General features: G+C 56.5%; 55 protein-coding genes and 3 tRNA genes (1 of these 58 running past the window's edge). 29 read left to right on the top strand and 29 right to left on the bottom strand.

Translation table 11 applies throughout. The features are described 5' to 3' along the window. Window positions 1-218 precede the first annotated feature (218 nt). The 4 genes from ACN082_RS00785 to ACN082_RS00770 form a co-directional block, all read right to left on the bottom strand. A tRNA-Phe gene (locus ACN082_RS00785) sits at window positions 219-291 on the bottom strand. 62 nt (window positions 292-353) lie between these two features. After that, window positions 354-427 (bottom strand) — tRNA-Asp (locus tag ACN082_RS00780). A gap of 50 nt (window positions 428-477) precedes the next feature. Further along, window positions 478-550 (bottom strand) — tRNA-Glu (locus ACN082_RS00775). A gap of 372 nt (window positions 551-922) precedes the next feature. Further along, window positions 923-1,933, bottom strand: a complete 1,011-nt coding sequence (locus ACN082_RS00770; protein WP_419098949.1) for a universal stress protein — start codon at window positions 1,931-1,933, stop codon at window positions 923-925. Window positions 1,934-2,191: 258 nt separating this feature from the next. Here ACN082_RS00770 and ACN082_RS00765 point away from each other — a divergent pair, with 258 nt between their 5' ends. Next, window positions 2,192-3,535 (top strand): D-arabinono-1,4-lactone oxidase, encoded by a 1,344-nt coding sequence (locus ACN082_RS00765; protein ID WP_419098948.1) that lies wholly within the window; start codon window positions 2,192-2,194, stop codon window positions 3,533-3,535. A gap of 11 nt (window positions 3,536-3,546) precedes the next feature. Here the strand turns inward: ACN082_RS00765 and ACN082_RS00760 are convergent, their stop codons facing one another. The 3 genes from ACN082_RS00760 to ACN082_RS00750 form a co-directional block, all read right to left on the bottom strand. Then, on the bottom strand, window positions 3,547-4,251 hold the full coding sequence (locus ACN082_RS00760) for a potassium channel family protein (RefSeq protein ID WP_419098947.1): 705 nt from the start codon (window positions 4,249-4,251) through the stop codon (window positions 3,547-3,549). Further along, entirely contained in the window at window positions 4,244-5,581 is a 1,338-nt protein-coding gene (locus ACN082_RS00755) for a TrkH family potassium uptake protein (RefSeq protein WP_419098946.1), read from the bottom strand. The genes ACN082_RS00760 and ACN082_RS00755 overlap by 8 nt, the downstream gene beginning before the upstream one ends. Before the next feature lie 155 nt (window positions 5,582-5,736). Beyond that, window positions 5,737-7,140, bottom strand: a complete 1,404-nt coding sequence (locus ACN082_RS00750) for an FAD-dependent oxidoreductase (RefSeq protein ID WP_419098945.1) — start codon at window positions 7,138-7,140, stop codon at window positions 5,737-5,739. 381 nt (window positions 7,141-7,521) lie between these two features. Here ACN082_RS00750 and ACN082_RS00745 point away from each other — a divergent pair, with 381 nt between their 5' ends. The 5 genes from ACN082_RS00745 (at window position 7,522) to ACN082_RS00725 (ending at window position 11,503) form a co-directional block, all read left to right on the top strand. Further along, window positions 7,522-7,833 (top strand): hypothetical protein, encoded by a 312-nt coding sequence (locus tag ACN082_RS00745; protein ID WP_419098944.1) that lies wholly within the window; start codon window positions 7,522-7,524, stop codon window positions 7,831-7,833. 277 nt (window positions 7,834-8,110) lie between these two features. Then, on the top strand, window positions 8,111-9,343 hold the full coding sequence (locus ACN082_RS00740) for a hypothetical protein (protein WP_419098943.1): 1,233 nt from the start codon (window positions 8,111-8,113) through the stop codon (window positions 9,341-9,343). A 139-nt stretch (window positions 9,344-9,482) separates the two neighbouring features. Further along, the gene (locus tag ACN082_RS00735; protein WP_419098942.1) at window positions 9,483-9,659 is read left to right on the top strand and encodes a hypothetical protein; all 177 of its coding nucleotides are present in this window, start codon (window positions 9,483-9,485) and stop codon (window positions 9,657-9,659) included. A 5-nt stretch (window positions 9,660-9,664) separates the two neighbouring features. After that, window positions 9,665-10,840: a sensor histidine kinase gene (locus ACN082_RS00730; protein ID WP_419098941.1), complete on the top strand. Its 1,176-nt coding sequence runs from the start codon at window positions 9,665-9,667 to the stop codon at window positions 10,838-10,840. Between the two features lie 12 nt (window positions 10,841-10,852). Further along, on the top strand, window positions 10,853-11,503 hold the full coding sequence (locus ACN082_RS00725) for a response regulator transcription factor (RefSeq protein WP_419098940.1): 651 nt from the start codon (window positions 10,853-10,855) through the stop codon (window positions 11,501-11,503). A gap of 10 nt (window positions 11,504-11,513) precedes the next feature. On the opposite strand, the gene ACN082_RS00720 is transcribed toward ACN082_RS00725, so the two are convergent. The 7 genes from ACN082_RS00720 to ACN082_RS00690 all read right to left on the bottom strand — a co-directional run bounded on the left by ACN082_RS00720 (window position 11,514) and on the right by ACN082_RS00690 (window position 20,066). After that, a complete protein-coding gene (locus ACN082_RS00720; protein ID WP_419098939.1) occupies window positions 11,514-12,665 on the bottom strand; it encodes a putative glycoside hydrolase in 1,152 nt (383 codons plus the stop codon). A gap of 8 nt (window positions 12,666-12,673) precedes the next feature. Next, window positions 12,674-14,380, bottom strand: coding sequence for a GT4 family glycosyltransferase PelF (gene pelF, locus ACN082_RS00715; RefSeq protein WP_419098938.1), 1,707 nt, complete (start codon window positions 14,378-14,380; stop codon window positions 12,674-12,676). 66 nt (window positions 14,381-14,446) lie between these two features. After that, window positions 14,447-15,715, bottom strand: coding sequence for a hypothetical protein (locus tag ACN082_RS00710; RefSeq protein WP_419098937.1), 1,269 nt, complete (start codon window positions 15,713-15,715; stop codon window positions 14,447-14,449). Window positions 15,716-16,069: 354 nt separating this feature from the next. Further along, entirely contained in the window at window positions 16,070-18,373 is a 2,304-nt protein-coding gene (locus ACN082_RS00705) for an FdhF/YdeP family oxidoreductase (RefSeq protein WP_419098936.1), read from the bottom strand. A 41-nt stretch (window positions 18,374-18,414) separates the two neighbouring features. Further along, window positions 18,415-19,281: a formate dehydrogenase accessory sulfurtransferase FdhD gene (gene fdhD, locus ACN082_RS00700; RefSeq protein WP_419098935.1), complete on the bottom strand. Its 867-nt coding sequence runs from the start codon at window positions 19,279-19,281 to the stop codon at window positions 18,415-18,417. Continuing rightward, a complete protein-coding gene (locus ACN082_RS00695; protein ID WP_419098934.1) occupies window positions 19,268-19,576 on the bottom strand; it encodes a DUF6457 domain-containing protein in 309 nt (102 codons plus the stop codon). Before ACN082_RS00695 ends, fdhD begins: the two co-directional genes overlap by 14 nt. A gap of 133 nt (window positions 19,577-19,709) precedes the next feature. Beyond that, window positions 19,710-20,066: a DUF2218 domain-containing protein gene (locus ACN082_RS00690; RefSeq protein WP_419098933.1), complete on the bottom strand. Its 357-nt coding sequence runs from the start codon at window positions 20,064-20,066 to the stop codon at window positions 19,710-19,712. 235 nt (window positions 20,067-20,301) lie between these two features. On the opposite strand from ACN082_RS00690, the gene ACN082_RS00685 reads away from it, so the two are divergent. Continuing rightward, the gene (locus ACN082_RS00685) at window positions 20,302-21,771 is read left to right on the top strand and encodes an NCS2 family permease (protein ID WP_419098932.1); all 1,470 of its coding nucleotides are present in this window, start codon (window positions 20,302-20,304) and stop codon (window positions 21,769-21,771) included. A gap of 99 nt (window positions 21,772-21,870) precedes the next feature. Then, window positions 21,871-22,293 carry a YchJ family protein gene (locus ACN082_RS00680; protein WP_419098931.1) on the top strand — a complete coding sequence of 141 codons (423 nt, stop codon included), beginning with the start codon at window positions 21,871-21,873 and terminating at the stop codon, window positions 22,291-22,293. A gap of 52 nt (window positions 22,294-22,345) precedes the next feature. Here ACN082_RS00680 and ACN082_RS00675 read toward each other — a convergent pair whose 3' ends face one another. Both ACN082_RS00675 and ACN082_RS00670 read right to left on the bottom strand, forming a co-directional pair. Further along, window positions 22,346-22,876 (bottom strand): helix-turn-helix domain-containing protein, encoded by a 531-nt coding sequence (locus tag ACN082_RS00675; RefSeq protein ID WP_419099438.1) that lies wholly within the window; start codon window positions 22,874-22,876, stop codon window positions 22,346-22,348. Between the two features lie 202 nt (window positions 22,877-23,078). Next, window positions 23,079-23,990 (bottom strand): spermidine synthase, encoded by a 912-nt coding sequence (locus ACN082_RS00670; RefSeq protein WP_419098930.1) that lies wholly within the window; start codon window positions 23,988-23,990, stop codon window positions 23,079-23,081. Window positions 23,991-24,077: 87 nt separating this feature from the next. On the opposite strand from ACN082_RS00670, the gene ACN082_RS00665 reads away from it, so the two are divergent. Beyond that, complete coding sequence (locus ACN082_RS00665; protein WP_419098929.1) at window positions 24,078-24,695, top strand: GNAT family N-acetyltransferase; 618 nt, start codon at window positions 24,078-24,080, stop codon at window positions 24,693-24,695. A 22-nt stretch (window positions 24,696-24,717) separates the two neighbouring features. Here ACN082_RS00665 and ACN082_RS00660 read toward each other — a convergent pair whose 3' ends face one another. Together ACN082_RS00660 and ACN082_RS00655 are read right to left on the bottom strand one after the other, a co-directional pair. Continuing rightward, window positions 24,718-26,511 carry a WXG100 family type VII secretion target gene (locus tag ACN082_RS00660; RefSeq protein ID WP_419098928.1) on the bottom strand — a complete coding sequence of 598 codons (1,794 nt, stop codon included), beginning with the start codon at window positions 26,509-26,511 and terminating at the stop codon, window positions 24,718-24,720. Between the two features lie 4 nt (window positions 26,512-26,515). Then, window positions 26,516-27,058, bottom strand: a complete 543-nt coding sequence (locus ACN082_RS00655) for a hypothetical protein (protein ID WP_419098927.1) — start codon at window positions 27,056-27,058, stop codon at window positions 26,516-26,518. A gap of 265 nt (window positions 27,059-27,323) precedes the next feature. On the opposite strand from ACN082_RS00655, the gene purB reads away from it, so the two are divergent. Both purB and ACN082_RS00645 read left to right on the top strand, forming a co-directional pair. Next, window positions 27,324-28,757: an adenylosuccinate lyase gene (purB, locus tag ACN082_RS00650; RefSeq protein ID WP_419098926.1), complete on the top strand. Its 1,434-nt coding sequence runs from the start codon at window positions 27,324-27,326 to the stop codon at window positions 28,755-28,757. A gap of 24 nt (window positions 28,758-28,781) precedes the next feature. Further along, complete coding sequence (locus ACN082_RS00645) at window positions 28,782-29,645, top strand: hypothetical protein (protein WP_419098925.1); 864 nt, start codon at window positions 28,782-28,784, stop codon at window positions 29,643-29,645. 77 nt (window positions 29,646-29,722) lie between these two features. Here the strand turns inward: ACN082_RS00645 and ACN082_RS00640 are convergent, their stop codons facing one another. The 8 genes from ACN082_RS00640 to ACN082_RS00605 form a co-directional block, all read right to left on the bottom strand. Then, window positions 29,723-30,526, bottom strand: a complete 804-nt coding sequence (locus ACN082_RS00640) for a di- and tripeptidase (protein ID WP_419098924.1) — start codon at window positions 30,524-30,526, stop codon at window positions 29,723-29,725. An 83-nt stretch (window positions 30,527-30,609) separates the two neighbouring features. Next, window positions 30,610-31,407, bottom strand: coding sequence for a spermidine synthase (locus tag ACN082_RS00635; RefSeq protein WP_419098923.1), 798 nt, complete (start codon window positions 31,405-31,407; stop codon window positions 30,610-30,612). 55 nt (window positions 31,408-31,462) lie between these two features. After that, the gene (locus tag ACN082_RS00630) at window positions 31,463-32,926 is read right to left on the bottom strand and encodes a hypothetical protein (protein ID WP_419098922.1); all 1,464 of its coding nucleotides are present in this window, start codon (window positions 32,924-32,926) and stop codon (window positions 31,463-31,465) included. Between the two features lie 61 nt (window positions 32,927-32,987). Beyond that, the gene (locus ACN082_RS00625) at window positions 32,988-34,217 is read right to left on the bottom strand and encodes a DNA cytosine methyltransferase (protein WP_419098921.1); all 1,230 of its coding nucleotides are present in this window, start codon (window positions 34,215-34,217) and stop codon (window positions 32,988-32,990) included. Between the two features lie 416 nt (window positions 34,218-34,633). Next, window positions 34,634-35,560, bottom strand: coding sequence for a cation diffusion facilitator family transporter (locus tag ACN082_RS00620; RefSeq protein ID WP_419098920.1), 927 nt, complete (start codon window positions 35,558-35,560; stop codon window positions 34,634-34,636). A 10-nt stretch (window positions 35,561-35,570) separates the two neighbouring features. Next, entirely contained in the window at window positions 35,571-35,888 is a 318-nt protein-coding gene (locus ACN082_RS00615; RefSeq protein ID WP_419098919.1) for an acylphosphatase, read from the bottom strand. 160 nt (window positions 35,889-36,048) lie between these two features. Further along, complete coding sequence (locus ACN082_RS00610) at window positions 36,049-36,864, bottom strand: carbon-nitrogen hydrolase family protein (protein WP_419098918.1); 816 nt, start codon at window positions 36,862-36,864, stop codon at window positions 36,049-36,051. Window positions 36,865-36,904: 40 nt separating this feature from the next. Then, the gene (locus tag ACN082_RS00605) at window positions 36,905-37,618 is read right to left on the bottom strand and encodes a DsbA family protein (protein WP_419098917.1); all 714 of its coding nucleotides are present in this window, start codon (window positions 37,616-37,618) and stop codon (window positions 36,905-36,907) included. A gap of 248 nt (window positions 37,619-37,866) precedes the next feature. Here ACN082_RS00605 and pta point away from each other — a divergent pair, with 248 nt between their 5' ends. From pta to ACN082_RS00580, 5 genes are all read left to right on the top strand, one after another. Continuing rightward, window positions 37,867-39,978, top strand: a complete 2,112-nt coding sequence (gene pta, locus ACN082_RS00600) for a phosphate acetyltransferase (RefSeq protein WP_419098916.1) — start codon at window positions 37,867-37,869, stop codon at window positions 39,976-39,978. 27 nt (window positions 39,979-40,005) lie between these two features. Next, window positions 40,006-41,145, top strand: coding sequence for an acetate/propionate family kinase (locus ACN082_RS00595; RefSeq protein WP_419098915.1), 1,140 nt, complete (start codon window positions 40,006-40,008; stop codon window positions 41,143-41,145). Between the two features lie 249 nt (window positions 41,146-41,394). Next, window positions 41,395-41,655, top strand: a complete 261-nt coding sequence (locus ACN082_RS00590) for a hypothetical protein (RefSeq protein WP_419098914.1) — start codon at window positions 41,395-41,397, stop codon at window positions 41,653-41,655. A gap of 100 nt (window positions 41,656-41,755) precedes the next feature. Further along, window positions 41,756-43,213 (top strand): M48 family metalloprotease, encoded by a 1,458-nt coding sequence (locus tag ACN082_RS00585; RefSeq protein ID WP_419098913.1) that lies wholly within the window; start codon window positions 41,756-41,758, stop codon window positions 43,211-43,213. An 11-nt stretch (window positions 43,214-43,224) separates the two neighbouring features. Further along, window positions 43,225-44,199 carry a bile acid:sodium symporter family protein gene (locus ACN082_RS00580; protein ID WP_419098912.1) on the top strand — a complete coding sequence of 325 codons (975 nt, stop codon included), beginning with the start codon at window positions 43,225-43,227 and terminating at the stop codon, window positions 44,197-44,199. Window positions 44,200-44,304: 105 nt separating this feature from the next. Here ACN082_RS00580 and ACN082_RS00575 read toward each other — a convergent pair whose 3' ends face one another. Further along, a complete protein-coding gene (locus tag ACN082_RS00575; RefSeq protein ID WP_419098911.1) occupies window positions 44,305-44,829 on the bottom strand; it encodes an NUDIX domain-containing protein in 525 nt (174 codons plus the stop codon). A 156-nt stretch (window positions 44,830-44,985) separates the two neighbouring features. Here ACN082_RS00575 and ACN082_RS00570 point away from each other — a divergent pair, with 156 nt between their 5' ends. Continuing rightward, window positions 44,986-45,708 (top strand): LysE family translocator, encoded by a 723-nt coding sequence (locus ACN082_RS00570; RefSeq protein WP_419098910.1) that lies wholly within the window; start codon window positions 44,986-44,988, stop codon window positions 45,706-45,708. A 44-nt stretch (window positions 45,709-45,752) separates the two neighbouring features. Here ACN082_RS00570 and ACN082_RS00565 read toward each other — a convergent pair whose 3' ends face one another. Continuing rightward, window positions 45,753-47,798: a glycoside hydrolase family 15 protein gene (locus ACN082_RS00565; protein WP_419098909.1), complete on the bottom strand. Its 2,046-nt coding sequence runs from the start codon at window positions 47,796-47,798 to the stop codon at window positions 45,753-45,755. Between the two features lie 98 nt (window positions 47,799-47,896). Between ACN082_RS00565 and ACN082_RS00560 the strand changes: the two genes are divergently transcribed. From ACN082_RS00560 to ACN082_RS00510, 11 genes are all read left to right on the top strand, one after another. Further along, entirely contained in the window at window positions 47,897-48,223 is a 327-nt protein-coding gene (locus ACN082_RS00560) for a metal-sensitive transcriptional regulator (protein WP_419098908.1), read from the top strand. Between the two features lie 15 nt (window positions 48,224-48,238). Continuing rightward, complete coding sequence (locus ACN082_RS00555; protein ID WP_419098907.1) at window positions 48,239-48,451, top strand: heavy-metal-associated domain-containing protein; 213 nt, start codon at window positions 48,239-48,241, stop codon at window positions 48,449-48,451. Between the two features lie 169 nt (window positions 48,452-48,620). After that, window positions 48,621-50,879, top strand: coding sequence for a heavy metal translocating P-type ATPase (locus tag ACN082_RS00550; protein ID WP_419098906.1), 2,259 nt, complete (start codon window positions 48,621-48,623; stop codon window positions 50,877-50,879). Window positions 50,880-51,083: 204 nt separating this feature from the next. Next, on the top strand, window positions 51,084-51,563 hold the full coding sequence (locus ACN082_RS00545; protein WP_419098905.1) for an Asp23/Gls24 family envelope stress response protein: 480 nt from the start codon (window positions 51,084-51,086) through the stop codon (window positions 51,561-51,563). Continuing rightward, complete coding sequence (locus tag ACN082_RS00540; RefSeq protein ID WP_419098904.1) at window positions 51,563-51,757, top strand: hypothetical protein; 195 nt, start codon at window positions 51,563-51,565, stop codon at window positions 51,755-51,757. The genes ACN082_RS00545 and ACN082_RS00540 overlap by 1 nt, the downstream gene beginning before the upstream one ends. 69 nt (window positions 51,758-51,826) lie before the next feature. After that, entirely contained in the window at window positions 51,827-52,198 is a 372-nt protein-coding gene (locus ACN082_RS00535) for a hypothetical protein (RefSeq protein WP_419098903.1), read from the top strand. Continuing rightward, window positions 52,195-52,848 carry a DUF6286 domain-containing protein gene (locus ACN082_RS00530; protein WP_419098902.1) on the top strand — a complete coding sequence of 218 codons (654 nt, stop codon included), beginning with the start codon at window positions 52,195-52,197 and terminating at the stop codon, window positions 52,846-52,848. Before ACN082_RS00535 ends, ACN082_RS00530 begins: the two co-directional genes overlap by 4 nt. Before the next feature lies 1 nt (window position 52,849). Then, the gene (locus ACN082_RS00525) at window positions 52,850-53,467 is read left to right on the top strand and encodes a hypothetical protein (protein ID WP_419098901.1); all 618 of its coding nucleotides are present in this window, start codon (window positions 52,850-52,852) and stop codon (window positions 53,465-53,467) included. 100 nt (window positions 53,468-53,567) lie between these two features. Beyond that, window positions 53,568-54,131, top strand: coding sequence for an RNA polymerase sigma factor (locus ACN082_RS00520; RefSeq protein WP_419098900.1), 564 nt, complete (start codon window positions 53,568-53,570; stop codon window positions 54,129-54,131). 1 nt (window position 54,132) lies between these two features. Next, a complete protein-coding gene (locus ACN082_RS00515) occupies window positions 54,133-54,705 on the top strand; it encodes a hypothetical protein (protein WP_419098899.1) in 573 nt (190 codons plus the stop codon). Continuing rightward, window positions 54,698-55,108 carry a hypothetical protein gene (locus tag ACN082_RS00510; RefSeq protein ID WP_419098898.1) on the top strand — a complete coding sequence of 137 codons (411 nt, stop codon included), beginning with the start codon at window positions 54,698-54,700 and terminating at the stop codon, window positions 55,106-55,108. Before ACN082_RS00515 ends, ACN082_RS00510 begins: the two co-directional genes overlap by 8 nt. Before the next feature lie 37 nt (window positions 55,109-55,145). Here ACN082_RS00510 and ACN082_RS00505 read toward each other — a convergent pair whose 3' ends face one another. Next, window positions 55,146-56,105, bottom strand: coding sequence for a helix-turn-helix domain-containing protein (locus ACN082_RS00505; RefSeq protein WP_419098897.1), 960 nt, complete (start codon window positions 56,103-56,105; stop codon window positions 55,146-55,148). Window positions 56,106-56,253: 148 nt separating this feature from the next. Here ACN082_RS00505 and ACN082_RS00500 point away from each other — a divergent pair, with 148 nt between their 5' ends. Beyond that, window positions 56,254-56,511 carry the start of an aldehyde dehydrogenase family protein gene (locus ACN082_RS00500; protein WP_419098896.1) on the top strand. Its footprint extends 1,158 nt past the window's final position, so only the first 258 of its 1,416 coding nucleotides appear in the window; it begins with the start codon at window positions 56,254-56,256; its stop codon lies beyond the right edge, outside the window.

The raw sequence follows: 56,511 nt of genomic DNA, 5'->3' as shown, positions 1-56,511 counted from the left end.
TGCCGGCTGCTCTCCTTTCCACACAGAAACATATCGTTTTTCAATATGCTTAAAGTGTGACATATCGTTTTTCGATATGCAACAGAGCAGAAAGACAGACCAAGAAGCGCAACCCCCCAGGGCACACAAAAGCGCCCCACCTTCCGCAAGGAAGATAGGGCGCTAAAGGTTAAAGTAAAAAATCCACTCTCACGTAGAAGCCTAGAGAGTGGATTTCGTGGCTCCGACCGGCGTCGATCCGGTGACCTTACGATTTTCAGTCGCACGCTCTACCAACTGAGCTACAGAGCCAGGCATACCTTAGATATGCCACAACCGCGCCTTCCCCACAAGTGAGAATTACGCGGTCGGAGCGACCCCGACGGGACTTGAACCCGCGACCTCCGGCGTGACAGGCCGGCGCGCTAACCAACTGCGCTACGGGGCCATAGGCTAGAACCGAAATTCTAACATGGCCGTGAAACCGAAGTTTCACAGTACCCCCAACGGGATTTGAACCCGTGTTACCGCCGTGAAAGGGCGGCGTCCTAGGCCGCTAGACGATAGGGGCTAGTTCGCTACTCGCTCCGGGCCTCGTTCCCTTGGCCCGTCGCTCGAACAAGTAATACATTACGCGACTTCTAAAAGGCGTGCAAATCGAGAAACCCTCAAAACCCCTTATCGGAGCTAAAAAACCGGTGTTCTCCGACACAAAAATGAGTGAAATCAAATCCCCAAAGCACCTAAAACAACTTGTCAAAGGCATATTCTGGTATTTCCAATAGGGGGCACAAAAAATTTTCAACTTTTTTAAAAAAGACGGCAGAACAGCGCCGTCGGAGCATCTTCACTGCGGAAAACGCTACGGCGGGAGCTGTCCTGCCTTTTCTACCTCTAGCTTACTCCCCTACCGGGGGTTCTAACCAGAAGTTAGCGGCTGTTCTTAACCCCAGCTAATACCTGCGTCAGGGGCTTCCTTAATGCGAGGATCGTCAATCTCCGGAACAATCATGACCGGAACCTGAGTGTTGTGCAGGATGCCCTGGGAGGTTGAACCCAGAATCATGCCGGCGATACCGCCGCGTCCACGGGTACCTACAACGATCATGTCGGCAGCCTTACCAGCTTCAAGCAGAACCTGAACGGGCGAACCGTCAATCAGCTTGAACTCAATTTCAAGCTGGGGGAAGTAGCCACGAATCCACTCGGCAGCCTTACGCTGAAGATCAGCGATTTCGCGGTAAAGTGCCTCAAAGTCAACGGCGGCGGGCACCCAGTTCAGTGCACCGGTGTAGGGGGCCAGGGCATTGACCAGGGTCAGCTTGACTCCGCGGCGCGAGGCTTCGTCAGCCGCCTGCATCATAGCTAGGCGGGCTTCATCGGAGCCATCAGAGCCCACCACGATAGAACGGCCACGGCCCAGAATCTCAGGGTCGCCCTCAATCTTCTCGGCGTAAGACTGGGGCACAGCAATAGTGGGGCAGTGCGAATGAGCGGGAAGGGAGGTTGAAACGGTACCCAGCAGGCGACCCAGGAAGCCTCCGTGTGAACGTGAGCCAACCACCATCAGTTCGGCTTTCTTGGAGAGCTCAAGCAGGACAGCGGTGGCATCGCCGGTTTCTACGGTGGCACGCAGTTCTACGCTGGTGTCGCCAACACGGGAGTGGGCCTCGTCAAGGATCTGAGCGACACCATCGGTCAGGGCCTGCTCATCGACCATGGAATAACCCGCGTCAAAGCCGGTACCGGTAAAGACGGGCAGAGAGTAGGCGGTAACCATTCGGACCGGCACCTTGCGAATTTCGGCCTCATGGACCGCCCAGCGAAGGGCACCATAGCTCTGCTCTGAGCCATCGATGCCTACAATAATCTCCCCGGAAGCCTGGGCGACTTCTGATAGGTTGTCACGGCTGGCTACTGCTTTTTCGCCGAAGGTGAGTTCGCGTTCGGTCATGGTCATCTCCTTAGATTCACGACGACCCCGCTCTGCCAGCCGGTCTACCGGTAGCCCTGCTGGGGTCCTACTTAAAGTTTAGTGGGTGCGCTCACATTTATCCCCCTATTTCACATCATGACAGGGACAGGTCGGGCAGGTTACCCGCTCCTTTCACCATTGCTGATAACCGCCCCTGCAAAGACTCAGCAAACAGCTAGTAAGAGCCTGACTAATCGTGCGAAGATATGCACTAGGAAGCAAGATAAGAGGAAAACCATGGCAGATACCCCGCAAAACAGCACTCTGGCCTGGAGCACTTGGGCCCGCCAGCACGAGGCCCAGGCCACCGGCCTGTTCCGACCCCGTTCCATACTCGAACTGCAGGAATGTATCGAGCATGCAGGTGCAACCGGCCAGCGCCTCAAGGTAGTAGGCCGGGGGCGCAGTTCATCCGCTATAGCCCAGCCCACCGATGCTCTACTTGAACTTGACTACCTCACAGGCCTCACGCGGGTAGACGCCGAGGGCCTTACCGCCACCTTTCGCTCAGGAACCACGGTGCGCGAAGCCAATCAAATCTTGGGTTATTACAATCTTGCTTTCAGCAACCTGGGCAGGCTCGATGAGCAGACCCTGGCCGGTGCTATCTCAACGGGTTTCCACGGCACCGGTGTAGATTACGGTATTTTTGCTACCCAGGTAACCGAACTCAAACTGGTAGGGGCCTCAGGTCAGCTCATCACCTGCTCAGTACAGGAGAATCCAGAACTCTTTAAGGCAGCCCTCTGCGGTCTGGGTGCCCTGGGCATCATCGTAGAAATTACCTTCGCGGTGGTTCCCCAATTCCGCCTGCATGCGGTAGAACGCGGCCACTCCTACACCGACATTGTGCATAGCTTTACCGAACGCGCACACGGATCCGATCACTACGAGTTCAGCTGGTTCCCCGGCTCCGCTGAGGTTCGCACCCGCAGGCTCACCCGCCTGGCGCTGCTGACCGAGGGCTACATGCCTGCGAGTGCAGCGGTCAGCCAGGCCCGCCGCTACGGCGGGGACCACCTGCTCAATAACGGGATGTTCTCTGCCCTCAGCTACCTGGGCGCTAAGGCTCCTGCCCTCCAGCCTGCCCTGAACAAGGTCTCTAACTGGGGCAAGGGCAACCGGCGCTACGCAGACTACTCTGCCCGCGTATTCACCGTTCACCGTACCGTGCGGCACAGCACTATGGAATATGCCTTCGATATATCCCAGTTCAACGAGCTCATGTCTGATATCCGCGCCCACTGTAAGGGAAGCCCCGCACAGAGCTCTTACCCGCTCGTCATAAGCACATCGGCCGCTGACGATATCTGGCTCTCCCCGGCTTATGGGCGTGAGACTTTCTATGTTTCCGCGCGCTCTTATTGGCGGCAACCCCAGGCTGAGCTTTTTAGCCCCCTAGAGGCTATCTTCAAGGCGCACGGGGGCCGCCCCCACTGGGGGCAGTTCCACAGCCAGAGCGCTCACGATTTAGCCGAGCTCTACCCGCACTTCAAGGACTTTGTAGAGTTGCGCGCCAAGCTGGACCCCCGGGGGATCTTCCTCAACCCCCACCTGCACAGGGTGCTCCTTGAGGGCTAGTGGTGAACCTTTTACTGCAGATAGTTCCGAGCGAACTGTTCAACGGCCTGGGGCGTCCCAGAAAAAAGGATCGTGTCGTTGGACTCAACCGGGAAATTATCGGGTAAATGGTGCCAGGTTCCTTTTGAGTCTCTGACGGCAGTAACTGCGATCCCGTGCTCCTTAAGCAGGGACCTGGTATAGATCTCTTTACCGACAAAGCCTTGTGGAGCTGCAGATAAAACCGCTACGCAGTTGCTATCAATTTGGATGTATTCTTTCAGGCTCCCCTGGAGCAGGTGGGCAACGCGTTTACCCATGTCACGTTCGGGGAAAACGACTTTTTCTACCCCTAGCTGCTGCAGAATAATACCGTGCTGATCTGAGACGGCCTTGGCCCAGATATTTTTGACCCCTTGCCGGATTAAGTAAGAAGTGACCAAAATACTGGATTCCAGGTGGTTGCCAATAGCCACAACAATTCGATCAAAATCTAAGATGTCGAGCTGCTCTAGGGCTTCTTCTTGGGTTGCATCGGCTCGCACAACGTGACTGAGCCGGCCGTTCAACTGCTGAACAACGCCGGGGTCACTATCAATACCCAGTACCTCGGCACCGTCTTCCATAAGTTCTAAGGCTACCGACTGGCCAAAACGCCCCAGACCTATGACAGCTACCGATTTACGCTCGCTGACCAGCTCTGGGCTAAAAAAGGAGAGTTTCTTCTTGCTAACCAATGATGGGCCTTTCTTTGGGGAACTCATAGTTGACGGGTTTACGGCGGTAGGCGAAGGCGGCAGCTGCGGTAACTGGACCCACCCGGCCTATGACCATAAGAACGATCAGAATAACCTTGCCGGCATCTGGCATCATGGGGGTGATCCCGGTGCTCAGGCCCACCGTAGCGAAAGCGGAGATAGCTTCAAAGGTGAGCTGGTCGCTGGTAAAATCTGTGATGAGCGCCAGGGCAAAAATACTGATAAAGACAAAAGCACAACCTAACAGGAGCACCGTGGTTGCTTCACGATGAACCGAACGTGATAGACGCTTACCGAAGATGTTTACTGCCCCCTGGCCACGGATTTCCGCAAGCATCAAAAAGAAAAGCACACCGAAGGTTGTAATTTTGATGCCGCCCGCTGTTCCTGCTGGCCCTCCCCCGATGAACATCCATAGGTCAACGAACATGGTTGTTGCCGGGTGGAACTGGGCTATATCCAGGTTGCTAAAGCCTGCTGTTCGGGTAGAAACAGATTGAGCGAAGCTATTGAGAATTTTTTGGGAGGCACTCATAGGGCCTAAAGTGCCCGGGTTGTTCCATTCCAGGATAGCGAACCCAAGGGTGCCTAAGCTCAGAAGCAGAAGCGTCCCATAGATAACAAGCTTGGTTCCCATACGCCACAGCCGCCTGTTAGAGCCGTAACGGCGTAGTTGCATGAGCACGGGAAACCCCAGGCCACCCAGGATAATCAGAAAGCTAATGGGTAGAAGAATGAAGGGGTCATGGTTAAAACCCATCAAGCTATCGGAGTAGAGGGCAAAGCCTGCGTTATTGAAAGCGGATACCGCGTGAAAGACTCCGTACCAGGTTGCCTGCCCTAGGGGCATATCGTAACCCCAGTGAAAGCGTAGGGTCAGGGCAAGGGCACCGCAGGCTTCAAAAAGCAGGGATGTTTTAACGATGCCAAGCACGGCTTTGCGCATGTTGAAGAGGCCGTTGCCTCGCACTTCTGCAGAGGCTCTGAGCTTGGCGCTGAATGCTAGATGCCTGCCCTGGAGTGATGCACCAATAGCCGTTGCCAGGGTCATAACCCCCAGGCCGCCGACCTGAATCAAGATCAGGATGATGACTAAACCCGTGTTTGACCAGTAGTTGGGGGTATCCACGGTTGAAAGTCCGGTCACGCAGGTTGCTGATACAGCGGTGAAAAGATTATCAATGACCCTGGTGGAAGAAGGGTCCAGGTGGGAGATAGGCAGGAGCAGGAGAACAGTGCCCATCAGGATTACAGAGAGGAAACCGTAAAAAACACTGCGCTGAGGGTTGATTCGGGAAGAACGTAGCACAAGGTTTATCTTAGGTACTGTTACCTGCTCAGGGCTGAAGTAGCCACAAAATATCCTCCGGGCGTGTCTTTGGGGCTAGACCCTCTTGATAGCGAAGGCCTAGGGGTGCCCTCTCCAGGGGCCAAGGGAACTGATTGGAGAGGGCACACCCGGTTTTACTCTGCGCGAGAGATGGCGGTCATTTCTTCGCGGTCTACCACCTTAATGCGGGCGCGAGGCTCACCGGCGGCATCGGTTGCCGCTGCACCCAGGGCCTTTTCGTGGTCGTCCAGGCGGTGCCAGCCTTCCCAGGTGGTGTAGCGGATGCCCTTGCCCTTGAGGAAGTTCTCAATGTCGGCGGGGTCTGTAGCTTCTGCAGTATAAAGGTTCTCGCGGTCCTCAAGCAGGTGGGTGACGGTTTCGAGGGCGTCGGACTTGGTGGAGCCGATCAGGCCAACCGGGCCGCGCTTAATCCAGCCGGTGGCGTAGAGGCCGGGGACGGGCACATCGCTGTCGTCAATGACGCGACCCTCTCGGTTGGTGATTACGCCGCGTTCGGAGTCGTAGCCTACCTCGGGTAGTTCTGAGCCGAAGTAGCCGATGGCGCGGTAGACGGCCTGGACTGGGTAGTCGATGAACTCGCCGGTGCCGGTGACACCACCGTTGCCGTTGAGCTGGGTGCGTTCCATACGAATACCGGTGACCCTACCGTCCTCACCCAGGATCTCTGAAGGTGCCTGCAAAAAGTGCAGGTGCAGGCGGCGGGAGGCGGTGCCGGGGTTTTCCTTCTGCTCCTCTAGCCAGCCCTTGAGGGTCTTCATCATGACCTTGGTCTGGGCGTTAGTTTCCATGGCTTGGCGGGAGGCGTCATCGAACTGGAAGTCTTCTTCGTAGAGCACGATGTCTACATCGCGGGAGTGGGCTAGTTCGCGCAGTTCCAGGGGGGTGAATTTGATCTGGGCGGGGCCGCGGCGACCAAAGACGTGAACGTCGGTGACGGGTGAGGCTTTAAGGCCCTGATAGACGTTGTCGGGGATTTCGGTAACCAGCAGGTCGTCGGCGTGCTTGGAGAGCACGCGGGCAACGTCCAAAGCCACGTTGCCGTTACCGAGCACAGCGATTTCTTTGGCTTCTAGGGGCCAGGTGCGGGGGTAGTCGGGGTGGCCGTCGTACCAGCAGACGAAGTCGGAGGCACCGTAGGAGCCATCCAGCTCAACACCGGGGATGTTCAGGGAAGCATCCTTGATGGCACCGGTGGCGAAAATGATGGCGTCGTAGTGCTTGCCTAGGTCTGCCAGGGTCACGTCGGTGCCGTAGTCTACGTTGCCAAAGAAGCGGATGTCGCCGCGGTCTAGTACCTTGTGCAGGGCTTTGATAATGCCCTTGATGCGGGGGTGGTCGGGGGCTACGCCGTAGCGGATCAGGCCGAAGGGGGCCGGGTAGCGGTCGAAGATGTCGATGGCTACGGGGACATCGCCTGAGCGGACTTCTTCGGACTTGGTGAGGATGTCGGCGGCATAGATACCGGCGGGGCCTGCGCCGATGACGGCAACACGGAGGGCGCGGGGGGCTGAGGACACGGGTTTTCCTTTCGGCGCCGGTGGCTGTGGACTTGACCGGCTGAGGACGTTTTTCACAATTACCCATTAGTCTACCGCTGGGGGCTGGGTTAGGTTAACCTTATAAGCTGTCAATTCAGCTTGAGCGCTTTTCAGGAGGACATATGTACTAAAGTGTGAGCACTGAGCGACTGCCCTTGTCGAAGTTTTCAAGACACACTCCTTACTGTCCTTGCTCGCATGTGGGCAGAACATCAAGAGGGATCTGAAAAGTCAGGACTTAAGTACTATGTTTCACACAATGTATTGAATCTCATAATCAAAGGAGTATATTCCAGATTACAGAAACTATCTCTTTTCTGTAACCCGAAAACTGCAGCACTCCCCTAGGAGATGACTCTCATGCCAGCCTTCAAGAAGAAAGCTATCGGCTTATTTGCCCTGACCGCACTTACCCTCACCTGCTTGTCGAGGATAGCACCAGCAGGGGCAGAAACCACCTTTGAGCAGAACCTTGATTATATTGTTACCTCGGTAGGAGCAGAGGCCAACGACCAGGCTATCCGCGCTGAGATGTTGGAGGGGCTTCAGGAGTATGCCCAGGAGCAGGGCCTCACCCTGGAGCAAGCCGCCCAGCGGGTTGCAGATGAGTCCCGAAGCTACAGCACCAATACCTTTCCACACGAAACTGCCAGCTCCTCTCAGGCAGGGTAAGCAGACCTCAACTCAGGTGGATGAGCAAGAAAAGTAGCTATGGGTAAGGCGCGGTAGGTATAACTGCTCCCAACTGGTCTGGGCGGCTTATAAATCAACAGATCCCAACGTAGATTTAGACTCTAACGGTGGCCCCGGAGTCTACCCGGCAGATATTGCTAAATCCCACTGGACCACCTGGTACGAGACCCGCTCCTAGACTCCGCATTTCTCGTCAACAGTGCGTGGGCACCTAGATTAAGGTGCCCACGCACCACCACCTCTACAAGGTACAGCCATGAAAAAGTCATCTACCGCATCGCTAGCCGCCGCCCTCCTCCTTCTTACTGCCTGCACCCACAGCAACCAACAAATCAGCACCACCCCACCCGAAGAGCAACTAGCCAACAGCGTCATCGCCTACTCCATGTCAACCGACTACCGCTCAGCCGGAGGGCTTGAGAATAACCCCGGCGGTAGCATCCTCTTCTACAACCCAGACACCAAGACCTGGACAGATGTCGCCACCGATGGCATGGAGCACTCCAGGCTCACTTACCGAGACCAGACCCTCTATTACGCCGACTACCAAACCGATTACGCTCTCACCCCCAAGGGCCTCACCACCGCTGAACACCAGGACCACCAAGCACCCCGTATTCCGCTCATGTTCAGTATCCCCCAAGACCGGGGAGGAGGCATGGTTGCCCTAGCAAACCAAGGAAGCGAAGATGACGGCTCAGGCTATCTCTGGGATATTATCGTTACCCAGGGCAACAAGCGCACCGTCCACCCACTCGAACACTATATTGGCTACGCGGCCCAATGCGAAGACGGTAGCGTCTGGGGCTGGAGCAATCCCTACCTGACCTCCAATACCAGCGACTACGGCGCTGCTAACGCCCCTCAACAAATCTTGCAACTCTACCCCGATTTTAAACCTGATCCTGTTGCCACCATAGAACACGAACACCGCTACAGCACAGGAAACTCCTTAGACTGCGCCGATGGAGTTCTCTACTACATCATTGACAATTACAAACCAGAGGTGACAGACCCCTACGGGGGTGGGCCTGATGATTTTGATGGCTCTAGCCTAGTTTCCTATGACACCCGAACCGGAATATTCGATAAACGTGATATCAACGGTGACTGGGCAATTCGTAGCACAGATGAAATGTGGAACAGTGAGCTGATTTATAGACATATCTACCAGGGAGGGTTGTACTGGATCTCTGGAAGCGGCGACCTTGTACGGACTGATCTCAAAACGGCCCACAACACCAAGATACTCACGCTCCAAGGTTACGACATCGAAACTGAGTCCCCCGGTTTGATTGCATTTGAAGGCCCCTACCTCTTCCACTCCATTCCCCGCTTTGGGCGCGATACAGACTTCTACCGCTACAACCTCACCACCGGAGAAATGGAATCCCACGCCAAACTACCCGACTACAAAAACGTAGACAAAAAATACCAGTTCCCCTCGGCTATGGTGATTACCAACCTAGATAAAGCACTCAAGCTCTAGGTATTCGCCCCGCCAAAAATTCAGAGCAACAGACAACCAAGGGAACACGAATAAGGGTTGTACTATCACCTGCCCTCCTTGACACCAGGGCCTCCATAGAATTACCTGGTGATAGACGTAACCTAAAAAGAAAGTACCAATGAAATACCTAGCTCTGGCCCTGCTCACCCTGACCAGCACCTTCACCACCCCCACCACAGCCTCAGCCACAGAGCCACCCGCTCAGGGGCTTCTAGTATCTAGCTCAAATGACCCAGAAGCTATCAGGTGCGAGCAGGGAATTTCTAGACTCTTCCCCTGGTGCTGGAAAGCGTAAACACCTTGTCCCGCCCATTACTGATGCACAGTCTTTTAGAAACCGGTAGGCACCTCCCAGAGGTTCAGCTCCCGCCCAGAGCCAAACGTATAGCCCTCATCATCATGGGGGCCCTCCTAGCTGTCGAAACCTTCTTAGCTTTCACCGCCCCAGCGGAGTATGCCCTCTTACGCACTTGCTGTGTTCTCATACTTCTGGCTCTCACTCTCAGCATTTCATCCAAGGCTCTACCCACAGCCTACGTCTTTTGCTTCCTCACCCTCACCGCCTATACCTTATATAACCAGGTATCCGAACTCTTTTTTCTCCTGGGTATGTTTGGTTTTCCCTTAGCAGTACTCCTGGCAAGCTCCCGGCAGGTACTAGCCCTGGCAATCTCACTCTGCATCGCTCTCTCCAATGGCTTCATGGTTGGTAGCCTGGTCTACACAATAATCGTCGCCATTTCGCTCTTCTTTATCTTCTTCGGCCTCCCTTTTAGCCTGCGCCTAGCCTGGGAACAGAAAACAGCCAGCGACCGCAAATACAAGCAACTCCAAGAACAGGTAGCAGAAGCCAACAGAGCACTGGCCCGCGAACTCCACGACACCATAGCCCGGCAGATCAGCATCATTGGGCTCAGCACCAACCAGGCACTCAACGCCCCCACCCTGGATGCTAAAGACACCGCACTCACAACAATTCAAGAAAAAACCCATAGGGCCCTAGCCGATATGCGCCTACTCATTCAAGCAACCAGGGCAGACCACAGCATCACGGCACTCCCAGAGGTATCCCCGGTCACCATCAACCTTGAAGAATCCATCAACCAGGCCATTGCCCGCCTGACCAGCAAGGGCTTCACGGTGGATGCTCACATCGACCTAGCCAGCACAGAGATTCCCGAAGGCGTACGCCCCACCCTGCACAAGGTTATTGAAGAGATTCGCTTTAACGCCGAAAAATATGCTGCGCCCGGCAGCACTATAAAGGTGACAGCCCGCCCTAACCTGACCGGTATCACCATCGCCACCAGCAACCCCCTACCGGCTATCACCGGCAAGAAAAAGCGTTCGCCCAGCACCGGCTACGGGCTAGTCGGGATCCAAGAACGCATCCGCCGGCTGGGCGGAACCATCAACTACGGAGTAGAGGGCCAGACCTGGCGGCTAACCATCAACCTACCCCTGGTTACTGACTAAGAAAGGCCCAGCATGAAGACAACAACCGTGGCCGTAGCCGACGACGTCCCCGAAATTCTCGAACTGCTCAGCCTCTACATCGAGAGCCAAGAAGACCTACACCTGGCAGGCACAGCCACCAACGGGCAAGAAGCCATAGAACTGGCAACCAACACTCGCCCCCAGGTCTTCCTCATGGACCTACACATGCCCGGCCTGGACGGTATCCAAGCTACCAGCCAGATCCTTGCCACCTACCCCGACACCAAAATTATCGCCATCACAACCTTTGATAGCTACGACTACGTCCGCAAAGCCCTCCAAGCCGGGGTAGACGGCTACCTGCTCAAGAACTCCCGGCCACGAGAAATCAAACAGGCCATCACCGCAGCTATTGAGGGGCGCGCCATCATCGACCGCCGGGCACTAGCCAGCCTGGTGATCTCCATGAATATGACAGAACCGCCCCAGGGGGACCCCTGGAGCGAACTCACAGAAACCGAACAGGGCATCGTCAAGCTAGTCTGCCTGGGTAAAACCAATCAAGAGATAGCAGAAGAACTCCACTACTCACTCTCAACCGTCAAAAATGCACTATCCCGCATTTACGACAAGATGGGCGTAGCCACCCGCACCCAGCTCCTTGTTCACGCAGGCCACCACAACTTCCCGGTCTACGGCTAGAAGCGCGCCCCTACTGCAGATCAAAACGCCGGGCAATAATCAGGCCACCATCGTCTTGGGCCTGAACCAACATACCCTGGTGCGGCGGGATAGAAATCGTACCGTTAGCATGTCCACTACCGGGAAAGTTCAGCGCAGGGCTCACCTGATCAGTAAGGTTAACCGCCGCCCAGCCTTTCTCAAAGCTACGCCCATAAATACCCAGTGCACCCTCAATGGGGCCGGTCGGTTGGCCAAGATCCCAGGCTAGCTCTTCAACCCAGGGGGTGTCATTGTGGGCATCATGGGCACCGGCAGTCACCGCCGACCACTGACCACCACCAAAAATCCAGAAAGCCGCAAGAGCCATCAGAAAGTTGGGGTGCTGCAGGTCTCCATCGGTGGAAGCCCGCAACAGGGTTAACCTTCCCTCACCCTGCGCCTGCTCCCCCTGCATGAAGTTCCGAAGGTTGGCCTGGGGGCTAGGCATCATCTGCTTAATCTGAGCCACCGAGCTATTGGCATCCAAAAACTCGTTCGGCCCCCAGCCCAAGAAGACCTCTTCAAAACCGCCGCCGTAGGCGCTATGGCGCTCCCACTTACCCTCATCCCTGCGGGACTCAGCAATGTTCGGAACCAGGATTTTGCCGCGCGCGTTCAGGGCCTCACCGGCCTCTGAGATCAGCGCGTCAAGGCCACGGTGGACTACCTCGATGCTTTCTGCGCCCTCAAGGGGGAAGTTCAAACCGTAGTAATCCCCGTAGATATCGTTATCTGCAAGAACACCATCAAAGGGGGAATCCGCAATCTCCTCCACCACGTTCTGAGTCCAACGGCTCCGGTAGGAGGCATCCCAAACTCGCATCTGGTAGTGCCCCCAGTAACCGTTCCACTCGATCTTGTCACCGTTGAGGCGACGAGCAAACCACCCCTGAGCCTCAGCTTCAGAATACGAAACACCGGAGGTGTAAGGTGCGCTCTCTTCATACCTACGAGCTGAAGATAGGCACTTATAGGCCAGTACGATGATATTAGGGTTGAGCTCTTTGAGCTGCCGTGCAGCCTCCCTCTCCCCCGGTTGGACCAAGGCCACCGCGTAATGTTGAGCTGCAAATTCAACCTGTTCGCGGGTAATTGGGTCGCCTCCGTAGCGTACCCATAATCCTCGACTGACCGTAGTCATGCCACCTCCTAGCTATTGGCCTCAATGTAATCTATGTTCTGGTCACCTTCGGCAACAACCGCGCTGGGGACACCCGCCAGCGAAGTGTGTTCTTGGCCAGGCTTATAATCCAACTTGCCCAGCTTGCGATAGATGTAGTTATAACGGTCCATCACATCGTGAAGCTGGAAGAACTGCAGTACGCGTTCACGAGCGTTGAGACATAGCTGCTCGTAGAAGTCCGGGCTATTCATAATCCGCTTGAGTGCATCTGCGAAACCTTGCGGGTCACCGGCCTGGGTAAGAATTCCGCAACGCTCAACGTGTGAGCCATCCTCAGAGACAAGAACATCATCAATCAGCTGGGACATACCACCCACATCCGAACCAATCACGGGGATTGAAGCACTCATCGCTTCCAAAGCAACGATAGGCTGGCCCTCGTTGTAGCTGGGCATGACCAGCGCATCAAAGAGACCCAGCTTTTCACGGACATTAACGGTTCCGTGGAAGGTGAAGTAGTCTTCAAGGCCGCGCTCCGCGATAGCCTCACGGCACTTCTCATAATAGGACGGAAGATGTTCGGTGGGGCCCAGGCAGTCAATGTGAAGCTTGAAGCCTTCATCACGGAGAATCGCCACCGTCTCAATCAGGTCGATCAGGCCCTTAATAGGAACAACACGGGCAATAAAGACGAACTTCCAAAGGTGGTTTGTGCCCTCTTGAATAATCGTTTCACGGGCATGGCGACGGAGTGCGTAAGCCTCATTGACATCAGAAATCAGCATGCCGTTGGGCAAGATAATGGAGCGTTCACGGATGCCATGAAGCCCCTGAGCCTCGTCAATGGCCTTGGGGTAAAGGTAGGTAATCAGATCCGCGCTGGGGTAGCAGAAACGACCCATCTGAATCCACCACAGCATCCAGGCGCGCTCTTCGGGGGTAACATCAAAAACGTCGGGATCCTGGACAGTCACGGGGAAGGACATATTCCGGTCCAAGAGAGTGTTCACGGTGTCACGGACGTAGAGGTTATGTTCCGTTAGCAGGAAGCTGCTCCCATTATCTCGTGCCCCGGCAGCACCGATGAGAGATGCGTACCCTGTGGTGTGTGCGTGGTAAACCCTAGCGTAGGGAAGACGCTCATGCAGGAGCGCATAAGCAAGAGAAAAGAAGGTACGGATTAGCCAGAAAGCATCGGAAAAGCTCATGTTATCGAGCGGGAGGCGTTCAAAGAGCACCTCCATAAATTCCTTGCTACCAAGAAGCCCCCACCCGGGAAACTCCCGGGTTTTCTCTGAGAACATGCGGTCATAGACCCGCCACAGAGGATTAACATCGGCTTCTTCTGTGAGCGCATACAGGGCATCGAAGAGTTCGTGCGAAGCCGCAATCCGCTCCTGGGCATTCAGGTCTAGCTTCTTGGCGGAATCAGAATAGGACTCCCGGTGCTCGTCGAAGCTCAAGAAAATGGTCTTAACCCAGAGTACGTTCTCTGGGACCCCGTAGAGGTCCTTCATGGGGGAATCTCTGTCCCAGGCAATGTGAATGATGCCGAACGTCAGATCTGGGTTGCTGGTAATAATGTCGTGGACAACCGCCGAAACCCCACCCTTGAGATAGGGGTAGGTGGACTCCATCGTAATAGCCACATCAACATCAGGGTAGTTCGGGTCAGTGTAATGCGCGCCGGAATCAGGCTTAAGAAGTTCTTTGTAGGTGTTTTCTACAGTCATGGTGCCTATCTTCAAATGTCTAAAAGGTGCAATTTGGGGAAGAGCGATCAATAGGGGGGGAGAGAACTACCAGGTGACAGCGTGCCGCCAGAAAAGGTCGTAGGCAGGAAGTTTCCAGGTCTTGCGGAAGGCTATGTAGGCAATCGTGACAAGCACGACCTCACCAGCCATGATGATGAAGTAGCCATTGGTATTCGGGATAAGGGCGAAAGCAAGCATGCACAAAATCAAATGTGCCAGACCTAAGACCTGAGGAATCAGATGGGACCCCAAGTAATCAACCTGGTAGCTGTAGATAGCAACAGCCAGGAACATCCACGAAGACATGATGATGCTAAAAGCCAAGATAACCGAGTCTGGCAGGTAGAAGAACATGAAGACTGCAACGAAGACAGAGCAGATACCAGCCATCAGCAGGGTGCGCTGTGTAGCCTGCAGAACTCGGCGTTCCACCTTCTTCGAGTAGCTCTGAACCTGGCTATAACCTCTGGTCTGGATAGCCTCACGCAGCTTTGCCACAGCACGGTCAACCTGTTTTGCCTCAGCAGCGAAGAAATAGTTATAGGCAACAACAGCAGGGATAAGACCCATGTAGATGGTGACAACCTGCAGTTCGCCACCCTGGGAGATAAAGAAGATGTACTTATCTGCCCAAAGGACGGTACCAATGAGGAAGCCACGGAGCATCTCGCGTGCAACAACAGGGTAGTAAAGCCGTTTGAAGAGGCTCAGGTAGCCAATGTAATCGCGAATTACAAAGAGCATGACCAAAATACCCATGAGAGGGGGGAGGAACCAGATCTTGGGGGCGATCAGCAGGGCAAGGGCGTAGGCCAGCCAGGAGAAGCCCCAGGCCTTACGGCTATCGGTGGGCAGATTAGCCACAACCAGAAGCTGCCCAAACATGACGTTTAAGAAACCCAGGAGCAGGAAAGCCATCAGAACGGTCAGGTTCCAGTGCAGAGCAAAGTAAAAGGGAAGAGCGAAAAGGATGAGCGCGGGCACTACTGCCAGGCAGGTTGAGACCCAATATTCGGCGAACCTTTTGGTGCAAGCCTCCAGATCACGCTCCCCCAGCAGGTCGTCCATAGCTTTATAGACGGGCAGGCAGATGCTCTGGGACATCCAGGGCACAGTAATGGAGACTGCCAGAATCACCTGTGTGAGGGCTACACCGCCCAGGGTCACCTCAGAAATTTGCGGGGTGACTAGCGGAAAAATAGTGGTTAGGAGGATGACGGGGGATAGATAAAGCAGAAATTGAATCAGAAATTTACGCTTTCGTGGATTTATTATCTTGCCCCGACGAGTAGATGTCATAAGTGCGGTTGACATAGGTAGATCTTTCTTAGGTGCGATTCCCTCTTCTTTATTTAGAACCATTATCCCAGTATCGGTGCTTGTCAAAAGCAGGGTTTTGCCCCCATTCAGGCTTTGTCACCATAATGTGGGACAGAAATCCCGGGCGAAAACTGACAAGTAAGCCAGGAGCTCAGGGTGAGGACCCAGCACCCGTCCCCCAAAAGGGGTAAAAGAAACATAAGCGCTAGTCAGAGTCATAAAAATGGCATAAAGAATGCCAGTAAAGTCGGGGCATCACATTCCGGGGCGCATATTTTCTAGACCCCGGTCAGCAGAACTTTAAAAGGAAAAGGGGCAGACCTAGCGGTCTGCCCCCTCCCCAACTCGCTATACCTCTGCTTGCCGCCCTAGAGACTCAAGGCGCACCAGCACAGACTTATAAACCGGCGTATTGGAACCTTTAGCTGCTGAATCCAGCGGGACCAAAACATTCCCCTCAGGAAGATAAACAGAGCAACAACCGCGCGCGTGATCATACTCAATGACGCGGAAGTTAGGGGCGCGGCGCTCCCCGTCCTCCCAGACAGAAACAATATCGACCAGGCTGCCATCCTGCAGGCCCAGCTGAGCAATATCATCCCTGTGCATAAAGACAACTCGGCGGCCCTGACGAACACCCCGATAACGATCGTCAAGCCCGTAAATGGTGGAATTGAACTGGTCGTGAGAGCGCACTGTTGATAGCAAAAGGTGACCGGCAGGAAGATCCAGCACGTTTGTCTCGTTCACCGTTAACAAAGCCTTACCGTTCTCAGTATTGAAAACACGCTCACGCGGGCCATTAGGCAGGTAGAAGCCCCCGGGCTTCTCTATGCGCTCATTGTAGTTCTCAAAACCAGGCACAGTGGCCTCAATCGCATCACGGATCAGAGCGTAGTTATCAATCATGGGCTGCCAGAAGTCATCCCCAAAAGTTTCGCGCCCCACCGAGCAGATGATATCTACCTCAGATTTCAGGTTCAGGTCATTGTTGGCCTTACGCTTACCGACGGAGGCTGAAACAACCCCAAAGGAATTCTCCACGGTAACTTTCTGAGGGCCACTGGCCTGGATATCCTCATCGGTTCGAGCACGGACCGGCAGAATCAGGGCTTTTTCCCCGGGCCAAGCATGTGACCCGTTGGGCTTGGTGGAGAGGTGGACCGTCATCTCCTGGCTACTCATGGCCTTCTCACAGGCAGCGGTATCGGAGGCAACACGCACCAGGTTTCCACCCAGAGACATAAAGAACCGGTTACCACCATCACGCATCTGGCGTAGCGCCTTAACGGTATCTAAACCATGCTCACGGGGAACGGGAAAACCGAAGTGCTCTTCAACTGCTGCCAAGAAGGGCTCAGGCATCTTCTCCCAGATACCTACCGTCCGGTTGCCCTGGACATTGGAATGGCCCCTAAAGGGTGCGCTACCGGCGCCCGGCTTACCGATATTACCGGTCAGGAAGAGGAAGTTCATGATCTCACGCAGGGTGCCTACCGACTCGCGGTGCTGAGTAACGCCGAGCGTCCACGAAACAATAGCGCTCTCGGCCCGCTCCACCATGTCAGCAACCCGAGCCACCTGAGCGGCAGAAATGCCTGAGCCAACTTCAAGCTCGGCATCATCAAGGCTCAGCAGATGCTCCTTGAGCTGCTCAAAGCCGCTGGTGAACTTGTCGATAAAAACATGGTCCAGGGCATCACGCAGAATCAGCTCCTTATTGAGCTGTTGGAAGAAGGCGCGGTCACCATCAAGACGTACCTGCAGGTACTCATCGGCTAGTTTCTCTGGAACCACCATACCCATAGGTGACTGAGGCTCCCGAAAGGCCATCAACCCGGTTTCAGGCATGGGGTTGAGCACCACCATCTTGCCGCCGTTTTCCTTCATTTTCTTAAAGCTAGTGAGCGAACGCGGGTGGTTGGTGCCGGGGTTCTGCCCCACAGAAATCAGCAGGTCGGTGGTTTCAAGGTCGCTCATGGTGATGGACCCCTTGCCCAGACCCGCTACCTCTTTAAGGGCTACCCCCGTTGATTCGTGGCAGAGATTACCGCAGTCTGGGAGATTATTTGATCCCAAGCGTCGGGCCAGTAGTTGGAAAGCATAGGCGGCCTCGTTGGAGGCCCGACCGGACGTATAAAAAACCGCTTTTTGAGGGTCAGTGCGCTGGAGTTGCTCAGCGATCAGGGCAAAGGCTTTCTCCCAGGAGACGGGGCGGTAGTGGTCATCACCGCTGGAACGGTCATAGAGAAGAGGTTCGGTGATACGCCCCTGCTTACCCAACCAGAAATCCGTCTTAGTTCGTAGCTCTGTCACTGAGTAGCGTGCCCAAAAATCAGCCCCCGCCCGATCAGCAGTGGTCTCCTCCGCAATAGCCTTAGCACCGTTTTCGCAGAACTCCACAAGATTCATGTCATTCTGATAGGGCTCAGGCCAAGCACAGCCTGGGCAATCTACGCCCCCGGGCTTATTCATAGTCAGCAAAGGCAAGAGACCCCGCGCAGGAATGGCATGCTGCATTGCGTGGATAACTCCCCCAGGACCTGCCGCCACCTTTACTCGATGACCTACCTTAGGGTTATCAAAGGCCGTGGGGTTAGCGCCCTCGGCCCCCGACAAGGAACTACTCTTTTGCCTCAACACTTTAGCCATAGCATCATTCTAGCCCCCTGAGCACACGGGATCAGAGAATCTCACCTGCTATGTTCTGCTATATGCCCCGCATAGAGAGTAAAGCGATTATCCCGAGTGAAAGCAATGAGGGTCAAGCCCGCTTGGCGGGCAAGATCAACAGCTAATGAAGACGGCGCAGAGACCGCCACTAAGGCAGAAAAACCAGCTAAAACAGCCTTCTGCACCAGCTCAAAAGAAGCCCGGGAACTAACCACAAGGGTCTTGCCGGGCACATTCATATTCTGCCCAGATTCTGGCTCCCCCAACCCCCCCTTTAAAAGCAGATAGCCAATAACCTTATCCACAGCGTTATGGCGGCCAATATCTTCGCGCGCAACGAGCATACTGCCCTGTGAATCAAAAACAGCCGCCCCATGAATTCCCCCGGTTTTACCAAAAAGCACCTGCCGCTCCCGGAGCTGCTGGGGAAAATCCAGTATCTGCTGTGGAGTCAAAGCCGCAGGCGCAATCGACCTGTTGGCCTTACCCATAATCGACTCAATAGAAGTAGAACCACACACCCCGCAGGCTGAGTTCGTCACGGTCAGCCGCACATGTTCCAAGCCCGGAGCGAGGACTGCGCCTGCACTGGTCAGATCCAGCACGTTATAGGTATTAGCGCCATCTGGACCGGTAGCCCCGGCACAGTACCGGGCAGCCCTGATGTCCTCTGCACCGCGAATAATGCCCTCAGAATGTAAAAACCCATGTGCCAGCTCAAGGTCATGCCCCGGCGTGCGCATGGTGGTGGTGATAACACGCCCATCCAGACGGATTTCTAGGGGCTCCTCGGGGGTCAGCGACTCAGTTCGACGACTAGATGTGAAGCTACCATCTTCACCCAAGACATAGCGGGTTGCCGCAAGGCTACGGTTAAGCCTGCCCATCAGCTTGCTCCACCACATCGTCGATACCGGCGATAGCCATAAGCGCTTGGGCTATCGCATCGGGTGTTGATAGAGCGCCAGCCTGACCAGAACCGGCTTGAGCTGCAGCATAGCCCACCAAAAAAGCCGCCAGGGGTGCAGCGGGACGAACCACACCGTGCGCTACCCTCTTGGTCAAGCCAAGTAAGTGGGGGGTTAGCTCGCTGATAAGCGCTGGATCAAGGTCTAGTTGAGCAGATGCCCGGCGCAGGAAGTCACGAGCCATCTCTAAGTCACCAGGATTTTTCTCAGCCATAGCCCTCCAGGTCAGGATCAAAAAGGTTCCCTTCCAAGATACACTCCCCCGCAAGCCCCCTGGGACAGCCTCTCAACACATCCCAAAGGCGATAGCGGGCAAAGCCCCACAGTGAAACCCCTGAACCTATCTGTCAGCGGAGGCTCTCAGGGGTAAAACTGACCGCCAGCCCCTCACGCTCACCAAACCGCTCCAGGTGGCGACCTAAAACGCCTTCAAGACCTTCGCACTTCTCGGGAGTCCCAGCGTACACCTTAAGAACCAGGCAACCCTGCTCCTGCCCCGATCCCACGAGAAGATCCCCATACCCCCTGAAGTTCCCGTCACGATTAAAAGTTAGGCGGTAGCCCCCCTCAATCTGCTCTACCGGAATTTTATGCCCCATGTGCGAAGCGAGTTGCTTGGCATACCGAGCCGGGCGCTCCGTAGTCACAACTGCGCGCGAACGAACAGTTAAACTCTCAAGAGCTGGGTAAGCGGAATCAGTCATGGGTAAACCTTTCATGGTAGTTAGGCACACCTTATCTTATAGGGCATCCGTAAAAAGCACTATGGCACAGGCATCTCCCTCCCCTGCGCAAGATTAAAACCAGCCCCGGATACCTCAGAAAGTGTAAAAGGCGTAGACTAGACAGGTACATTAGAGCGCTACCACAGTCTCCGATACGGTGGCGCTCTCTCATTTCTGGGCACACACCCACACGAGTATCTACGGATTTTCACGAATGTCTTCTGAGAACACCGCGGCTCAAAAACCCGCAACCACCAGCGCTATCGACAGCTTCTTCAAAATCACCGAACGTGGCTCAACCCTAGCCACCGAACTCCGAGGCGGCCTGGCCACCTTCTTTGCCATGGCCTACATCGTAGTCCTCAACCCTCTCATCCTGGGGCTATCCCCGGACGGCGCAGGCAGCACCCTCGGCGTTGAACGAGTTGCCGCCGCAACCGCGCTTATCGCGGGTATCCTCACCATCGTCATGGGTCTGTGGGCCAAACAGCCCTTCGCCATGGCAGCCGGCCTGGGCGTCAACGCCCTACTCGCATCAACCATTGCCACCACCCCCAACCTCACCTGGCCCCAAATCATGGGCCTGGTCGTCTGGGCAGGTATCGTCATGGCAATCCTAGTTCTTACCGGCTTCCGCCGCGCAGTCTTTGACGCCGTACCCGAATCTCTTAAAACCGCAATCGTTGTAGGTATCGGCCTCTTCATCTCCCTCATTGGCCTGGTCAACGCCGGCATTGTACGCCGCATGCCCGACGCCGCAGGTACCACCGTCCCCGTCTCCTTCGGTGCTGACGGCCACCTCAACGGCTGGCCTACCCTGGTCTTCCTCTTTGGGCTCTTCCTAACTATTGCCCTCTTCATTCGCAACGTGCGCGGCGCAATTCTCATCGGTGTAGTTGCCTCAACCATCCTGGCCATCATCCTAGAAAAAGTAGCGCCCTCTGGCTCATCCCTTGACTCAGCAACCGGCTGGTCACTCATGATCCCTGGCATTCCTACCCAGTGGGTAGGCCACCCCGACCTCTCCCTCATTGGCTCAGTGGACATGGTCGGAGCTTTCTCCGCAAGCTCCCTAGGAACCCTGGGCGCCACCATGCTCATGTTCGCCATCCTGCTCGCCGTTTTCTTCGATGTCATGGGAACCTCGGTAGGCCTGGCTACTGAAGCCGGCACCATAGATAAAGACGGCAAGATTGAGAACATCGACCGGGTGCTCCTCATAGACGCGGCAGGCTCCGTACTCGGTGGTGGCTCATCGAGCTCCGCACACCAAATCTTTGTGGAGTCCGCAACCGGCATCGGCGAAGGCGCCCGTACAGGCTTTGCCAACATGGTCACCGGCGCGCTCTTCCTGCTGGCTGTCTTCATCTCACCGCTGGTATCTATTGTTCCTTTCGAAGCAGTAGCACCCGCGCTAGTTGTCGTCGGCTTCCTCATGGTCCGCCAGGCCATCCACATTGATTGGACCGACTGGGGCCTGGGTATCCCAGCCTTCCTGACCATCATCATGATGCCTTTCACCTACTCCATTGCCGACGGTATCGGTGCAGGCTTCATCGCCTTCACCTTCATCCGCCTGGTCCAGGGCCGCGGTAAAGATGTACACCCCATCATGTACATCGTCTCGGCAGCCTTCCTGGTCTTTTTCGGTATGGGCATCATCGAAGGTTGGATGCACAGCTAAGCCCGCAAGAACCCCTATAGTTCTAAGCCCCGCCCCCTCTTTGCGTCACCCCCAATACAGAGCGGGCGGGGTTTCTTATTCCCTGTTTTAATTGAGGGCATGATTGATTCCACAACACGTTGCCCCTGCGGAACCGGCGACACCTACGGCTCCTGCTGCCAGCGCTACCACCGGCAATTCGCTCAGACCGGTGCCCTCACCGCCCCCACCCCTGAGGCTCTCATGCGCTCCCGCTTCACCGCTTTTGCCCTCAACCTGCCTGACTATCTACTGGCAACCTGGCACCCCACAACCCGGCCACACTCTCTAGAGCTTGATGAGAGCCTACGGTGGTACCGGCTCGATATCCTGAAAGCCACCGGCGGGCCCTTCGACCCCCAGGGAACCGTACACTTTGCCGCCTACTACCGGTCAGCACCGGGTACACCCAAAAGTCAGAAGGTGGGCGGGCTACAGACCGAAGTTTCCCAATTCACCAGAGAAAAGGGGGTCTGGTACTACCTTGACGGCGCTGTCGAGTAGCCCACGAAAAAAGCACCTATCAGGGGCTCAACAAGCAGGATTTCTGCAAGAACTAACCAATCATGCTCTTTAAGGCATACACAGTGGAATGGCTACCCTGACTACCCACCATCACCACGTCCCCGCGCTCCAACAGGGGACGTAAAGCATAGCGCACCTGAGCAAGGCTTAAGCCCAGGCGCTCTGCCAATTCTGGTGCTGAAAGCTCACCGCCCCGGCCTAGGGCATCAACAATATATGGGGAATTCTTGCTCAGCCTTACCGGCGATTCAGCTACCGCAGACACTACAGGAGCAAGCTTCGCAGATTCAGGAGCAACCTGGGCTAGCGGCTCAGCCCGGTCAAACCAAAGAATCACCTTAAACTTAACCCCGCTGTTAATAAGCTGAGGAGTGGGGGTAGCCTCATTCCGAGCGAGGGAGGCAATGCCCGCCTCTACCGTGGCATCCACTCCAACCGGGGTAAACCCGCTCTTGTCATCGACACCCAGGATCAGGGTCCCGCCATCGGGCATATTGGCAAAAGCGGAGAGTGTTTGCCCTAGATTCTGCGGTAAACCCTCCCGGGCGGCCTTGACCTCAATCTCAGTGCTATCAAAGCCTCGTTCCCGAAGTAGGGCAAGGGTTTCTTCAAGTCTCTGGGCGTTCTATTCCATAAGTCAATGATTCTCAGTGATAATTCTCAGTGAGGTAGATTTTTATCAGTGATACCCTCAGTGTTAAGAGTGAGGACTTGCCCCAAGAGCCACTAGCACAAGACTATTGCTCCAGGGGAAGAATTTGACGTTACCCGCGTAGCTCTCGATCTAGTTGGACCGTATCCAGGTTCGGGGCGCCATCCCGCCGGGGCTGGGCAGAGCGGGCAAAGTCTCGGACCCAAGCATCGTCCTTGTACTGGGCGGGGACACCGCCACCCAGCAGGCGTTTGCTAATAGCGGCCGTTACCAGCTCCCCCTCCACGGGGAGGGGCGAATTAGAACCGGCGATAATCACGTTGCCGCGGCGACGGCCCTTAAGCATGGCCGGGTCAGCCACAATACAGGTATGCTCAAATACCCGGGCGATAGCAGCAGCCTCGGCCCGTGCACCGTTGAGGTTACGGTCATCGCCGCAGTTGATGATGTACAGCCCACCGGGCGCTAGAGAGCGAGCGCCTAGCTGGGTGAATTCAAGGGTGGTTAGCGGCTCAGGAGTGATATAGCCCGAAAAAACGTCACGGATGATGATGTCCCGCGACTGGGGAGTGAACCCCTCGGTGACCTGACGGGCTTCACCCACGCGAATCTTAACCAGGGGGGCCTTGGGCAGTTCAAACCACTCACGCACATACTCGGCTAACTTGCCGTCAAGTTCCACCACGGTGTTACGCGACTGCGGGTAGATATCGGCCAGGTAGCGGGCCATTGAGCAGGCGCCACCGCCCAGGTGGGTAATTCGGAGCTTGGCGGGATCGCAGTGGGCATCCACGAAAGGCTCAATGACAGCCGCTAGCCAGCGCATATACTCAAAATCTAGCTCGCGGGGTTTACCCAGCACAATGTGGGAGGACTCCATGCCATTGATTTCTAGCACCCAGCCACCGGGGGTGTAGTCATCCTCAATGAGTTCAGCGATACCGGTATCAATAGGGTATTTACCCTCAACTAGGGCCTCAGGGGCCTCTACCGTCGCCTTAGGTTTTCTTCTTCGTTTAGCCACCCCTCTAGCCTAGTGCTTCTTGGGCCGGGCAGTAGACTGGGTAGGGTGAGAGAGCGGTAACGCCGGTAGAAGAGGAAGGAGGCGGCTGTGGGTTTTGCGGTAAGTGGCAGGTATATCCTCAGCCCGGTGGGCACTGAGGACGGAAGCACCTATGTTGAGTTGCAACTTCAGTGCCTGGCCCAGACCTATAACACCCTGGTAGACCCCGAGTTCGGTGCCCGCCAGAGAGCTGCCGCCGAAACCCTGCACCGGGAGTTTGCTGAAAATATTGTAGCCCCCGGTGTACGAGCCTTTTTCGCCTACGAGAACCCCCAGTGGACACCGACTTCCGGCACTTCTTGCACAGTCGGTACCGCTCTTGACTGGGGTAAGCCGGTGGGTTTTGCCCTCTCCCGCCCGGGCCCCCTGCCCTGGGAGTACGAGGTAAACCTGCCCCTAGCGCCGGAAGGCACACGGGACCTCACCCACCTCTACACCCTAGAGTCCGTTCAGGGGACCGGGCTGGGAGCCGCCCTCTTTGATGCGGTACTCTACCCCGACGAGCCGGCCTACCTCTGGTACATCATAGGTAACCAGAAAGCAGTGCGTTTCTACGAGCAACGAGGCTTCGAGCTAGAAGGAAGCATCATTGATTGCGGTGGTGCCTGGGGGAAGGCTCGCACAGCCCGCATGGTGCGCGGGTTGAGCATCGAAAGCAGCGACTAAGCACCCCCTCCGCAGAGCTTAGCTACCCGGCAACCAGTTCAAGTTCAGGCTCAAAAATCTGGATGGGGCTCCCCAGCCCGGTAGCCGGAATATCAGGAGCTCCAAGCAAGCCGCCCAGGTTCTCCAGATGGTCCTGCAAGGTAGCCTCATACACCTTGATCTTATGATCCGGAACAGGAACCGGCGGTTTGCTAGCTCCCTCCTTGGGGTGGAGTGGCTCAAGGATCGGGTCAAAAATCTCTACACCCCCGATGTTCACCTCCCCCAGACTATGCTCTACAGCTTGAACCAGATCTTCCGTATCTTGATAGAGATCTGCCGGGTTCACGTCTAAACTCACTCCCGTCATGATCTCCGCCGCTCCATGGGCAGCTCCCATAGCACCTATCGCCCTTTGCTCATCCTGGGTGATATCGGGCTTCTGGGTGGTTCCAGAATAGATATCAGCCTTCACCGATACATAGCCAGCAAAGATTTCTTCAAGCTCCGGGGACGGTTGCTGCGCTTCTGGCTCCTTGCTGGCTATCTCCTGGTACTCCTGTGCACCGTGAATACCTCCTGAATCCGGTACAGCCGTGTAGACATGGGACTCATCGGGCTTATAGTCCGGGCGATCTCCACTCAGCATAGGAACATAATCCTCCCGATGGCGCAGATCAACGTGATGGATGCTATCGCGCACTTTGAGATGGCCAATTGGGCCAGCCTGGGTCACCAGCCCCTTGACCCTGTAACGGGAATTGATGGTGTCATTATTAGCGAGGGTAGCCGCTGCGGTAGCTCCCTGGCTAAAGCCCATAAAGGATATAGTTGCCCCCTCGGGGACCCCGGCGTCCTCTATAGCTTTCTCCACCAGAGACATGAGGGCCGTATAGTCTTGCGGGGCAAGGTGCGGGTTACTGCTGGATACAGTGCCAACGGTGCCGGGCCAACTATTGACACCCCCCTTATAGAATCCAGCCAGTGTATCCTCGAGGTTACCCCCCAAAAGATTCCCATCTGTCCCAGGAATAGTCACTAGGTACATGGTTTTGCCCGTGGTGGGGTTAACCAGCTTCTCCACCACAATATGGTCCCACTCCCCCTGGTAGCCCTGGCTAGCCATGTAGGTATCGCCTCTCTCCTCGATCTCCTTGACCTGCCCGAAACGGTGTGTAACGTCCTGCGGTGTGATCGGAACGGGCCCCATAAAGGCTGCTGCCTCGGTTTGATCGGTAAAGAGGTCACCGGTCATCTCCCGCTTGGCGCGTAGCCTTCCGGTCATACCCAGTCGATTAACAAAACCGTTAAGGGTAGAAGCCCCTCTTGCTAGGAGTAAATATCCACCGGGGGTCTTCCGGTAAATATCCAAGAGAGGCAACCCAACTTTTGGGGCACTACTGCTAAGAACCAGGCCACCCTTGATCACCCTAATTTTGAGACTGTCAACCGTGTAACCGAAGGCAGAGCCATAGGCTAGTGCTAGAGACTTACCCTGATTGGCAGCAACAGTAAATCCGCCCATAAGAGTTAGGGCAAAGGTCTCGGCTTCCTCGTAGGCCTGAGCCGCTTGGCCGACAGCTCGGGATAAGCGGCGCGTACCCGCAACCAGGGCAGTAAGCCCCGTTGAAGTCACACCCAGAGAAGTGAGTGCCTGCGCCCCGTTGCCGCTAGCGTCCAGAGGGGCCAGCAGGGCAACCTGGGAAGTAATGCCGAGTAGAGCGTTCCCCGTCTGATCGTACCGATCGGCAACACCGTTCAACTGGTCAGAAAGCGGCCCGAGTTCAGACATTTCCACCGAGATGCTTGAGCCAAGCGAAAGAAGTTTCTGGTTCATGGCTTTACCTCCCTACTCCGGCTAAGGCTGTGGAGACTTGGGCCAGTAGGGGGTTGTTCATGGCCTGAACCAGCTCCGCGTGTAGGCCAGGAACACCGGCCTTCTGTGCGTAGACCACGAAGTCGTCCAATACGTCCTCGATCACTCCCATGCCACTGAGCGCCAGGTCTAAGGCCGCTCCCGCCGCCTTAACCGCCGTCGCAGCGGCCTCAAGTTCAAGGGCAACCATCTCACCAGAAATCCGGATGTGATGGGCTGTTTGGTCAAGCTCGCCCCACAACCGTTGGCCAGCTAAACATTCAATCTCAAGACCTTTCTGGAAGGCACGACCTGCCGCGGAGGTCCACTGCACCTGCCCCGCTACCCGCGCTGTACCGGTTGCGGTGTGCACATGGACAGCTTCACGGCTCACCTGCTCAGCCAGCGAAGCGGCCCAGTTGCGGACTCGCTGAGCCATATCCAGTGCGCCCGCGCTGGCCTGGGCCGCACCGCTACTGGCCCAGCCTGACCTGCCGGCGGCTTGCACAATCTCATAGATCGAGGGCATGCCCTACCTCCTCATTTATCGGGGTACCTTTGTGCCTACACCTTAGGGGCCGTAATTCGCACGGTGAATGGTGGGCAGGTCTGTGGAAGAAAGCCGCCGGGCAGTTCAACCCCACTTCCAGCAGAATTGGTGAAGCAGTGACCACCCATGACACCGCCCTATCCACAGCCTGACCTGTGCGCAGCTCAGCCATACAGCCCCCGGACTGTCCCAAAGCCGCCCCAAAACCGTGCGCGCCGACACGTTCCCATGAGAAACTAGAAATATGTCTCATCGCGAAAACTGCACAACCCTGCCCTCTGGCCGCCACTCACTTACCGGCGCCAACCTAGCCCTCGGTGCTCTGGATGGCCGCTACAAAGCCGCTACCGAACCGCTTGTTGACTACCTCTCGGAGGCCGCCCTCAACCGTGACCGTGTGCACGTAGAAATTGAATGGTTCATCTACCTCTGTGACAAGCAGGTTCTGCCCGGTCTAGAGCCCCTCACCGATGATCAGCGCACCGGTCTGCGCGCTATCGTCACCGAATTCACCGAAGAATCCGCCGCTGAATTGGCCGAAATTGAGGCCGTCACTGTTCACGACGTTAAGGCCGTTGAATACTTTATCGCTCGCCGCTTAGAACCCTTGGGCCTGGGCCACCTTAAGCCCCTGGTACATTTTGGGTGCACCTCAGAAGACATCAATAACCTCTCCTACGCCCTAGGCATCAAGGACGCGGTCACCAACATTTGGTTGCCCGCCGCCCGCGGCCTGGTGCAAGAGATTATGAAGCTGGCAGAAGAGGCCCGTGAGGTGCCCATGCTCTCGCGTACCCACGGCCAGCCTGCCACCCCCTCCACCCTGGGTAAGGAGCTGGCTGTTTTTGCCTACCGCCTGAACCGGCAGATAAAGCAGGTTGAAAATGCTGAGTTTCTGGGCAAAATCAACGGCGCAACCGGCACCTACTCCGCTCACGTCATCTCTGTTCCGACCGCTAACTGGCAGAAGATTTCTGAAGACTTTGTGACCGGCCTGGGCTTGGACTGGAACCCGCTGACCACCCAGATTGAAAACCACGACTGGCAGGCCGAGCTCTACTCCTTCATGGCCCACTTCAACTCGGTACTGCACAACCTGTGCACCGATGTGTGGAGCTACATTTCGATCGGTTTCTTCCGCCAAATTCCTGTGGCTGGGGCGACCGGTTCATCGACCATGCCCCACAAGGTCAATCCCATTCGTTTTGAGAACGCCGAAGCCAACCTGGAAATCTCCAACGCCCTTTTGAATACCTTGGGTGCGACCCTGGTGCAGTCCCGGTGGCAACGCGACCTGACCGACTCATCTTCACAGCGCAACATTGGTGTGGCTTTTGGGCACTCTGTTCTGGCAATTTCTAACGTAGTCAAGGGCCTTGAACGCCTGGATATCGCTACCGATGTCATCGCCCAGGATCTGGATGAGAACTGGGAGGTTCTTGCCGAGGCCATTCAGATGGTCATGCGTGCCGAAGCTATTGCCGGTGTTGAGGGCATGGAGGACCCCTACGAACGCCTCAAGGAGCTGACTCGTGGTCAGCGTGTGGATGCGGCCCGTCTTAAGGAGTTTGTTGCCGGGTTAGGGCTTTCGCCCGAGGCCGAGAAGCGCCTGTCAGAGCTGACCCCGCGCACCTACATTGGCCTAGCGCCTCAGCTACTGGAGCACGCTACACGCTAAAGCCCTATCACTAAAGTAATAGTTATGACCGAGTCCTCTGAAGCCCAGCAGATACCTCTGGCGGTGCGTCGCCTGCGCAAGCTCTACGCCCGGAACCCGCTGGCGACCCCGGCGGAGCTCATCCAGCACCTAGGCAACATGTTTGTGCGGGACTTTACCCTGGTGGGGAGCGCCCAGGCAGGTGCCCAGGAGCTGACACCCAACCTGCTCGGAACGGTAACCCGTCACCAACGAGTGGCCGGGCTGACCCAGGCCGCCGCTCATCTGGGCGCCCTCAAAGAGGGCACTGCCACTTACACTCGGGCGGCAAGCCAGGGGATCCGCACCACCGGGCAGGTAGGTAGTTCCCAGGCCATCAAAACCTACCTGCACGGGGTGGCCCTGATCTATGGCATCCCCGTAGCCAATAGTGATGAGGCCGCACAAGCGGTGCTGGGCACCGATGTTAAAGACTTACTGACCCATATTGAGACCGTCCAAGAGCCTACCGGCAGCAGGCCGAGCCAGATCAATGTGCTGGGTGCGGTAGCCGCCATTGGCCTGCGCAACCCTCAAACCCTGCTGCTGGTGACGGCAGGTGAGCAGCTTATTAAGGCTGGCGGGGCGATGCTAGCTAACCAGAGCACCCGCAAAGACTTTGCCCAACAGCTGATCGCCCAAGTAGAGCAAACCCTGGGGCAGGCCCCGGCCCAGTTCAGCCATGAGACTTTAGAACTTATGGGGAGCCAAAACCCCACCGCCCAGCCACCACAGGAGATAGCACCGGTAGAGCAGATGCGCCCCAGCACCGAGCAGGAGTTAGCAGAGGCTAGCGGAGTTTCTGCGCGCGGTGCCCGGCTTGCGGCTCGGGCCTTTGTGAGAGCTCGTGCCGGCTTGCGCAATAAGTAGGTAGAGAAAACCCCGCCACCCTAGCCCCCTAGAGGGCCTGGGCTGGCGGGGTCTAGCCCCCGTGCAGGGAGAGATTCTTACGAATCGAGCTGGGCGGCTTCCTCTGCGCTGGAGCTACCAGCTGCCGGCTCCGACTCCTGCTCTGCAACGAACTTGGGGGCACGGTCCATGTTGAGTGCATCGGGGAAGACAGCAGGTAAGGAACCGAAGGTCTCTTCCACAGCCTTGACAACGTTCTTCCCGAGGGCCAGGTTAGCGCCACCCCCCACAACCGCACCTATGCCAAAGGGTAGGGCCCGGCCCATGAGGGCACCAGACTGGCGGGCCAAGAATCGTTTGAAGAACATATTGCGAATTGTGCGCTCGATACTGAAAATCTTGCCGGAGTCCTTGGAGCCCATCATCATGCCCCACTTGCGGGATGCCCCGCCGGTCTTACCTGTGTGGGCCAGAATCGAATTCATGAGCACTGAGCCATCTTCGCCTAGCATGATAGCCATAACCATGAGGCGGGCCTTTTCGGGGTCATCAACGTGAACGCCGTGCAACTCGGCCATAGCCTGGGCGTAGACGGCGGTGCGCTCCATGTAGCCACCTACGGCTAGGGCAGAGAGGCCCAGGGAGGTAATGGTGCCCAGGCCGGGCACAAAGGCAGTGGCTCCTACAGCTCCACCGCCTACGGTGACATCCCGCAGGTAGGCCTTTTCTAGGCGCTTAGCAATTTGCTGGGGGGTTTCCTGGGGGTGCTTCTGGCGCATTTTTTTGAGCAGGGAAAGGACCAGGGGGCGCTGTGCTTTGAGCACGGTATCGACGGTGCGGGTTACAGCGGGCTTAGGCTGGCCGTTGGAATCAAAGGCACTGGATGCGTTGAAGTTGAACATAGTCTCAGCTTACAGCCTGTCTTCCTAGAAACACAGTCTGCTTACTAAAGCCGGTGTACGCCTAGGGCGTTAAGGCAGTGGACCTACCTGCTTAAGGGGCCTTGCAGTAGCTCAATCAGTTCGTCGGTACCCAGGGCGGAGGCCGGGTGCGGACCTGCACCAACCAGGCGCGTGGCAGTCTCCGGGGCGAGCGCATCAGCAGACCCCACCAGAATCAGGTTGCCGGCCTGCTTGCCGGTCAGCATGGCGGTATCTGCCAGGCACCAGAGGTGCTCAAAGACCTCAAGCAGGGTACGGGCCTGGGCGCTAAAGAAAGTCAGCCCGGCGTCATCGCCCACATTGACCACCAGCTTACCCGCCGGGGCGAGCACCTGGCGCAGGTCGGTGTAAAACTCAGGGGTGGTCAGGTGGGCAGGGGCCTCCCAGCCAGAAAAAATATCTAGCACCACCAGGTCCACCCCAGCGGGGGTATCAAGCTCCTCTGCCAGCCGGGGTGCGGCGGTCGCGGCGTCCTCGATCAGCACCCGACAGTCGGTGCCCTCCGGTAGGGGCAGCTCTTGCATGACGAAGCTGGGAAGTTCGCGCTCAATGTCCACAGCCAGTTGGCGGGAACCGGGTCGGGTGGCTTGCAGGTAGCGCACCAGGGTCAGGGCACCGGCCCCTAAGTGGGCGGCGGTGATGGGCTGACCGACTGGGGCTAGTATGTCGGCAAGGTTGCCGATACGGCGCAGGTACTCATAGAAGATATAGCTGGGCCGCCCCAGATCAACGTGGGACTGTTCGGCCCCACCGATTTCTAGGATGTAGCCGGTGTCTGAAAACCCGTCGCGGGCAACAGAGGCCGAAAGCCCCGAAAAGGAAAGCTGGATAGCGCGTGACATGCCCACTAGCTTACAGAGCGTAAGTAATTATTGAGAGGCTCAGACAGACCTCCCCTTACTCTTCTTCACTTTCCTCAATCAGCGCGAGCTCTTGGAACTTTTCAGGTTCATTAGGCCAAAGATGCCTCAAATCCTTATCACTAACTTTTATAAATTCCATGCCAATATGGCCTTCATCAAGTCTAATCAGCTTGATACCATCTAGGCCTAGCTCATCGAGTTTGTCACGAGTCAAACGTTCGTACGGGGCTAGCTGGAAAACCTGCGAAAGTATCCAGCTACCAAGAATCTCTTGGCTGCCCTTCGACATTATTTGTTTGTTGCTGTCCCCAGTGATGATAGCTTCCATTTCAACGCCAGATTGGGTAAGCGTCAGCTTGAAAGTACGCTGATCTATATCGAAATCTGCTTTCCATTCTCTTCCCACTTTGTGCAACTTTGATTTTGGCTCTCCGGTAGTAGTAGCTCCGAAGAAGAAAGGGTATGTTTCATGGAATTTATAAGCTTTAGGAATGCGGATTTCTACCTCGTTAACTGGACGGGGTTTGTTGGAGCCCTTCTGCTTAGACTTTGACAGACGTATATTGAAACCAGACTTTTTATCCACCTCACCAGCTTTTGTATCTTTTAGCTTAACCAGTCTGAAAAGAGGAAACACAACGTACTCTTCAGGCTCTTCTTCAATGGTGTCGAGTGCTGCAACAAAGTCAACGTTTGCTGGAATGCCTTCTTTTACCGGAGGTAGGTTAGCACCAAACTCGTTTTCAAGCATACGCATAAGGGCGGCATGAGGATCCTCAAAATAGCAGACTTCAAACTCATCAACAATGTCACCATCAGGGCATTTTTCTCGGTGGTTAAATCGCATATAAAGGGTGGAATCAGCCGGGGTGTACTTGAATTCATGTACCCCGTCGGTGAAGAAAATAGCTGTTACCCTGCTGTTAGCATCCGGCTCAGTGTACGAAAGCCTATACTCATCCATAAAAGGATAGTCAGCCTCACCAACATGGACATATCCGTCCTTTGCCGGTGAAAGGTAATGATAGAAAACATTTTCAAAAGCTGACTCTGGTGTATGACCAGCACCGGCAAGAAGGTTCTGCGTTGAGCGTAGCTTCTGGTTACGCAGTTCCGCGATACGTTTGATAAGCCGACCGTATTCTTTGTCAGCAATCCATTGTGACCAGCCCTCGTTATTAGCAACCTTCTTGAACTGCATAACTTTCTGCATAGAGCTAGACGAGTTCAAAAAGGTCTTGATGCCTACGAGGTCTCGTTTACCTTCACAAGGGCTGGGCACCATCACATCATAGGGGTCGTTGCCTCTGTCTACGACCTTACCCTTAAAGAACCGGGCAAAAACCGTCTCTTGGTACTTTGATGAGATAAAGGCTGTGCGGTCTTCTGATCCTTCAGATTTTTGGCGAAACATAGGCGACAAGGCACCAAGAGCCTGAATCGACTTGATGTACAGCTCACGGCTCTGTGCGTCGTATGAATCCCAAATAGTGCTCATGGTAAGAATCCTCATTTGAATAAATAACGGATTTTAACCATACGATTAAAGCTTCTAGGCTCTACCCAACAAGAGTAAGAAACTCAAAAGATTTCTCTTTTCGCACTTGCTCGTAGAAGTCACGTCCTGAAAGAACAGGGATGCTCTCGATACCAGCTTCAGCCCGTGCCTCAGCATCACTCAGCCATTCCTCACGGCAAGCCTCGTTCTCAAAGAAGCGGATCGGGTAAGAACGCCCTGACATTCGACCGTCCATCTTGGTGTAGATAATGGCAGGTAATTGCTCAGTAACAGGAGACTGATTTCCCAGCTCAGATACCTCCAAAGATTCTTTAATCTTCTCGGCTATCCTCTTGATAACAGGGACTGCTACAGAGTTGCCAGCCTGCTTATATAGCTGACCATTCGCCATTTTTTCAGGTAACTTGTAATCAGCAGGATAGCCCTGGACATTGAAAGTTTCCCGCGGGGTTAGTTTACGAATACGTTTATCATCAGTAAGAATCAAAGGAACATTATGCCCACCTGTACCCATATTAGCGGTTAGGGTTGGAACAACACCCGACTTATTTTCGCGAACGTACTGGCGACGCCACTGATAAGTTGTATCTTGCCTTGTCATTGATTCTTTAAGTTGCGGAAAGAATGCCTGCTTATCTTTTTCGTAGTAATAGCGCTCATCTTTCTCAACAGCAAAGTCAATAACTTCACGCAAGCTCTTCTGCAAAGGAATAGGTGAAGGGAATTCAAACTTTTCATAGGCTTGCTTATCTTTGAACCCAACCACGTAAATGCGTTCTCGGTTCTGAGGAATACCACCGTAGTCTTTAGCATTTAGTACCGACCATTTCACGTAATAGCCGGCATGAACGAGGAACTCACGGATAACTTTAAAAGTATTCCCATCATCATGGGTTACGAGGTTTTTTACATTCTCAAGAAAAACTACAGCCGGTTGTTTTTCTTTAACGATGCGCATGGTCTCAAAGAAAAGGTCTCCTCGCTCATCCTCAAAGCCTTTTCTATAACCTGCAATAGAGAACGCCTGGCAAGGGAATCCAGCAAGTAGAACATCCGCTTTCACCGCACCTAGCTTTCCTTGGGAAGGTTCAACGGTACGAATGTCTGCGCGCTCTAGGATATCCTCGCCGAAGTTGGCTGCAAAGGTATCTTGTGCATTCTTATCGAACTCATTGGCATAGACAGTCTCGAACGATCCAGCCTGTTCAAAGCCAAGGTCGATTCCGCCTACTCCAGCAAAGAAAGATATGACCTTATAGGTATCACTCATGGCGTTGCCCTCACCCTCTCTCAAAGTAACTTGTATGAATCTACCGCGAGCCCTTACTGTTAAGCGTGAACCTCTACGGCGCGGCGGCTAAGGTTTTTACGTGATAGCCCCCATAACTACCTAAAAAAGTAAAGAATCCCCATCCTCTAAGCAGTGTGCGCTCGGCTGAATGCCCACCACCGCAAAGGTTAACGCTAATGAATCATCCTCGCAGAGGACGCACGTTATAGTCCACCCACAAGTCTGTTTTGAGTTGGCAGTCCATAAAATTGTTTAACAGCAATAACCCCAAGAGTTTATCCGGTTTTTCAGGACAGTGACTTTCAAGGGGCTTTCAAAGGGGAACCTACTACAGTGGTCGAGTGAAATAGAAAGACACATATCTACGTTTGTATAAAGTGCCACTTCAAGGTTCCCTAGTGCAAGTGACGCAGGTCTTCGTCGGCGGAAAAGCCCTGCGGTTCCAGCTGGAAGGTGGAGTGCTCAATAGAGACCTCAAAATGCTCGGCAACACAGGTTTGCAGGTTCTTCAAAATCTGCACCGTGTGCCCGGAGGTAAAGCACTCATCATCCAAGACAATATGGGCGGTGAGCACCGGCAGGTCAGAAGAAATCTGACTGGCGTGCAAATCATGCACCGCCAGAACGTGCTCCTGGCCCAGCAGGTGACTGCGTACCAGCTCCAGGTCAAGGCCCGGCGGGGTACTCTCCAAGAGCACACTCACCGTCTCACGGAAAAGTTTGACGGTGCGCGGAATAATCAGCAGACCAATCAGCAGGGCAACAAGAGCATCGGCCTGATAGAAGCCGGTGCGCCAAATAATCAGGGCAGAGATAATCACCGCCACCGACCCCAGGGCATCGTTAAGCACCTCTAGAAAGGCCGCCCGCATGTTGAAATTAGAGCGGTCCCCGCCCACCAACACCGCAATCATGATGACGTTACCCAGCAGACCCACCAGACCAAAAAAGAGGACCTCGCGGCCAGGAATCTCTTCCGGGTGCATAAAACGCTGGATAGCCTCATAGAGAACAAACAGGCCAACACCCAGCAAGACCGTAGCCTGGAGCATAGCCGAGATAACCTCCACCCGGCGAAAACCCCAGGTATGCCGGTCCGAGGCAGGGCGCAAAGCCAGGCGGGTGGCCACCAGGGCCACACTCACCCCCAGGGCATCGGTAAAAACGTGGACGGTATCAAAAAGCAGAGCCAGGGAGCCAGTCAGCCAGGCCCCCACCAGCTGGAAGGCAACCAGCGACCAGGCCATAAGCACCACAAGGCGCAGGCGCTTAAGGTTCTGCCCTCCGGCATGCGAATGTTGATGGCTGTGGGAGTGACCCATGTGTGTGCCCCTAATAGATACCGAAATTATCGTAACTGCCAACCGGCTGGGTGATGTCCGCGTCCAGGTGATCTACCCGGCCAGCGGTATCACCCGATTTAAGTTCAGCAAGGAGGCCCTCCACCGCGGCCCGGCTCCCCTGGGCGACAATCTCCACTGAGCCATCATCCAGGTTCTTAGCGTAGCCCACCAGCCCCAGGGGCTTAGCGATACCCGCAGTCCACCAGCGAAAGCCCACACCCTGAACCTTGCCGTAGACAGTGGCCATGAGCTGCACTTCAATCGGACCGGCGGGATCCTTGCTTGAAAAAATATCGAAAAAACCCATAGCTTCCCTTCCTGACGCTACATCTTAAGGATTACTCAAGGGGCGTGTACCCCAGCTCAGCGCTTTACCCACCAACTTCCCTTAGGCGCCAGCCCCGAGCCAGTTGGTGGGTAAAGCACCCAGCGAGATTTAGCCTCAGGAGCACCCTTGAATAAGCCTTCTAATAGCCCAGCTTAGCGTTAGTGAGCACCGGGATAGACTGCCGGGCGTCAGCCACCCGGGACAGGTCCAGGTCAACCACCAGAATCTCCGGTGCCTCACCGGCCTCCACCAGGGTAAGGCCCAGAGGGTCAACTGCACGAGAGTAGCCAACACCGCGCGGCTGGGTAACATCGGCGCGGGCATCAGCGCTTGCAGGGGAGGCCTGATCAACAGCCAGCACAAACTGGGTAGAGTCCAGAGCGCGGGCAGTGGTCAGCACCTGCCACTGGGCCACCTTACCTTCACCGCCTGCCCAGGACGCGGCCACAACAGTTGCCTGGGCACCTGCCCGCGCGTACTCCGTAAAGAGCTTGGGGAAACGAAGGTCATAGCAGGTAGCTAGCCCTATAACCGTGCCATCGACAGTGATAGTTCGCAGACTCTCCCCCGCTTTCACCCCGTCAGATTCCTTAAACCCGAAGGCATCGTAGAGATGAACCTTAGTGTAGATAGTCTCGGTGCCGGTCTGGTCGTAGGCATAAAGGTTGTTATAGACCCTCAAATCCCACTCATCGGATAGTTCCACCGGAGCAAAACCCCCGGCAACCAGGGTGAGGTAGTGTTCGCGGGCTATCTCAGCCAGAGCAGACCGGAAAGTAAACTCGTGCTGGGCGGCAGCATCGTAGAGACTCCCCCCAAAACACCGCATGGCGGCCTCGGGAAAAACCACCAGCCACGCCCCACGAGCGGCGGCCAGTGCCGTGTACTCACGAATCGTAGCGATGTTACGTTCAACGTCCTGGGTGCTGAGCATCTGGCAAAGGGCTATCTTCATAGCTCCACTCTAAGCCCATAGACCGGTAGCTTCTAGTTCTTTAGAGACCTGCCTGCTCGGTGAAGGCAGCTACCATATGGTCAGCGCTGGTGGATGAATCAACCTTCTCTACCAGAACCCCGTCTATCACGAAACTGGGGGTACCGTGTACGCCTACCTCATTACCTGCCTCAAATTCGTCCTGAATAAGTTTGAGGCCAGCGGCATCGGGTAGGTCGGCTATAAAACGATCAGTGTTCAGCTTGAGTTCCCGGGCATAGCCGGTAAAAATCTCGGTGAGCTGGGCGACATCCGTAAGACCCTTCCACTCCGTTTGATGTTCAAAAATCTTCCCGCTCATGGCCATATAAGCACCCTGCTTCTCCGCCGCCTGTACCGCCTGAGCAGCCGGAAGAGCGTTTGCGTGCATGGGCAGGGGGAAGTGACGCACAGTAAGGTTCATGGTGCCCGCCAGACGGCGCGCTACCTCACGGTAGGTCGGGTCAGTGCGGGCACAGTAGGGGCACTGTAGGTCGGTGTAGAGGGTAACAGTTGGGGCGCCTTCAAGCACAGTGTTCAGATGGTAGCCAGAATCAGTGCGCACACCTGTTTCAACCGACTGCTCGCCCGCAGGTGAAGCACTTGGGCTGGTTTCTGAGGCCTGGTTACCGCTTGCGGCCTTACTACTCTGTGCGGTTTTCTGGCCTGTCCCACAGGCAGTCAGAGCCAGCGTAGCCATAAGGCCCAGGGCCGATCGGCGGGGGAAAACAAGCATAAAGCCTCCTGGCTCAGTAATAATCTTTGCTCTCACTTTAGAGTCCACCACACCCAGGTTTTATGTCACAGACTGTCAGCAAACAATAGCTCCCATGAGATACCACACAAACGCATGCCCTGCCGCCCTTAAACCCCACCCAAAGGAATAAACTCGAAAGTAAAGATAGGTGGCATACAGCCACCGTGCGCACCAGCCCGCCAGGGACCGCGCACCACCCAAAAACGCCACAAGGATGTAGACCAAATATGACCAACGGCATGTATATCTCAGCCATGAACCAGGGCTCCGGAAAGTCCCTCATCGCTATCGGCCTCGTTGACTCCCTCGTCAAAGAAACCGACCGTGTAGGCTTCTTCCGCCCCGTCTTCAGCGGCGAGATTGAAGCGCAAGACCCGCTCATCCGGCTACTGCGCACCAAATACGACCTGACCGAAAACCAGGCACGTGGCGGTGTCTCCCTGGACCGATGCCGCGAACTATTAGCATCCGGGGATCACGAGGAAATGTCCTCCATCGCCGTTTCCATCTACTCCGACATGGCAAAGCACTGCGACGTCATCATCGTCGATGGCACCGACATGCTCGCCCACAACGCCGCAACCGTTGAATTCGACCTTAACGCCCAGTTCGCCAAGGACCTCGGCACCCCGGTTATCGCCGTGGTTGGCGCGCAGGAATCAAGCGTCTCCGACGTCGTCAACGCAGTCGATGTAGCCCGCACCGAACTGCACGCCGCCAAGGTCGACATCCTGGCCGTCATGGTCAACCGCGCCCGCCCCGAACTGCGCGAAGAAATCCTCAAGAACGTCAAGCGCGGCCCCTCCCAGCGCCCCGTCTACGTGCTCCCCGAACTACCCGAAATCGCCCTGCCCACCGTGGCAGAAGTTGCCGGTAGCCTCAACCTAGAGCACGACGGCATGAGCCAAGACTTCCTGGACCGCGACATCCACGACATCAAAATCGCGGCCATGACCGTCTCCAACTTCCTCTCCCAGTTCACCGACGGAGACTTCGTTATCGTCCCCGGCGACCGCTCAGACATCATGGTCGCAACCCTAGCCTCCGCCCTCTCCCCTACCTTCCCGGCCCCCTCAGGTATGCTCCTGACCGGCGGCCTGGCCGGTGAACTCAAGGGCGACACCGCCATCGGCCAGCTGGTTGAAAAGGCCCCCTTCCCGGTCTTCTCCACCCAGCTCGATACCTTCAAGGCAGGCCGGGCCGTCTCACGTATTCGCGGCCAGCTAGCCCTAGGCCAGCCCCGTAAAATTGCTACCGCCCTGGGTGAATGGTTCCGAAACGTAGACGAAAAAGAACTCTTTGAGCGTCTCAACCTGGAACGCCCCGCCACCATGACCCCCCTGCGCTTCTTGCACAACCTGATCGAGAAGGCCCGTAGCGACCGCCGCTCTATTGTGCTGCCCGAAGGCTACGACCCCCGTATCCTGCGCGCCGCCTCCATCATCGTGCGCCGTGACTTCTGCGACCTGGTTCTGATTGGCAACCCCGCCAAGATTGCCGAAATCTGCCAGCGTGAATCCATCGACCTGCCTCTGGCAGAAGAGGGCAAGCGCGGTGTTACCATCATCGACCTGGACGAGAACCCCTACACCGATGACTTCGCCGCCACCTACGCCGAACTGCGCGCCCACAAGGGTATGACCCTGGAAGGCGCCCAGAACCGCATGATGGACCCCTCCTACTTCGGCACCATGCTGGTCTACAAGGGCATCGTGGACGGCATGGTCTCCGGCGCGGTTAACACCACCGCCAACACCATCCGCCCCTCCCTGGAGTTCATCAAGACCCGCGACGGTGTCAAGGTTGTCTCCTCGGTCTTCCTCATGCTCATGGAAGACCGCGTGCTGGTCTTCGGTGACTGCGCGGTCAACCCCAACCCCAACTCCGACCAGCTAGCCGACATTGCCAAGGCTTCTGCCGAAACTGCCCGCCAGTTCGGTGTAGACCCCAAGGTCGCCATGCTCTCCTACTCCACCGGCACCTCCGGCTCCGGGGCGGATGTAGAAATCGTTGTTGAGGCCACCGACAAGCTCCGTGAAACCAACCCCGACTTCGCTTTTGAAGGCCCCATCCAGTTCGACGCTGCCTCCAATATGTCCATTGCCTCCTCCAAACTGCCCGGCTCCCAGGTAGCTGGACAGGCCACCGTCTTCATCTTCCCGGACCTGAACACCGGCAACAACACCTACAAGGCTGTTCAGCAGACCTCCGGTGCTGTCGCCGTTGGCCCGATTCTGCAGGGCCTGCGTAAGCCCGTAAATGACCTGTCCCGTGGTTGCACCGTTGAAGACATCATCAATACCGTAGCGATCACCGCTATTCAGGCACAGACCCTCTAAAGCCCGCCAAACCAAAGGAAAACATACATGCTCGTTCTCGTTATCAACTGTGGCTCATCATCGGTCAAGTACCAGGTGCGCGACACCTCCGCTAGCGGCGAAGACAACCAGGTCATCGCTAAGGGCCTGATCGAAAATATCGGTGGGGCAGAGATTCCCACCCACACCGAGGCCCTGGACATCATGGCTCAGGCCCTAGTGGAGCCCCTGCACGGCAAGACCATCGACGCTATTGGCCACCGCATCGTCCAGGGCGGCGACGTCTTCTCTGAGCCCGTCCTGGTCACCGATGAGATTATCGCCCAAATTGACGAACTCTCACCGCTGGCACCCCTGCACAACCCTGCCCACGTTCTGGGTCTCAAGGCCGCGCAGGAAACCTACCCCGGTGTCCCCATGGTCGCTGTCTTTGACACCGCCTTCCACGGCACCATGCCCGAGCACGTCTACCGCTACGCTGTGCCCCAAGAACTGGTCGAGAAGTACGGTGTGCGCCGCTACGGCTTCCACGGCACCTCCCACGACTACGTGACCGGCATTGCCGCTGACTTCCTGGGTCTTGACCGTTCCGAGTTCAACGGTGTCATTGCCCACCTGGGTAACGGTGCTTCCATTACCGCCGTACAGGGCGGCAAGTGCCTGGATACCTCTATGGGCTACACTCCCCTGGCTGGCCTGGTCATGGGTACCCGCTCCGGAGACATTGACCCCTCGGTTCTGACCTCAATTATGATGCGCGACCCCGAGATGACTCCCGCTAAGATGGATGCCCTGCTCAACAAGGAATCCGGCCTGCTGGCTATTGCTGGCAACAACGACATGCGCGCTGTTGTTGAGGCAATGGAAGCTGGCGATGCCCGCGCTCAGCTGGCCCTGGACATGACCTCCTACCGCCTGGCTAAGTACATCGGTGCCTACCACGTTGCTGTGGGCGGCGCGAAGGCCCTGGTCTTTACCGCAGGTATCGGCGAGAACTCCCACCAGTTCCGCCAGCTGGCCGTAGAGCGCCTAGGTGCCCTGGGTATCAAGCTGGATGCTGAGGCCAACAAGGTACGCAGTGACGAGCCCCGACTGATTTCGACCGCTGATTCTGCTATCCCCGTTCTGGTGGTTCCCACCAACGAGGAGAAGGCCATCGCGGAGGCAACCGCCGCACTGGTCGCCTAACCAGCCTCTCGGCAAATGCCACGCTGTGCCCGCGCCCTGAACTATCAGGGAGCGGGCACACCGCCTTTAAGACTTCTATAAGGTTTATTCAAACAGCACCTTGCTCAGCGCTCTATCAGCCAACATCCCTGAACGCCAGACCCGATCCAGTTGGCTGATAGAGCAGTGAACTGGGACACCGAACGTTTGAATAAGCCTCAAGGGATGTGGGATGCTTGCCCTACAGCCTGAAACAAGGGAGTTTCTACCATGATTACCCGCTCAGCAAAAGGTTTACCGCCCCTCATCCACGTTCAGGGCGTGGCAACTATCGCAGCCTTCTTCCTGACCTTCCTGATTCTGCCGGTACTGGCCCTCAACGCCGCCAGCCTGCTCTGGACCCTAGCCAACCTGCCCCGCACCTACCGGGTGCTCCCGGCAAAAATCCTCCTGCTCCAAATCTTCTTTTGCGCCGTCAGCCTTTTCCTGCTGATTCTCCACACCGTTGTTCGCAGTGAATCCGTGCTCTAAGCACCCGCCCACTCCACGGCAGCCGCAGAAACAGGCACCATAGCCAGCTTTCTTGCTACTGTGGTGGGTAGAAAACAAACCCTAGCCAGCAGGATAGTAGATGAGCGAGAACACCCCAGGCGGTACCAGCGGCCCCGACAACCAGGGAAGACCCAACACCCCACCGGCAGATGGCGGTAACCGGCACAACCAAGCAACAGGTACAGCCGGGCACCCCAGTGGCCCGCACGAGCCAGGGCTACAGAACCCGCTACCTAACGACCTCAGCAAGGGCTGGATGCCCGAAGACAAGCGCCAACGTCCCTTCTCACCGCTACCGGCACCCAAGCTCTTTGGCTACCAGTCCCTACTGCCCTTCAAGTTCATCAACGCTATTCGGCACCCCGCCGAGCTGCCCCTGGTCATCATGGCCTACGCCCTGACCCTACTGGCCTATGTGGGTGGGGCCGTCTACCTGATCTCATCCTTCATCGCTCTTGTCACCGACAGTAAACCCGCCTTCAGCGGCTTAGGGAGCCTGGTCAGCCAGCTGGTTGTCCTGGCTATCTACCTGCCCCTAGGGATCTTCCTGGCCCGTGCCCTCATGTACGCCCAGCTACGCATGACAGGTGTGCGCATCAGCCCCACCCAGTTCCCCGAGGCCTACCAGATGGTTGTTGAAGCGGCCCAGGCAGCGGGCCTGCGTCGAGTACCCGATGCCTACGTCGTACTCGGTAACGGTGTCATCAACGCCTACGCCGCCGGGCACGGGCACCGCCGTTTTATCGCCATCTATTCCGACCTCTTCGAAATCGGTGGGGCCGCACGCAACCCCGAGGCCCTGCGCTTTATCATCGGCCACGAAGTCGGTCATATTGCCGCCGGCCACACCGGCTACTTCCGCCTGATCTTCACCTCCTTCTTCATGCAGATCCCTATTGCGGGCAAGCTCCTCTCCCGCACCCAGGAATACACCGCCGATAACTTTGGCTACCGCTACGCACCGGAGGGGGCAGAAACCACCACCTGCGTCCTGGCCGCCGGTAAATACCTGGTCAATGATGTGAACTTCCACGAACTAGCCAACCGCGCCGTCTACGAGCGGGGCTTCTTCACCTGGGCCTACAACCTGACCACCACCCACCCGCCAGTGACCTGGCGCGCCCACGCCCTGCGTGACCGCAGCGAGCCGGGCCGTCTGATCTGGCGGCCCAAGAATAACCCGCCCTACCCCCTCTCCATGATCCCTGCGGCAGAACCCGCTGAATCCTGGGCTGACCCCCTCCAGGCCCTTGACTACATGGGTATTTACCCCGAAAATCCGGCCAACCAGCACTGGGGTTCTGTAGAAACAACCTACCGCAAGCCCGCCCAATACCGGGACCGTAGAGTCGCAGATATGCTCAATAACGGTTGGATTCCCCCGCACCTGCGCCAAGCACCTCAGCCACCACAGGGGCCGGGCATGCCAGGCCAGCAGAATCAAGCACCAGCTCACCCTAAGGCACCTCCGGCCCAGGCTGATACCCCTCCCACCACAGAACCAGAAAATGGCGGCCCCAGACCGTCAGATTCCTAGCCACCACCACCGTGTCTCCTCAACGTCCGCTCAAAACCTGGCGGCCCGACCCGCTCATTACCCTCATCCTGATAGCTCTTATCCTGGCTATCCTTGCACCCGCGCGGGGGGACTTCGCACAGGGGTTCAGCCTAGCCACCAAGCTAGCTATCGGCTTGCTCTTTTTCCTCTACGGCGCGCGCCTCTCACCCCAAGAAGCCCTCCAGGGCCTCAAACATTGGCAGCTCCACGGCACCATCCTGGCCCTCACTTTTATCCTTTTCCCGCTGATTGGTCTTGCCCTCTACCCCCTACAGGCGGTCATCGGCAGGGAGCTTTACCTGGGCCTGCTCTTCATGACCCTGGTGCCCTCCACCGTGCAGTCCTCGGTCGCCTTTACCTCCCTAGCTAAGGGCAACGTAGCCGGTGCCATCGTCAGCGCCAGCACCTCCAACCTTGCCGGGGTAGTCCTCACCCCCCTACTGGTCATGCTTCTGATGCGCAGTGATCAGCTGGTTATCTCTGGCTCAGTCTTTGGGAACATCGCCATTCAGCTCCTGCTGCCCTTTATCCTGGGCCAGCTTCTGCGCCGGTGGGTGGGAGAAATTGCCCGCAACAAACTGACCAAGCATATTGACCGGCTTTCTATCGCCATGGTGGTCTACGCGGCCTTTTCGGACGGTATTGTGCAGGGCATTTGGAGGCGTATTAGTCCCTGGCAAATTCTGTTTCTGGTGGTTCTCTCCCTGCTCCTGGTGGAGTTCCTGCTCTGGCTCAGCGGGGTCCTTGCCCGCAAACTGGGCTTTAGCTACGGCGACCGGGTCGCTATCCAATTCTGCGGCTCCAAGAAGTCCTTAGCCACGGGCCTGCCCATGGCCGCCGTCATTTTTGGTGGAGCCCAGGTGGGTGCCCTCATTCTGCCGCTGATGATTTTCCACCAGGTTCAGCTCATGGTCTGCGCGGCTAAAGCCGCCCGCTGGGGCAGGCAGACGCACGAAACCCCCTAAGAAGCAAGTCCGGCTCGGCTCTCACACGGCGCAGGTGCAGCCCTCCTGCCGGGGCACCTACCCCGCAGCTACCACACCAGGCACAGTAGTTGCTATGCCCCTGGCCTATGCCAAGGCTGTTAGCTCAACCTGTCCCTCTCTTGCGTAAGTTTTTCCATCATCACCCAAGCTCAATAACTTGGCCGCCGTCTCAACCGCCCACCTCTGCGTGGGGTAGATCAATGTCTCCAGGGCATCGGCAAGGGGAAGCCACACAAACTGATCGTGGAGAGTCTCATCAAGCTCCACAGGCCCAGGGGGCATGATAGCTACCGCATTCGGAACCAGCATCACCGTATCGTAGTTATCATCATAAAACTGTGCTACATTACGAAACTTAAAAAGCTGGCTGGGCCAGCTTCCTGTCTTAGCATGAACCTGACGCGCGAAAGCATCCGAAATGCGTTCCCCCTGCACCAGTTTGCCCGACACAGTTTGCCACTCACCGGGCATAGGAACCGCGGCATCTGTGCTCAAACGGCGTAATAATAAGAACTCCAGGCTCCCGTCTTCCCGCCACCGGGCGGGGTGTACATCAACATAAAAAACGCCGACTGGGCGAAGACGCTCCCCAAAATCATCAATCCGCATTTGCTTGTCCTTTCACCTAGCTGAGATTGCCATAAGCACATATAACGATAGGAAAGGTGCATCCTGCACCTTCGTTGCCGAACGGATAAAAACCCACAACCACTATTGGCTTTCACGGTATTGAACGCTGTTCGCACCTAGCCTACAGTGGGAGCCATGACTCTCACACAGGCACTCCTTGGTTTCGCCGGTATCGCCTTCCTGATTACCATCATTCCCGCCACCGATACCGCCCTAGTACTGCGCTCCTTGGTGGCCGGGGGCAAGAAAAGCGCCTACGCCTGCGTCATGGGTATTACCAGCGGGCTCCTGATCTGGGGAGTCACCGCCGCAACCGGCCTAGCCGTGCTCATGGCAGCCGCACCCACTGTCTTCGACCTGATGACGGTAGCCGGTGGTCTCTACCTCATCTATCTGGGAATCAGCTTCCTCCTCACCCTGCGCCGCTGGAACCAGGTCACCGCCCTCAAAACTGAGCAGGCCACCCTAGCTTCTCTGCCCCAGCCCGCACCCGGCGAACTGGGTCAGGCCGCACTCGGCGGACACCAGGCCCCCCGCCCCTCAGGTAGCGCCCACAAGGATTTTCTAGCCGGCTTTATCGCCAATATCCTCAACCCCAAAATCGCGGTCTTCTATATTGCTAGCGTGCCGCCCTTTATGGTTGCCAGCGTCAGCCCGGTCCTTATGGGATCCCTGCTGGCCTTAATTCACGGCGGCATTAACGTGGCCTGGTTCGCGGTCATTATCTCCCTGGCCACCCTGGCCATGAAGTGGCTACTGCACCCCCGCGCGGCCCTGGTCATTGACGGAGTCGCCGGAGCCGTCCTGCTCGTTTTCGGGGTGCTCATTCTGGTGGAGGCCGCCCACAAGTTCCTCTAGGCCCACAGGGACAGAAGGAAACCCCGCAACTAAGGCCAGAAGCCCTAGAGCCCCAGGGCCTGCACCGCCCGCACCAGGGAGATATGGGCAAGTGCCTGCGGGAAGTTACCGGTCAATCGCTGCTCGTCAAAAGAGTATTCGGGGCTCATCAAGCCCAAATCATTGGCCTTATCCAGAACCGTATCAAGCAGGGCACGGCCATCCTCTTCGCGGCCCGAACGAATATACTGTTCAGCCAACCACAGCGAGGAAACGAAATGGGGGTTACTCTGCCCCTCAAAGCCATCATGAGAATCCGAATTATCGTAGCGGTAAATCATGCCCGACGGGTGACGGATAGTCTGCTCTATTCGCTCTACCGTTGCCAACAGACGGGGGTCATCCCAGGCTAAGAGGCCAATCTGGGGTAGCTGGAGCAGGGAGGCATCGACCGAGGAACCGCCGTAGGTGGAGACAAAGCACCCCAGCTCCTGGCTGTAGCCCCTGGTCAAGATATCTTCAGCTACTGTATCGCGGCAGTGCTCCCAGACGGCGGCGTCCCCGTCCAGCCCGAAGTCGCGCACCGCCGAAACACCGGCATCGAAAGCCGCCCAGAGCATGGCCTGAGAGTGGGTATAGACGGCAGGTTCACCAAAGGTTTCCCACATGGAACGGTCGGGGTGGCCGATGCGCTCGGTCGCAGCATTGAGCAGCGCCTTTTGGAGGGGCCAGGACAGATGGTCCTCGGCCACCCCCTGCTCGCGCAGGTGGGCAAAAGTAACCAGCACCTGGCCCAGGGCATCACCCTGGAAACGGTCGCCGGAGCCATTGCCGGAACGGACGGGCTGGGAGCCTTCGTAACCGGGTAGGGCTAGGCGGCGCTCGATGTCGTCTTTTTCGCCAGCCAGCCCGTAGACCGCGTGAATCTGACGCGGATTATTAGCCAGCGCGCGCAGAACCCAGTTGCGGAGCTGGGCGGTTTCGCGTTCGTGGCCGTGGGCCAGGGTAACATCCATAGCCATGGCAACGTCGCGGAGCCAGGTGAACCGGAAGTCATAGTTGCGTTTGCCACCAATAACCTCGGGCAGAGAGGTAGTCACCGATGCAACCAGGGCACCGGTTTCGCGGGAAATCAGGGCGCGCAACAGCAGCAGGGAACGCAGGCGAGCTGCGCGGTAACGCTGGTTAGCCTCATTACGGAGGCCCGATGCAGTAGGCACAACGATCTGCTGAGCCGCAGTCTGAGCTAGCTCCTGGTAGGTTTCTAGGTCTACCTCAGGAGCGGCGGTGTTAGAACCGGCATCCAGTAGGGATGAGGGTTTCTCGTACTCCTGCTCCACATCGCGGACCGCCGAAATCACAGTGGCCTGGGCTGTGGTGCCGGCGTCATCGGCGGCCGGGGGCTCTTCGTCCACAGTGGCAGGCGTGTAGAGATCAGACCATTCGCCCCACTGCTCCTGGGTGTAGGTCAAGGCGGTGAGGTAGTCCACCGGCGCAGGCGGGTTGTGGTTGGAGGCAAAGTAGGACAAGGTAAAGGTGTAGCTCTGGCCTGCCGAGACGGTGAAAGTTTCGGCTTTAGATTCAGGGTCGCCCTCGGGCAGAGAGTCGCCCCGGAAGACCAGCGCATGGGGGCCTGCCATGCCCACCAGCATGTCAGTGGATGGGTCGGCCTTACCTGCGGTATCGACACCACCGTAACGGGTCACCCAGGGAATAGTGCGACCGTAGTCAAAGCGTAGGGCTAGCTCGTGGTACATGGTGACTTCGCCGGTCAAGCCCTCAACGTTACGGACGATAGTGGTCCCGCCGGAGAGCGGCATAAATTCGGTAACCCGCACACTGGAATCACCCACAAACCAGACGGTTTGCAGAATGAAGGTGTTTTGGCGGTAGGAACGTTCGGTGCGGATCTCTTCTACCGGTGCAGGATTGACCGATTCGAGGGGAGCTAAAAGCCATCGACCGTGCTCGCGTTCGCCCAACAGAGCCGCAAAAACGGCCCGAGAGTCAAAGCGCGGGGCGCAGAACCAGTCGATGGAACCGCTACGCGAAACAAGCGCACCGGTATTCATGTCTGAGAGTAGGGCGTAGTCCTCGATGTAAGAAGCCATGTCTTTCAGTCTAACAGGGTACTTAGTATCGGGCCGGGCTGGAGAATTTCTATGACACCCCTTGAATAGATACCCCCTGGGGGTATATGTTAAGAGGCATGAGCCAAGAACATTGCCCGGTAGAACACCAGCACGGCTACACCGCAGACAAAGATGCCTACCTCAAGCGGCTCCGCCGCATCGAGGGGCAGGTGCGCGGTATCCAGCGCATGGTTCACGAGGGCACCTACTGCATAGACATCCTTACCCAGGTCTCAGCCATCAACGCAGCCCTCCACAGCGTCTGTCTGCAACTGCTCGAAGACCACGTTCGCCACTGCCTTGTCGACACCGCCCATCAGGCACACGATACCGGGCACACAGAACCGCTCGACGAAAAAATCTCAGAAGCCATGGCCGCTATCTCGCGCCTGGTCAAGAGCTAACCCAAGGAGAAAATCATGACCACCACCGTTAAAGCAAGCGGCCTCACCTGCAACCACTGCGCCATGAGCGTGCGCGAAGAAATCGAAGAGATCCAGAACGTCACCGGCGTTGAGGTTGAGGTTGTCAAGGACGGCCAATCCACCGTCACCATCAGCCACACCGGCGATCTTGACCCCGCCGCTGTCACCGCCGCTATTCAAGAAGCCGGGTTCATCCCGGTCGCCTAAGCCCCTAACCGGGCGGGAAAGCTACCCCGTTGGCAAGCCCCCTAAATGCCAGCCCCCCCTAAAACGCCAGTCCTGAGCCAGCTTAGTCAGGGGTAGCTCTCCCGCCAGCCCCGCCAGTTGGCTACCAAGGCGCACCAGCCCCTAAATGCCAGCACTGAAAGAAAGAGCTATGCCCACAGCACCCGCCCCGGACCTTTTGACCGGTGACACTCGCATCGTCACCCTGAGCGTAGGGGGCATGACCTGCGCCTCCTGCGTGGGGCGGGTGGAACGCAAACTCAAAAAGATAGGGACAACCCCCTCGGTGAACCTGCCCCTAGAAACCGCGCGGGTAATCGCCCCGGCAGATATGCCCGATGAGCACATCATCGAAACCATCGAAAAGGCCGGCTACACCGCCTCCCTCAAAAATGATGAGGCCCAGTGCCCAGACGAGGATGCTCAGGCAAGGCTTCTCCCCCAGCTCATCCTGGCGGCCTTGCTGAGCATACCCGTCCTCCTTATCTCTATGTTCGCCACCTTCCAGTTCCCCCACTGGGGCTGGGTGGTAGCGGCTCTCACCCTGCCGGTGGCCACCTGGTCGGCGCTCCCCTTTCACCGCCCGGCCTGGACCAATCTACGCCACGGCTCTTTGACCATGGACACCCTCATCTCTTTGGGTGTTATTGCCAGCTACGCTTTTTCGCTCTGGCAACTTGCCACCAACCCCGGCATGACCGCCCACGCGAGCAGCTCCCACGGCGGGCACGGCATGGAACACATGCTCTACTTTGATGCAGCCGCCATGATTACCCTCTTTTTGCTGGTGGGGCGGCATATTGAGCACCGCACCCAGCGCCGCTCATCCCAGGCTTTACGCGCCTTGCTCAGTGTAGGAGCCAAGAGCGCTACCGTCCTTCAGGGCGGTGCACAGGTAGAAGTCCCGGTCAAAGACCTGCTCCCCGGCGACATCTTTCTGGTACGCCCCGGCGAGAAAATTGCGGTGGACGGGCAAGTAATCGAGGGGCGCTCCGCCCTGGACACCTCCCTGCTGACCGGTGAGTCCCTCCCCCTGGAGGTCGGTGTGGGTGACACCGTCATTGGTGCAACCATCAACACCTCCGGGGCACTCACCGTCCGCGCAACCCGCGTGGGTACCGAGACGGTCCTGGCCCAGATGAGCCGCACCGTAGCCCAAGCCCAAACAACCAAGGCTCCCATTGCCCGCCTAGCCGATAGGGTATCGGCGGTCTTTGTTCCCATAGTTATTGGGGTAGCTGTGCTCACCCTGGCTGGCTGGCTCCTAGTGACCGGCGATATCAACGATTCCTTCACCGCCGCTGTCTCCGTCCTGGTCATTGCCTGCCCCTGTGCCCTAGGGTTAGCGACCCCTACCGCCCTGCTAGCTGGCACCTCGCGCGGGTCCCAGCTCGGCATTCTGATTCGCTCAGCCCAGGTACTAGAAAACACCAAAAAAGTAGGTACTATCGTCCTGGATAAGACCGGAACCGTGACAACCGGTGAGCTGGCTGTGACCGAAGTTTTCCCCTTCCCAGGCTACGACGCCACCAGCCTGCTGGCCCTAGCCGGGGCGGTAGAGGCTCACTCCGAGCACCCCATTGCCCGCGCTGTCGAAGCCGCCGCGCACACAGCCCACAAACAGGGAAGCAGCCACACTCTTCCCTCGGTCACCGATTTTGAGTCAGCCCCCGGTGGCGGCGTGCGAGCAACCCTCCTGCACAAGGGCGCGCACCATCATATTGTCCTGGGGCAAAAGAACTTTCTGAGCGGTGAAGGTGTTGAGCTGAGCCAGGCCCAGGACCAGGCCCTGCGCACCCGGCAGGAGGCCGGGCAGACTACCGTGATTCTGGCTGTCGATGGGCAGGTTGCCGGGCTAGTATCGCTCCAAGACTCCCCCAAGCCCGATGCCCTTGCCGCGCTGACCCAGCTTAAAGAACTGGGTCTGACCCCCGTCCTCCTCACAGGTGATGCTCAGCCGGTAGCGCGGGCTATCGCCGCCGAGGTGGGCATTGCAGCCGAGAACGTATTTGCAGAAGTCAGCCCGCACGATAAGCTAGCCACCATTACCCGCCTGCAAGAAGGCGGGCGGGGGGTCGCTATGGTCGGTGACGGCGTGAACGATGCCGCCGCCCTAGCCAAGGCAGACCTGGGTGTTGCTATGGGTTCAGGTACCGATGTGGCCATGGAAGCGGCAGATATGACCATTATGCGCAGTGAGCTGGCCGCCCTGCCCACCGCCATCAGGCTCTCTCGGGCTACTCTGCGCCTCATTAAGAGCAACCTCTTCTGGGCCTTTGCCTATAACACGGTAGCAATTCCGGTGGCGGCCGCTGGACTGCTCAACCCCATGATTGCCGCCGCCGCTATGGCCTTTTCGTCAGTTTTTGTAGTATTCAATTCTGCCAGGCTATTGGGTTTCAAGGGATAAACAGCTAGATTGAGAGGTAGGAGAGGGCTCAGGCACAGCTAGTTCTAAAAAGAAAATTAAAAAATTTTAGAAATCTGCGTGACATCTGCCAGGCTCACCCCGTCTTAACCTATGACAGCGCAACTGGCATAGGTTGCGGTTTCTTCGGATTCCGCAACCTGCGCTGTCACCTTAATACCTACCTAACAGAAATTAGGAAATAATATGAACCAGACACCTGCAACCACCCCCGCAACCCTGGCTGAAAAGAAGAACCAGGCTCCCGTCAAGAACACCGGTGCAGCAACCGGTCAGGGGACCACCAGCATCAATGACGGTGTTGTCGCCAAGATTGCCGGTATCGCACTGCGCGATGTTGAAGGCGTTTACGATCTGGGTGGCGGTGCCGCTCGTGCCATGGGCGCTCTGCGTAGCGCTGTTGGCCAGGACAACAACCTCAAGCAGGGTATCAGCGTAGAAGTAGGCCAGACTCAGGCTGCTGTTGATCTGTCCATCATCGTTGAGTACCCCCACCCCATCTACGATGTTGCCGACAATGCCCGTAAGGCTGTTGTAGAGGCTATCCAGTCACTGGCTGGCCTTGAGGTCACCGAAGTAAACATTGAGGTCCTTGATGTTCACGTCCCCGGCGATGACCAGGACGCTGAGCAGAAGAACGATGAGCAGGAAAGCCGCGTTAAGTAATGTCTAAAGAATTCACAGGCGCTCTCATAGGAGCCCTTCTGGCCTTTGCTGGCCTCCGCTACGGTTTTGGAGGGTTTGTCCTCTTTGCTGTGCTGATGGCCGCAGGTGCCACGATTGGGCACCTGGTGCAGAGCTCAGATCTTTCAGTGGGTAACATGCTGGATTCGGTACGTAAGAATTCATCATCACGCTAATCCCAGAATTCCAAATTCATGCGCAGGTGGTTACTCAACCACCTGCGCATAGGATAGATCAGGCTTTTAATGAATAAAAATACCACCGATAGCGGCCCCGGTAGCACGAGAGTACGCAAGAAAGCTCTTGTCTCTATGTCTCATGCGGTAGCGGCTCAGGAACTTGGTGTGCCCTCCGATCATGTCCAGTCATCAATTTTTGATGATGCTGGCAAGCTGGGGGTAGATATCAACCTTGACTACCCGCTTGGCCCAATCCATGATGCAAAAGCTCTTGCTCAAGGTACCCACGGGCAGGGAACTATTTTTGATCTTCTTGCCCAGGCGCGGGCTCGTATAGCCCGGCAACTTACTCAGCTCTGTGGCTCAGAAGTGGGATCAATCAACATAGCACTCGATGGAACAACTAGCCCCAGCAGTGATAAGGCAAGGGTGCAATGAAGCAACAAAACTCTACACCACAGCATCAGCAGACCTCAGGCCAGGTTGACCAGGCCTCTTTCATCGGTTCACGGCAAGAAGCTGGCCCTTATGAGCGCTTACTGGCCCGCCAGGAGACTCACTCATCCCGCTGGCTGACCACAGTCATTGTCAACACTGTACTCATTTTGAGCCTTTCCTGGCTGGGTACAGAACTTGTTCTTTCCGCCCTGGGCCAACCTCCCCTCCTCATCACCGGCGAGGATCTCTTTTCAGGCTTCTTTAAGCTCGATGAGCTTCTCAGCCCTCTTTGGGGCGTCATCATTGGGGTAGTTCTAGTTCTGCTGGGGCTGGTATTGCTTACCCTCAGCCTCCGTCCGGGGCGCCTGAGCCGCCACAGTGCTCGTTCAGGGCGCTTCGCTATGGTGGTTGATAATAAAGCCCTGGCCTCATCCATCAGCGCAAGTGTGCGTGCTCGCACCGGCCTTGACCAGGACCAGGTAGTAACCAGTGTTAGCCCTCGTCAGATTAAAGTTACTGTAACGCCGACCTCTGGTAGGCCGCTTGATCAGCAGCAGGTGCATGAACTGGTTAAGCAGACAGTAGCCAACTTAGCCTTGCAGGATCAGCCGGGTACCAAGGTAGTTATTGAGAAGCAGGGAGCTATATAAAATGGGTAACACTCCCAGAAAACTAAACCGTTTCTTTCTAGCTGTGCTGGGGTTGGTCTTACTTGTCCTAGGGCTTGTGAGCCTTTGCCTTCCCCTTGTGCCCCAAGCTCGAGATCTATGGGCCGAGTATGTACAGCCCTTGGAGGAACCTGCCCGAACTGCCTTCGATAGGGTTGCCTTCAACACCGTTGACGGTCAGACAAGCCTACTGACTCTGCTTTTTGTTCTCTTGCTTCTCTTAGTTGTAATCGCCCTCATTATGGGAATAATTGCTCAGAAGCCTAAGAAATCAAAGACCCTGCTCAGTCAGCAGGACACCCAGACCGCTGGACGAACCACTATCTCCGATAAGTTCATCAAGCAGGCCATCACCGATGGCTTTGAAAGTCACCCCGACATCCTCTCGGTATCCGTCAGCTCCCAGGAACTCAAGCGCTCCTCAGCCTGCTCGGTCAAACTTGAGGTCAGACAGGGTGCTGACATCGCCAGCCTCGAAAAAAGGGCAGCCCAGGTTGTTGCGGGCTTAGATCAGCTTTTGGGTCACAAGATTCCCTTACTGGTCCGAGTGACCGGTGGACTGCGGTCCACCTTCGCAGACGAGACCCAGCGGGTTCGGTAAAATAAATTGTCTCTAAATTCTAAGCGCGGTGCACTGTCCCCCCAGAGCATCGCGCTTAGCCATAGGGGGTTTCCCCCGTCAATACTTTCAGGAGTCTGTAGTGACAGAACTGAGCAACCGTCACCTCGCGGAGTTAGCGCCAAGCCTACTTCTGCAGCGAGCTGTTGATGGTGACTCGCAGGCTTTCCGCTTGCTGGTACAACCATATTTACCCATGATGCGGGCCTATGCTATTCGACTAACCGGTAACTCAGCGGATGCGGATGATGCCCTCCAAGATTCTCTTCTACAGGCCTGGCAAAAGCTTGATACCCTCCAGGATCCCGCTCAGTTTAAAAGCTGGGTGATGAAACTGACCGGTCGCAAAAGTATCGACCTGCTCAGGAAGCGCAAACCTAACGCAGATATCGATGACTACCACCACCTCAGTGATGGTTCAGCAAGTCCTGAGGACCTTGCAATGAGCCGCTCTGAGATTGATACGCTCAGCCAGGCCCTCAAGAAACTACCGGTAGATCAGCAGCGAGTCTGGATCATGCGTGAATACGGCGCCTGTAGCTACCAAGAAATTGCTCAGTCCCTGGGGATGAGCACACCCAGCGTCCGGGGCAAACTCGCACGTGCACGGGCCACACTCCTCGAAGAGATGGAGGGAAAGAACTAAAATGACTAACTGCAGTATTCCTCTAAGCGCCCTGAGCAGCTGGGTTGATGATTTAGAGACAGACTCACAGAAGCCACAGCTAACACGTCATATTGATTCATGCCCGGAGTGCGACCGCAAAGTCGCCTCTCTTCACAAGCTTCACTCCCTCGCTAGCCAAGACTTTGACCACGAGGTTAAAGAGCTAGAGAAGGATTTGAGCTGGGCGGAGAACCTCCTGAGCAATCTGGTTCTAGAAGCCAAGGCAGGCCGTTCAATCCCCCTACCCTCACCACACCAGGCTGTACGCATCCGCCAGGACGAAGGGGCGGTTGTGGCAGCTGTAAGAGCTGTTGCAGATGAACTTGATGAAGTAATCATCGGCCAGTGCCGGCTAGAAGGTGACATTGAGACCCCAGGGGCTCCTGTGAAAGTCAATGTGACAGCATCTGTTCAGATAGGTCTGGTTATCCCAGATTTGGCCCAAGCCCTGCGCTCTAGTATTCAGGAATCACTGGAACGGTGCAGCAAGCTTAATATTGTCGCAATCAATATCACGATTCAGGACCTTCATGAAAAATCCCTCAATGACTAGCCCAAGTGCGCCCATCCAGGAAATCTACCTTGAGCCTGCTGATGCCCCGGCCTCTCAGGAACAAGAAGGGGCTAGTAAACCTCACGACAGGAGCGCTGGGGAGCTTGACCTTGACCGCTTGCGGCAGCTAGTTCTGCAGGTTCCAGGGGCTCATAAGCTATACCCGCGTACTCCTTACCTGATAGACCTGGTCCGTGCCCCGCTCTTGACGGAAGATACCGAAAGGGCCCAAGCTTTAGAGCACGACGCTGAGCAAGCCAGCTCCCTGCCTGCCCAAGTCAAGGTTAGATTGGGTATCAGTGCAAGCCACAATGTAGTTGAGGTTACCCAAGAGGTGGGGTTAGCCCTAGCTGCCGAGCTACCCGGCCACCCTATCCATCTTGAAGTCGTTAGTTGCTCATAAGCTGACTCTGAGGTTCTCCGTTTGATACCCGGTCTAGCTAGCCAAGAATCTGTGAACGGTAGGCTGAGGGACTTAGACCGTACTGAGTTTTAAAGGCTTTGCTCACATAGGAGGGATCAAAGAGGGCGTAGCGGGCGCTGATGGCCTGCACGGACTCTGCCCTGTAGCGCGGGTTTGCTAGGTCCTCTCGGATTCTTTCCAGACGGCGGACACGAATAAAGGCAGAGACTGTCTGCTGGTGGGCTGAAAAACGGCTGTGGAGTTGGCGTAGAGAAATATAGAGAGCTTCAGCTATTTTGCTGGGGCCTAGATCTGGGTCGTCCAGGTGCTCCTCTATGTAGGCTACTGCTCGGTGATATATTGTGTGCGCCGGTTGACGCCCAGCTTGTGTAGACTCAGCAATCATAACTGTAATGACCATCTCTAGGGCAGAGCGTACCAAGGCTAAGGCGTGAGGCCCTCCTAGCTCCTCCAGATTGGTCGCTAGCTGCTCAAAAAGCGGAACCGCGAATTTCCCAAGCCCCTGGGATTCAGAAACCGGAGTGGCCGTTATCAGGTCGGTATATTCAGGGCTGAGGTGTACGAAGCTCTGCGGGAAAAGTACGACCAGGCTACGTTGGGGACCGGTGTAATCAAGTCGATAAGGACGCTTGGTGATATAGAGAGCAAGGTCGCCGGGGTTAAGGGTGCACCTACGGCCGTCCTGGCTTACCTGGGATTGTCCCTCTAATTGCAGGCTGAGTTTGCAGTAGCCGCCCTGTACCTGCTCTGAGGGCTCAGGGTCCCTGCTAACTGAATGGGCCGGTGTGCGCATGTCCAAGAGCATAATTTCCCCCAGGGAGGCAGTGCGAGCGCTGGCCCTAAAGCTACCTGGGTTGGGTGCTTTGATCTCCAGGGGGCCAAAAGTCTCCCGGACCCGCTCAACCCACTGGGTAAAGCCCATAGGGTCGTGGTGCCGAAAGTGGTAGGGGGAAGACTGCTGAACGGGCTGGCGCATGGATTACCTTTCTGGGGGGCTTCTCACACTTTAGCGGAAGTGAGGCGTAGCACACCAGGCCAAGGGTTGTGCGCTCCCCACCTAACGCAACCCTGCAGCCCAATCCCACCATGGATATAACTGTTCATACATAACTAAGGAGCTGACAGTGTCGTCACTACCCACCACCTACCAGGAACTTCTTGAGCGCGTCACCACCGGTGGCAGCCGAGAGGTTTTTGACCCGGCAACCGAAGAGCTCATTGGTCTTGCACCGGTGCAGGGCGAAGACGTCCTCAACGAGCTGGTCGAGAAAGCCCGGGCGGCCCAGCCAGCCTGGGGTGCCCTCTCGCACGCTGAGCGTAGCGACTACCTGATGAAGATGGCTGATGCCATTGAGGCAAGCGCTGAGCCGCTGGCTGAGCTC

Source organism: Rothia sp. CCM 9417 (assembly GCF_048513575.1).
GTDB lineage: Bacteria > Actinomycetota > Actinomycetes > Actinomycetales > Micrococcaceae > Rothia.
The sequence above is the reverse complement of the archived record's forward strand: the minus strand, read 5'-3'. Positions and strand labels throughout refer to the sequence as shown.

What these genes read in the sequence shown, in the direction of transcription:
- ACN082_RS00770 (WP_419098949.1), bottom strand. Translation starts at nt 1,933, where the DNA reads ATGACCGAACGCGAACTCACCTTCGGCGAAAAAGCAGTAGCCAGCCGT.
- ACN082_RS00765 (WP_419098948.1), top strand. Translation starts at nt 2,192, where the DNA reads ATGGCAGATACCCCGCAAAACAGCACTCTGGCCTGGAGCACTTGGGCC.
- ACN082_RS00745 (WP_419098944.1), top strand. Translation starts at nt 7,522, where the DNA reads ATGCCAGCCTTCAAGAAGAAAGCTATCGGCTTATTTGCCCTGACCGCA.
- ACN082_RS00740 (WP_419098943.1), top strand. Translation starts at nt 8,111, where the DNA reads ATGAAAAAGTCATCTACCGCATCGCTAGCCGCCGCCCTCCTCCTTCTT.
- ACN082_RS00735 (WP_419098942.1), top strand. Translation starts at nt 9,483, where the DNA reads ATGAAATACCTAGCTCTGGCCCTGCTCACCCTGACCAGCACCTTCACC.
- ACN082_RS00725 (WP_419098940.1), top strand. Translation starts at nt 10,853, where the DNA reads ATGAAGACAACAACCGTGGCCGTAGCCGACGACGTCCCCGAAATTCTC.
- ACN082_RS00720 (WP_419098939.1), bottom strand. Translation starts at nt 12,665, where the DNA reads ATGACTACGGTCAGTCGAGGATTATGGGTACGCTACGGAGGCGACCCA.
- pelF (WP_419098938.1), bottom strand. Translation starts at nt 14,380, where the DNA reads ATGACTGTAGAAAACACCTACAAAGAACTTCTTAAGCCTGATTCCGGC.
- ACN082_RS00710 (WP_419098937.1), bottom strand. Translation starts at nt 15,715, where the DNA reads ATGTCAACCGCACTTATGACATCTACTCGTCGGGGCAAGATAATAAAT.
- ACN082_RS00705 (WP_419098936.1), bottom strand. Translation starts at nt 18,373, where the DNA reads ATGGCTAAAGTGTTGAGGCAAAAGAGTAGTTCCTTGTCGGGGGCCGAG.
- fdhD (WP_419098935.1), bottom strand. Translation starts at nt 19,281, where the DNA reads ATGGGCAGGCTTAACCGTAGCCTTGCGGCAACCCGCTATGTCTTGGGT.
- ACN082_RS00695 (WP_419098934.1), bottom strand. Translation starts at nt 19,576, where the DNA reads ATGGCTGAGAAAAATCCTGGTGACTTAGAGATGGCTCGTGACTTCCTG.
- ACN082_RS00690 (WP_419098933.1), bottom strand. Translation starts at nt 20,066, where the DNA reads ATGACTGATTCCGCTTACCCAGCTCTTGAGAGTTTAACTGTTCGTTCG.
- ACN082_RS00685 (WP_419098932.1), top strand. Translation starts at nt 20,302, where the DNA reads ATGTCTTCTGAGAACACCGCGGCTCAAAAACCCGCAACCACCAGCGCT.
- ACN082_RS00680 (WP_419098931.1), top strand. Translation starts at nt 21,871, where the DNA reads ATGATTGATTCCACAACACGTTGCCCCTGCGGAACCGGCGACACCTAC.
- ACN082_RS00660 (WP_419098928.1), bottom strand. Translation starts at nt 26,511, where the DNA reads ATGAACCAGAAACTTCTTTCGCTTGGCTCAAGCATCTCGGTGGAAATG.
- ACN082_RS00655 (WP_419098927.1), bottom strand. Translation starts at nt 27,058, where the DNA reads ATGCCCTCGATCTATGAGATTGTGCAAGCCGCCGGCAGGTCAGGCTGG.
- purB (WP_419098926.1), top strand. Translation starts at nt 27,324, where the DNA reads ATGTCTCATCGCGAAAACTGCACAACCCTGCCCTCTGGCCGCCACTCA.
- ACN082_RS00645 (WP_419098925.1), top strand. Translation starts at nt 28,782, where the DNA reads ATGACCGAGTCCTCTGAAGCCCAGCAGATACCTCTGGCGGTGCGTCGC.
- ACN082_RS00640 (WP_419098924.1), bottom strand. Translation starts at nt 30,526, where the DNA reads ATGTTCAACTTCAACGCATCCAGTGCCTTTGATTCCAACGGCCAGCCT.
- ACN082_RS00635 (WP_419098923.1), bottom strand. Translation starts at nt 31,407, where the DNA reads ATGTCACGCGCTATCCAGCTTTCCTTTTCGGGGCTTTCGGCCTCTGTT.
- ACN082_RS00630 (WP_419098922.1), bottom strand. Translation starts at nt 32,926, where the DNA reads ATGAGCACTATTTGGGATTCATACGACGCACAGAGCCGTGAGCTGTAC.
- ACN082_RS00625 (WP_419098921.1), bottom strand. Translation starts at nt 34,217, where the DNA reads ATGAGTGATACCTATAAGGTCATATCTTTCTTTGCTGGAGTAGGCGGA.
- ACN082_RS00620 (WP_419098920.1), bottom strand. Translation starts at nt 35,560, where the DNA reads ATGGGTCACTCCCACAGCCATCAACATTCGCATGCCGGAGGGCAGAAC.
- ACN082_RS00615 (WP_419098919.1), bottom strand. Translation starts at nt 35,888, where the DNA reads ATGGGTTTTTTCGATATTTTTTCAAGCAAGGATCCCGCCGGTCCGATT.
- ACN082_RS00610 (WP_419098918.1), bottom strand. Translation starts at nt 36,864, where the DNA reads ATGAAGATAGCCCTTTGCCAGATGCTCAGCACCCAGGACGTTGAACGT.
- ACN082_RS00605 (WP_419098917.1), bottom strand. Translation starts at nt 37,618, where the DNA reads ATGCTTGTTTTCCCCCGCCGATCGGCCCTGGGCCTTATGGCTACGCTG.
- pta (WP_419098916.1), top strand. Translation starts at nt 37,867, where the DNA reads ATGACCAACGGCATGTATATCTCAGCCATGAACCAGGGCTCCGGAAAG.
- ACN082_RS00595 (WP_419098915.1), top strand. Translation starts at nt 40,006, where the DNA reads ATGCTCGTTCTCGTTATCAACTGTGGCTCATCATCGGTCAAGTACCAG.
- ACN082_RS00590 (WP_419098914.1), top strand. Translation starts at nt 41,395, where the DNA reads ATGATTACCCGCTCAGCAAAAGGTTTACCGCCCCTCATCCACGTTCAG.
- ACN082_RS00585 (WP_419098913.1), top strand. Translation starts at nt 41,756, where the DNA reads ATGAGCGAGAACACCCCAGGCGGTACCAGCGGCCCCGACAACCAGGGA.
- ACN082_RS00575 (WP_419098911.1), bottom strand. Translation starts at nt 44,829, where the DNA reads ATGCGGATTGATGATTTTGGGGAGCGTCTTCGCCCAGTCGGCGTTTTT.
- ACN082_RS00570 (WP_419098910.1), top strand. Translation starts at nt 44,986, where the DNA reads ATGACTCTCACACAGGCACTCCTTGGTTTCGCCGGTATCGCCTTCCTG.
- ACN082_RS00565 (WP_419098909.1), bottom strand. Translation starts at nt 47,798, where the DNA reads ATGGCTTCTTACATCGAGGACTACGCCCTACTCTCAGACATGAATACC.
- ACN082_RS00560 (WP_419098908.1), top strand. Translation starts at nt 47,897, where the DNA reads ATGAGCCAAGAACATTGCCCGGTAGAACACCAGCACGGCTACACCGCA.
- ACN082_RS00555 (WP_419098907.1), top strand. Translation starts at nt 48,239, where the DNA reads ATGACCACCACCGTTAAAGCAAGCGGCCTCACCTGCAACCACTGCGCC.
- ACN082_RS00550 (WP_419098906.1), top strand. Translation starts at nt 48,621, where the DNA reads ATGCCCACAGCACCCGCCCCGGACCTTTTGACCGGTGACACTCGCATC.
- ACN082_RS00545 (WP_419098905.1), top strand. Translation starts at nt 51,084, where the DNA reads ATGAACCAGACACCTGCAACCACCCCCGCAACCCTGGCTGAAAAGAAG.
- ACN082_RS00540 (WP_419098904.1), top strand. Translation starts at nt 51,563, where the DNA reads ATGTCTAAAGAATTCACAGGCGCTCTCATAGGAGCCCTTCTGGCCTTT.
- ACN082_RS00535 (WP_419098903.1), top strand. Translation starts at nt 51,827, where the DNA reads ATGAATAAAAATACCACCGATAGCGGCCCCGGTAGCACGAGAGTACGC.
- ACN082_RS00530 (WP_419098902.1), top strand. Translation starts at nt 52,195, where the DNA reads ATGAAGCAACAAAACTCTACACCACAGCATCAGCAGACCTCAGGCCAG.
- ACN082_RS00525 (WP_419098901.1), top strand. Translation starts at nt 52,850, where the DNA reads ATGGGTAACACTCCCAGAAAACTAAACCGTTTCTTTCTAGCTGTGCTG.
- ACN082_RS00515 (WP_419098899.1), top strand. Translation starts at nt 54,133, where the DNA reads ATGACTAACTGCAGTATTCCTCTAAGCGCCCTGAGCAGCTGGGTTGAT.
- ACN082_RS00510 (WP_419098898.1), top strand. Translation starts at nt 54,698, where the DNA reads ATGACTAGCCCAAGTGCGCCCATCCAGGAAATCTACCTTGAGCCTGCT.
- ACN082_RS00505 (WP_419098897.1), bottom strand. Translation starts at nt 56,105, where the DNA reads ATGCGCCAGCCCGTTCAGCAGTCTTCCCCCTACCACTTTCGGCACCAC.